Genomic DNA, 44,285 nt, shown 5'->3' with positions numbered 1-44,285 from the left:
CTCGACGTGGCCGAACTCCTCCGCGCCGATGCCGAACACCATGTCGCGGTACTTGCCTGGGACGTGCATGTTCCACCCCTGGAACATGTACTGCATCGCTACGCTGATCTCGCCGTACTGGCCGCCGAGCACCTCCTGGAGCTTGCGGGCGTACACAGCGTCCGGTTGCTCCGGAGTCGCCTTGAACTGAAGTTCCTGGCGATGAAAGAACATGTGTAACTCCCCATCATTGGGCGAAAAGCCTGCCGAACCTGGCTTCCCTGGTCAAGGTCACCCAAACCTGTGTCGCCCCACCGGGATTCGGCACGGTATCGGAATGGTCAGTCCGCGCCGGCCACCAGCGGGTCGGCGGCCCGCTGCGCTGCTCTGCCCACGGGCACGAGCACGAAACCGCTTCGTGGCCGGGCCGGGATCCGGCTCAGCGAGATCGTCGAGTCCTGGTCGGGAACCCGGTAGTCCAAGTGCGCCAACCGAGTGCTGAGTTCGGCGAGGATCGCCACGGTGAACGCCTCACCCGGGCAGCGGTGCCCCGTCTGTGGATCGCCCGCGCCTTGCGGGACGAGGTGCCACATGTCGATCTCGCGGCCGACGAACCGGTCCGGGTCGAACCGGTACGGGTCAGCCCACCAACGGCTGTCGTGGTTCTGCCCGTAGAGGTCCAACAGGACCAGCGCACCCTCGGGAATCTCGTGCCCCTGCCACGTCAGGTCACGGACGGCGCGACCACCGACGAACGGCGCGAACGGGTAGAACCGCCGCAACTCATGGGCGAACGCGACCGCGAACTCACCACCGGCCTGCAGCGGCCTGCGGAACTGCGGCCAGGTGTGCAACGCGTGTCCGGCGTAGGCGACGAACCAGCAGACCGCGACAGTCGGCCGGATGACGTTGAGCAGTTCCACTGCCGCGGTCCTGGGATCCAGCAGCTCGCCGTCGACATCCCGGTGCCGGGCGACCGTTTCCAACGCCGATCCCGGCGGCGCCTCGGCTTTGCCGTCCCGGACGTCCTGGATCACGGACCCGAGCCAGGCTTCACGGCGGTCGCGGGCCGACCTGGCGCGCCAGTGCCGTGGCCCGGCCGTGGCGAACCCGTCGACCATCGCGACCAGGTCCGCGGCCAGGTCGCCGACCTCGTGGGTTTCCACCGGAAGACCCGCCCAGCGGCGCACGCCCGCAGTGATCGCCCGGCTCGCCTCGTCGAAGAGCACCACCGAACGACCCGGCTGCCAGCCGACGACGACGTCCTCCCACGCCGCCGCGACACATTGAACAAGCGACGCGACCGAGTCCGGTGTCACCAGGGACAGGAAGATGCTCTTGCGACGCCGATGGGCCTCACGGTCGAGCGTGTGCACCGCGCCGTGCCCGAACAAGGTACTCAGGACCGGGCTTGGGATCGCCGCGTGCCGCTCGACGTGCTTCTCGTCGTAGAAGAACCGCGCCGCGTCCGGCCCGCACAGGCCCACCGCGCGTTGGCCCATCACCCGCGTCCGCACTACGTCGACGCCCGTGCTCCTGCGGAGGTTCGGCATCCAGCCGTACCCCTCGAGCAAGACATGCAGCGATTGATCCCCAGGGAGCTCCGGTAGTCGCATACGAGCTCTATGCCCGATGCGTGCGGAGCCAAACGTGCGTCAGGCGTTGGCCCGCCGGGCCCACCGCAGCACGACTGTGGTCCCGCGCTCGTCGTGGTGCAGGTCGAAGACGTCGGCCAGTCTGTCCATCATCACCAGACCCATGCCACCGCCGCGGGAATGACCGAGTGGCACCGACCAGGTGCCGTTGTCGGACACCACCACGTGCACCGCACGCGCCAGCCGGTCCCTCGCCGCGAACAAGGTCACGTTTCCCCCGCCATCAGGAAAGGCGTGTTCCATCGCGTTCGAGAGCGCCTCGTCGGCCGCCATGACGACGTCCTCGCGATCATGTTCGAGCAAGCCGACCGCGTGTGCCCACTCCAGCACACGGGAACGCAACAACACCAACCGGCCGGGCAACACCCCGGCTTGGTCGTACAGATACGGCTTGCTGAAGTCGGCGTCGGTCACCACGTCACAAGCCAGGTCAGGCAGTGCTCGCGACCAGCCGAGCACCGCCGCTGGGACCGACCCGTTCTGCTCACGCACTGACATCCTCAAGCACCTGCCACCCTGTTTGTCCATCCTGGAATGTGGTTCGCGGGGCATTGCTGCCAAGCTACCGCCGCGAGTCGTTCCCGTATGTCGGACGTTCCGCCTCGGACATAGTCAAATGCCGCATCGCGTCGGCGAGCGTGTCGCGGACCGTCAACTGCTTGTCGACGCCTGCTATGCGCAGCAAGCGCAGTACGTCCGGTGAGGCCACGATCGGCAAGCGCCGTCGCGGACCTGCTGCGGTAGCGACCAACAGCGCCCGGATCCCGGCCGCGGCGAAGAACGTGACTCGCGACAGGTCCACCACTACCGGCGGCGAACCGGGCCGCAAGGCGGTATCCAGGGCCTGCTCCAGCAGCGGAGTGGTCAGCAGATCCACTTCTCCGGCGGCGGCGACCACGACGATGTCGGCCTGGTCGGACGTGGTACGGACGGTCAGCACCTCGTGGGGGTCGGCTGGTCGACGCTCTGATGCGGCTCTCGGCGGCTTCATCGGTGGCGCCTCCTTCCCGAACGCGCGTGAGAAGCCAACGCCGCCGGGCGCCCTCACTACGGCGTTGACCTCGACGTTCCGCAGCATCGGCTGCACCGTACGGTAATGCGATACCCATCCTGTCACCAGACAAACCGGTGGACCATTCGAGATTTTCGCCGCCAGGTTCCGCGACCGCGCCCACGCAGCTGTGTCCCTGGCGGACCAATGGCTGCCTCGACGAGCCGCTGAGCGGTTCCAGGTTTCGGCGTTCGGCTGCCGAGCATTACTCGGCGAAAATCGATAACCATTGACCAGCGACATCACCGACTGGGGATGCGTGAGGCATGGCGCGCCCATTTCGGGCGGAGCCTGACGGCCGTGCGCACCGCTTCTTCCGGGACGACGCGCTGCCTACACTGAACTAGCCCACACTGAACTACCCCGCACTGGCTGCCCACGCTGCGGCGGAATCGCGCGACACGAATTGGGCGCGCGTCAGCCAGGTGGGAGACCGCGGTTGGCGGCCTGGGCATCAAGGGCGGAAGTCTGGTCGGCACTGGGTTGTCAACGCGAATCGGTACGTTAGCAGAAGTCGTCGTCGCGAATTCAGCCCCTCCCGGACTTGGCGTGACCGCGCTCGGGAGAAGTGTGATCGCCGCCCTCCGGTATGAGCGCGCCATTGGTGATCACACGATGGTGTTATGCGGCCTTTCGGGGCTGAGTGTTTGTTGTACTGTCCTCCGTGTGCAAGACACGGTGCCTTTTGAGGCCTGTTTCTTCCCGATGGACCACCAATCAAATGCTGGGCTCACGTCCGAAAGGAATCGGCATCGTGTCGTTCATCAAGAGGACCTGAACGCGCAGAGCCTCGTCGGCCTGGTCGGCGCGGCGGGCACCGCGCTGAAGAAGAAGTCTCCACCGTCCACATGCGACCATGAGGCGCAGGTGATGTCGTATGCCTCATGGTCACCGTGATCGACCGCCACCAGGAGAGGCCGATCACACTCCTTGAACGCTCACCGCGGGGACGCACCCGGCGGAATCCAGGGTGCCGCCGGGGCGCGTCACGGTGTGGTGGCAAGGAATCCTGTGTAGCCGGGCATCTCACCAGATGCCCGGCTGCACGGTCCCCGTACCGCCCAAGGGGCGATACCAGACTGTCGCGATAGGACTCCAAGAGGAAGTGATGCCACCATGGTTCGGAAAGTCGTCGTCTATCTGGTGGACGACCTTGACGGCACGATGTCCGACGACATCACCACGGTGCGGTTCGGGCTCGACGCCGCCAGCTACGAGATCGACCTCACCGACGACAACGCCGCCAGGCTGCGTAACCGCCTCGGCGAGTTCATCGGCCGCGCCCGCCGGACTGGTCGTCCCGGCAAGCGCGGTGCCGCGCCCACAGCACCAGCCAACCGCGAACAGACCAAAGCGATCCGCGACTGGGCGCGCCAGAACGGCTACACCGTATCCGAGCGCGGGCGTGTCGCCGCCACCGTGATGGCGGCGTTCGAAGCGGCGCACACCACCACGAACTGAGGGTGGATCGGAGCACCGGAGGGCAGACCCGCTGAACTCGTCGCGTCTGGTCCAGCCGGACGTGGCTTGGGCAAGGCCGTGCGCCGCGTTTCCAAACCGGTTTCTCCCATTCGCTTCACTCCGTCGCGTACGAGCAGGCCGGTGGCAAAGCAGGACTCCGCTGGCGGACGGCGCTGAAACCGCGAGTGGGATGGCCGGCTCGTCGGCGACAGCTCGCCGACGAGCCGACCACGCGTGGCGGCTTCGGGCATCCGGCGGGCGTGAACCCGGCTGACGGCGCACTTCACGTCACCCTCGTGTTCACGACTGCTCGGAGTCGGGGACCCGGCACCACACCCTGGTCATCGGCGGGGCCTGTGACTTCGCCCCGTGTGGATCGTCACCTCTGTTGTCCGCACGGCGCGGATACCCGGTCAGATCCGCGTCCATCCGGGTTTTTCATCCCTGATCGAGTGAATCTGCCCGGCGTGACCCCACCGTGGATAAAATGGACACTCGACGGCTCGTCAAGCGAGAGGACGACAGCAGTCGTACAGCCATGAACAGCGACGCGCCCATCCTGAGCTGGACGATCGAACCCGGCGACGACTCCACGATCGTGCACGTCAACGGCGACGTCGACATGCTGACCGAACACGAGTTCGGCGCCGCTGTGCGCGCGGCTCTGGATACCCCGGCCCCGATCGTCATCCTCGACCTCGGCGAGGTCACCTTCCTCGGATCCATCGGCATCCACACAGTGGTGATGGCCCACGACGAGGCTTGCCGGACCGAGCGGACGCTCCGGGTCGTCGAGGGGGCAGCCGCCGTGCGTCGAGTCATGGACGTCACCGGCCTCAACCAAGTGCTGTCGCTCCACCCGACAGTGGATCACGCCCAGTCGGCTTGACTTCCCCAGTCCGTTTGAACTTGGTGCCCGCTCAAACCGCTCCGAACGGCTGTGGTGTCGTACGCGCGGCTGGTCCGAATGGTGGGGACCATGCGTTCTCCGGTTGGAATGGTGCACGGTTGGGTAGTCGGTGGCGGGCGATCGCCGGACCGCGGCTCGGCGATGGTCAAGGCTCCCTGGTTTCAACCCAAGTGGCCAGGGAGCCGTCTCTGACCACCGGGGCGGGCTCAGGGGTTCGTGGGCTTGTGTTGGGCGCTGCCGGCTTTGGTGTTCGCGTCGGTGACCAGCCAGGCGGCGACGTCGCGGAGTTTCATGTTGGCGTGTTGGGAGGCTTCGACCAGCATGGCGAACGCCGCTTTGTCGTCGACACGGTCGCGGTGCATCAGGATGCCCTTGGCTGTGGCGATCACGTCCCGCGTGGCCAGCGCTGATTCCAGGTACTGCTGTTGCTGGGAACCCGCGAGGGCGATCGCGGCGTACGCGGCGAACAGTTCGCCGAGGGTTTCGGCGTCGGCGTCGAAGGCGTCACGCAGCGGGGAGTAGAGGTTGAGCGCGCCGAGGGTGGTTGCGGTGGTGAACAGCCGGAACGACAGCATCGAGACCACGCCCGCGTCGAGAGCGGCGCGGGTGAACCGCGGCCAGCGGGTCTCGGCGGCCAGATCGCCGGTGCGGAAGGTGTGGTGGTCGCGGATGGCGTCCACGCACGGTCCCTCGCGGGTCTCGTACTGCATCTGGTCCAATCGGGTGACCAGGTCGTCGGAGGGGGCGACCGACCGGTACACGCTGGTCTTCTCGACCAGGGTGATCCCGGCGTGCTGGACGCCGGGGATGGTGGCCGCGGCCGCGACCACGATGCCGGTCAGGGTGCGTTCCGGATCGGGCTCGGCTTCCAGCGATCGCGCGAAGCGACTCAGGGCGTCGGCTGCTCCGCCAAGGCCCACCGCGGAATCGGTCGCGCAGTCGGCTGCGTCATCGGGTCGTGGACGTCTCATCGGGTATCAGTGTCCTGAGATGATCTCGGTCTCACCAGCCCGGCGGCCGGCGATCGAACCGTGGGTCGACAGGGCAATAACGACGGTGGTGCGGGGCATGATCACGTCCTTAGGGTGAGGCGCTCGATGCGGCGGTGTGGCGGGTGATCAGGGTGACGGTCTCGGGTAGGGATCGGGTGTGCGGCGTGGGCCAGCCGGGACCGGTGAGTACGAGCCGTGTGTCCGGCGTGGTGAGCGTGGAAACGATGTCGGGATCGGACGGGCGGTGCGCCCACAGCACCAGCACGGCGGGCGGCGGGGTGGTGCGGGCCATGGCGTCGACAAGCGCACTGTTCGGAAGGGACGCTCCGAGCAGGCGTGCGGGAACGCGTTCAGCGGCAAGCGCGGCGCGCACGGCTTCCAACGGCAGTGTGTGGTGTTCGCCCTCGACGCACGCCAACAGCACGAGAGGGCCTCGAACGGGTGGCATGGGGACGCGGCGCAGGGCAGTGGTGATGGTGTCGGACAGCACGTGGACGAGGTCGACGCAGCGGTCGATGTCGTCGGCCTCGGGCCCGCCGAGGAAGTTCAGAGCTGGGCAGCACAAGGTGTGCCACGCGTGCCCGACGCCGTGTGCGGCGATGTCGGCTGCCAGCAGCGCGCCCGCGGTGTCGGTGTCCAATCGCGACACCGCGGCCAGCAGGTCCTCCACCCCGGCGCCGGGCATGGGCCGGAAGGCGGCGTGCGCCGCGGACTGAGCGGAGACTCCTTGGTCGATCAGGTGTTTCATCCGCAGCAGCGCGGTGACGTCGGCGCCGGTGTAGCGGCGGTGGCGTCCGGCAGGCGTGTCGCCGATGGGAATCCGGTAGCGGCGGTGCCAGCCGCGCAGCGTGGAGGCGGGCACATCCAGCATGCGGGCGACGGCCCCCGCCGACCAGGTCAGTTCTTGACCGGCCGGAGCCGGTGACGAGGTGCGGTCCATGTCAGTGCGCAACCAGGTCGTTCACGGTGGGTCGTGCAGCCGATTCAGGGCGCCAAGGCTGACGCCGCGCACAACACCGCCCAACCGGCGGCGACACCGACGACTTTGGCTCGTGCGCCGCGGTCCGGCAGCCCCAACCCGAACATGACCGCGTCCGCGAGGTCCGAGGCGACTCGGGCGGCCAGCGCCACGTGCAGCGCCCGGCCCGCCGGGACGACCATCATCGCCGCCCCGATCGCCGTGTCCCGGGCCCCGATCGCGCCGATCAACGTCCGGATCCGCGGGTCGACGCCGCCGTCGGGACGCGCCATGCCGCACGGTTTGGCCAGCAACGCGGGACGGGCGATGATCGCGGCGCTGTAAGCCACGGTCGCCGCGCCGAGAACACGACTCATCACAGGCATGTGGGCTCCTCGATCGCGCATGGCATGACGTGCGCCCCTTGTGTACCCGGTCGAAACGACGACAAAACGATTCACCTGACCACCGCACTGAGACGGTCGTGACAGGTTCGAAATGGTGCGAACCGGGAACCTCTGACATCGACCGACAGAGCTTCCGAGGAGGTACGGTGACCGCTGTAGCCAGGGAAGTGCCGACCGCCGCCGCAGACGTGTTCGCCGTGTTGTCCGACGGCTGGTCCTACGCGGGCTGGGTGGTGGGCAACTCCCACATCCGGGACGTGGACCGGAACTGGCCGGACGTCGGAACGAGCATCCACCACAGCATCGGTGCCTGGCCGGTGCAGATCCACGACGTCACCCAGGTGCGCGCGGTCCAGCCCGATCGCTACCTCGAACTGGACGCTCGGTTGTGGTGGCTGGGAGCGGCGGTGATCAGCTTCCGGATCACTCCGCTGGGCGAGCGGGCGTGTCGACTGGAGATGAGCGAGGTGCTGACCAGGGGTCCGGCGGCCGTGCTGCCGACGGCGGCACAGGCCGCTCTGCTCCGGCCGCGCAACCGCGAATCACTGGCTCGGCTCGCCGATCTCGCCGTCGGCCGAGCGCGATCCGCAACCGGCGGCACACTCGCATGATCGCACCAGTGGAGACGGTCGACGCCGTGGTGATCGGCGCGGGCCCGAACGGCCTGGTGGCCGCCAACCTGCTCGCGGACGCGGGTTGGGAGGTACTGGTCCTGGAGGCGGGCGAGGAACCCGGCGGCGCGGTGCGCACGGCTGAGCACGTCGCCACGGGCTTCCACAGTGACCTGTTCAGCTCCTTCTACCCGCTGGGCGCGGCCTCACCGATCCTGCGCGGCCTCGAACTCGACCGTTACGGGCTGGACTGGTCGCATGCCCCAGAAGTGCTGGCACACGTGTTGCCGGACGACCGCTGCGTGGTGCTGTCCCGGGATCTGGATCGCACCGCGGCCTCTGTGGCGTCGTTCGCTCATGCGGACGGCGACGCGTGGCGGGCCGAGGTGCGTGACTGGCGCCGAATCCGCGGCGAGTTGCTGGACGCGCTGTTCACGCCGTTCCCGCCGGTGCGCGCGGCGGCCCGACTGGCGCGCACTCTGGGCGCGGCCGAGTCGCTGAGGCTGGCCAGGATGGTCACGATGCCTGCCACCGGCTACGCGGCGGAACAGTTCGCGGGGGACGGCGCACGGCTGCTCCTCGCAGGCAACGCACTGCATTCCGATCTCGGTCCCGGTGAAGCGGGCAGCGCGGTGTTCGGGTGGCTGCTCAGCATGCTCGGTCAGGACGAGGGATTTCCCGTACCTCGCGGTGGCGCGGGCGCACTGACCGCGGCCCTGGTCCAGCGACTCACCGAGCGCGGCGGTCGTGTCTACTGTGGACAACCGGTCACCAGGGTGCTGGTCGCCGGTGGGCGGGCGATGGGAGTCGCCGTCCAGGACGGCGACCTCGTCCGGGCCAGGCGGGCGGTGCTGGCCACCGTCCCGGCACCGTCGCTGTACCGGGACCTGGTCGGTGAGCGGCATCTGCCGGCCAGGTTCGTCGCGGCGCTACGGGGTTTCCGCTGGGATGACGCGACGATCAAGGTCGACTGGGCGCTGTCGCGGCCGATTCCGTGGCGGAACCCGGACGCCTCCGGCGCCGGGACCGTGCATCTGGGCGGTGACCTGACCGGGCTCGCCGAGTCCGGCGCGGCGCTGGCCATGGACCGGCTGCCGGACAACCCGTTCCTGTTGCTGGGCCAGATGTCCACCGCGGACCCGACACGATCGCCTGCGGGAACCGAGTCCGCCTGGGCGTACACCCACGTGCCGCACGGCCGTGGCCGGAGCCGTGACGACCTGCTCCGGATCGCCGATCAAGTGCAGCGCGTCGTGGAGAAGCACGCCCCCGGCTTCGCCGACACGATCATCGGCAGACATGTGGGCGGCCCACTCGAGCTGGAGCGCCAGAACCCGAACCTGGTCGACGGAGCCGTCAACGGCGGCACCTCGGCCATCCACCAGCAACTCGTGTTCCGCCCAGTGCCGGGACTCGGCCGCGCCGACACCCCGATCGACCGGCTCTACCTCGCCGGAGCCTCAGCACACCCCGGCGGAGCCGTACACGGCGGCCCGGGAGCCAACGCCGCCAAAGCGGCCCTCGCCCGCTGCGGGCCGACCGGCGCGGGCTACGCCGCGATCATCCGCGCCCTGCACCGGACGCTGTACTCACCACGCTGACCAGCCCAGTCGCCCGGCGTGGTGACCTCACACCCGTTGAGATCGCCATGAATGTCCACTATGTACTTCCTGGCGAACCGGCTGGGCTCTGCGACGTGGTGATCTCATCAGTAGATCGTTTGCCGAGGGGAGTGCAGAACCATGACGGACACATCAGGTAGCGCACGCGACGCCAATGATCCGCGCCTCCAAGGCGGCGCATGGCGTGAGGCGCTGGAGGATCGCACCGTGCGGGCTGTCGGCGCGTTGACCGAAGCACTGGAAACGGTGGAAGTCGCGCGAGGGCACCTGTACGCGTTCCACCAACTGACCGGCTCCGCCGATTTCAAGCTGGAGAAGGCGATCGAGCTGCTTGAGCAGGCCGGTCACCAGGCGCTGGCCGACGAGTTGTCGCAGCAGTTGCTCGGCCGGAACGTGTTGCCTGGCCGATGGAGTTTCCAGGTCATCGAGGACTACGAGGAGACCTACTACGGCCCGTTCCGCCGCTTCGAACGGCAGAGCCGCGAGCTGACTGACGGTCTACCGCACGTGTACGAAGCCGACCTCAAGCGCGCACGCCGTTCGGTGGGCTTGCCGGGGCATGAAGCCACGCCCGACGAACCAGGCAACCGGTAACGCGACTGTTCACCCTGCCCGCGATGTGCACGATCTCAGCTTTGAACTGCGCGTGACCCCGCGCACTGAGTCGGACGGTAATGCACTGAATCCCGCGGATGTTGCGGACATGTTCAGTTGCCTGCGGCCCGGGCTGGGCTGCCGCCGATCCGGCTGCATGACTTGCGCCATGGTGTCGCGACTTCGGCGTTGGCGGCTGGGGTGGACATAAAGGTGTGCAGGAGACGCTCCGGCACCTGTCGGCCACGGTGACGAGTGACACGTACACGACTGTGCTGATCGAGGTCGCGCGTGATGCCGCTGAGAAGGCGGCGATGACCATCTCTCGAACCAGGCCGGGACCGCTGGGCTTGCTTCGGGCCAGCGGGCGCTCACCATGGACGGTGACCGCAGTGTTGCCGAACACCAAAAAGCGCAGGTCAACATGGATGTTGACCTGCGCTCTGGGGGTGCGCCGCCAGGGACTCGAACCCCGAACCCGCTGGTTAAGAGCCAGCTGCTCTGCCAGTTGAGCTAGCGGCGCTCGCAAGGTCTCCCCTGCGAACGAGGAAAACCTTAGCATGGGGTCCGCTGATGCTCGAAATCGGACCCCCGGTTGATCGACTCCCGCAGCTAGAGGGCACAATCGGTACGTTCGGGCCCTTGCTGGGGTGGGGAGGAGGGTTCCGGGCATCGAAAATCGGGCGGGCTGACTTATGTGGGTGGGGTCTTGATGCGACGATCGATTGTGGCGCTGGCCACAGCGATGGCCGTGCTGTCGGTCGCGAGTTGCTCCTCGGGGGAACCGTCCGCGCAGCAGCAACCAGGGGGCACGCCGGCGTCCGGCGGCCAGACGCAGGGCGGTTCGCCCGCGCCGCAACCGAAGCCGGTCGCGCTCGCGATCACACCGGCGGACAAGGCGGCGAACGTCGCGCCGGGAGACCCGATCACGGTCACGGCGGCGGACGGGAAGCTCAACACGGTCACGGTGACCAATCAGGACGGCAAGGCCGTCACCGGTGCGCTGACACCGGACGGTCTGAAGTGGGAGTCGGCCGAGCCGCTCGGCTACAGCAAGTCCTACACCGTCAACGCGGCGGGAACGGGAACCGACGGCAAACCGTCGAGCATCACGTCCTCCTTCACCACGGTGAAGCCGGGCAAGCAGATCACCGTTTCGCTGAACCCGACCGACGGCCAGACCGTGGGCGTCGGCCAGCCGATCGCGTTCTACTTCTCCGGCAACGTGCCGGACAAGGCAGCGGCGGAGAAGGCGCTGAAGATCACGGCGGAGCCCGCGACCGAAGGCGCCTTCCACTGGTTCCGCGACAACGAGGTGCACTGGCGGCCGAAGGAGTACTGGAAGCCGGGGACGAAGGTCACGATCAACGCGGCGGTCTACGGCAAGGCGCTCGGCCCCGGCCTGTTCGGCAAGGAGGACCGGAAGTCCGCGGTGACGATCGGCAACAAGGTCGTGGCGGTCGCCGACGGGGCGACGAAGCAGATGACGGTGAGCGTGAACGACCAGGTGGTCAAGACGGTCCCGATCTCGCTGGGCAAGCCCCGCCACGAGACGCCGAACGGCACCTACACGGTGATGACCGAGCAGCAGAACTACACCATGGACTCGGGCACCTACGGCGTCCCGGCCGACTCACCCGGCGGCTACCGCACCAAGGTCGCCGTGGCCAGCCGCCTGTCGAACAGCGGAATCTTCTACCACTCGGCGCCCTGGTCGGTCCGCCAGCAGGGCAGCAGCAACGTCAGCCACGGCTGCATCAACATGTCCACGGAGAACGCCCGCTGGATGCAGGAAATCGGCAACAAGGGCGACCTGTTCGTGGTCCAGAACTCCGGCGGCAAGGAGCTCCAGCCCTGGGACGGCTTGAGCGACTGGCAGATCCCGTGGGAGGAGTACCAGAAGGGCGGAAAGAAGTAGCCCTTCAGCTTTCGCCCCGGGTTTCGGCTCGGGGCTTTTTCTTTGGGGTCGTCTTTTGGCATGCACTGTTTGGGTGCTGCCTGACCGAGGCTCGGGGTTCTGCGGGGGTGAGAAGATGGTCCCTCGCCGGGAGCAGACCTCGGGGCAGGAGGTCTTCGCGTCGTGTTCTTCCCGGCGCATGTTTTTATGACCCGGGGTTTCAGGGCGCGGGCGTCTCCTGCCCGTCGACCTGCCCCAGGGAACCACGGTCTATCAAGAGGATCGGTACCGCTATCGCCGGGGCTCTTTGTGCAGGCCGACCTCTTGACAGCCCGTGGTTGGCTTCGCCCAGGCCGACGGGCAGGAGACACCCCCGAAGCACCACTCTGCGCTTGCGCGCGAGCTGTTGCGGGTTGCTCTGCGCTGGCGCGTGGCCGTCCTCTGCACTTGCGCGCGAGCTGTTGCGATGGTCTGCGGTTGCGCGAGAGCTGGCTGAGGAGCGCCTCCGGCGCTCCAAGCGGCGAAGCCGCACGCTGGTCGAAGTGTGGCGTGCCCAGCGCTGGGTCGAGAGGAGCTCGCACCGTGGGGGGCTTGGGGGGCTCGGCCCCCCAAAATAAAGCCCGAAGCGCCCCAGGGAAGGTTGCGAAGCAACCGACCACGGGACGCCCCAACGAGGGTGAGTGACGGGACTTGAACCCGCGACTTCCTGGACCACAACCAGGTGCTCTACCAACTGAGCTACACCCACCATGTCACCTTGCTGGTGCTTGGTGTGACGTTAGCTTAGCGCGGGGTTCTTGGCAGCTGAAATTCGGGTCAGGTGTCGGGGTTGAGCACTCGTTCCGCCGCTGCGCGGGCTTCCTCGCTCGTGGGGCCTGGCTGGGGGACGAAGGCTGTGCTGCGGTAGTACGCGAGCTCTTTGATCGATTCCTTGATGTCCGCGAGCGCTCGGTGGGCGAGGCCTTTGCCCGGCTGTGCGTAGTAGATCCTCGGGTACCAGCGCCTGCACAGCTCCTTGATCGACGAGACGTCCACCATCCGGTAGTGCAGGTGCCCGTCCAGGGCTTTCATGTCCCTGGCGATGAAGCCTCGGTCGGTCGCTATCGAGTTGCCCGCCAGTGGTGCGCTGCGGGCTTCCGGGACGTGGGCTTTCACGTAGTCGAGGACCATCTTCTCCGCGTCGGCCAGCGTCACCGTCGAGCGGCGCACTTCTTCGGTGAGCCCCGATTTGGCGTGCATCTCCCTGACCACGTCGGGCATGTTCGCCAGGTGGTCGTCTCCTGTGTGGATCACCACGTCCACTCCTTCGCCGAGGATGTTCAGCTCGGCGTCGGTCACCAACGCGGCGATCTCGATCAGTGCGTCGTTCTGCAGATCGAGCCCGGTCATCTCGCAGTCGATCCACACCAGATGGTCACTCACCTGCTCAACCCTATCCTCCGGGGTCGGCTCTGGGCCTTCGAGCTGCGACGTGCGTGTCCCGGATTTAAGTTCTCCCCGTGGAGAAGACGCAGGAGATCGCCGCGGGCTACGTGACCGAGGGCCAGGCGGTCGAGTTGGGCACGGTTGTCGTGGATGGCCAGGTGGATGCGTCCGCTGTCGTCAAGCTGCCGTTGGCGACGTTGAACCGGCATGGTCTCGTCGCCGGTGCCACCGGTACCGGCAAGACGAAGACCTTGCAGCTCATCGCCGAGCAGTGCGCGGGTGCGGGTGTTCCTGTCCTTCTCGCCGACATCAAGGGTGACCTGTCCGGACTCGCCCGTGCGGGTGAGGCCGACGACAAGGTCACCAAGCGCGCTCAGGAGACCGGGGACGACTGGACGCCGACGGCTTACAAGGTGCAGTCGTTGTCCCTGGGGACCGGTGGCCCCGGTGTGCCGATCCGGGCGACGATCACGAGTTTCGGGCCGATCCTGTTGTCGAAGGTGCTGGGGCTCAACGACACGCAGGAGTCGACACTCGGCCTGATCTTCCACTGGGCCGACAAGCGTGGCCTGGCGTTGTTGGACTCGAAGGACCTGCGTGCGGTCATCTCGCACCTGACCAGTGACGAGGGCAAAGCCGACCTCAAGGAGCTCGGCGGCGTCTCGCCGAGCACGGCGGGTGTGATCCTGCGCTCGTTGTCCAACCTGGAGGCCCAGGGCGGGGACGACTTCTTCGGCGAGCCGGAGCTGCAGGTGGCCGACCTGCTGCGGGAGGGGGTCGTCTCGCTGCTGGAGGTTGGCGAGCTGCAGAACAAGCCCGCGCTGTTCTCCACGTTCCTCATGTGGTTGCTCGCCGAGCTCTTCCAGGAGCTCCCCGAGGCCGGTGACCTGGAGAAACCCAAGCTGGTGTTCGTGCTCGACGAGGCGCACCTGCTGTTCGGCGGGGCTTCGAAGGCCTTCCTCGAGCAGATCGAGCAGACCGTGAAGCTGATCCGCTCCAAGGGCGTCGGGGTGTTCTTCTGCACCCAGCTGCCCACCGACATCCCGAACGCCGTGCTGTCGCAGCTCGGCGCCCGCATCCAGCACGCTCTGCGCGCCTTCACGCCGGACGACCAGCAGGCGCTGTCGCAGACGGTGAAGACCTACCCGACGACCAAGCACTACGAACTGGACAAAGCGCTCACGTCCCTCGGCACGGGGGAGGCGATCGTCACAGTTCTCAGTGAGCGCGGTGCGCCGACACCGGTCGCGTGGACGAGGCTGCGTGCGCCGCGGTCGTTGATGGGCACCATCGGTGTCGACGCGATCCGCGAGGCCGCGAGCTCGAGCGACCTGCACGCCAAGTACGTGGAGACGATCGACCGCGAGTCCGCGTACGAGATCCTCACGGCCAAGGTCGCCGCTCCGCCGCCGGAGGCCGAGCAGCAGGCGCCGCCTCCCGAGCAGCAGACGCAGGAGCCGGGAGCGTGGGAGAAGGTCCTGTCGAGCGCGCCGGTGAAGTCGTTCCTGCGGTCGGCGGCCACCGTGATCGGCCGGGAGATCACCCGTGGTCTTTTCGGTACGGCGAAACGGCGTCGTCAGTAGTGTTGTTTTGTGCCGATCGAGCTGACGCTGCTGTCCACGGTGGCGTACCGGGGCCGGGAGGTGACCGCGCCGCGGTTACGGGCTCTGCTCGCGTTGCTGGCAGCCGACCTGCGCCGAGGCGCGGGTGTCGACGCGCTCGTCGACGGGATCTGGCCGGACGGGCAGCCTGAGTACCCCGTCAAGGCGCTGCACATCCTGGTGTCCCGGCTGCGGGGCCTGCTCGGCCCGGATTTCGTGGCGAGCACACCGACGGGGTACCGGATCGCTCTCGCCGCCGACGAGGTCGACGCCGAGGCGATCCGGAGTGCCGCGGCTGAGGGGGCCCGGGCACTGGCCGAAGCGCGGTACGACCAGGCGTTGGCCGAGGTCGAAGCCGGGCTCGGCCTGTGGGACGGTGACGGGAGCGATGGCACGGATCCGTTGTCGTTGCTGCGCTTGGATCGCGTCATGGCCCATCGCTCGCTTGTCCGGACCCGTGCGCTCGCCTTGGCGAGGCTGGGGCGCCACGCCGAGGCGGCTGACCCGCTGGAGCGACTGTCCCGGGAGCACCCGCGAGACGAGGAACTGCTCGCCGAACTGCTCCGGGGGCAGGCCGCGTTGGCCGGGCCCGCCCGTGCGCTGACCACGTACGAGCAGTATCGGCGCGAACTGCGTGACGAGCTCGGCGCGGATCCCGGTGCCGCGCTGCGGGCCGTGCACCAGTGGCTGCTGCGGGGCGAGGCGGTCAGGCGCAATGTGGTGCACGAGCCGAACCCGTTGCTCGGCCGGGACGAGGACATCGCGGCGGTCATGGCGTTGGTGAAGTTGTCGCGGATCACGTCGGTCGTCGGCCCCGGCGGGATGGGCAAGACCAGGCTCGCGCACGCGGTGGCCAGGGCGGTGGAACGCGATGTGTACTTCGTTTCGCTCGCCGGTGTCACGGCGGACGAGGACGTCCGCAACGAGGTCGACGCGGTTCTCGGCGACCAGCGCCTGAACGCGCTGCTGGTGCTGGACAACTGCGAGCACGTCATCGACACGGCGGCGGCGCTCGCGCGTTCGCTGATCTCGGCGGGCAGCGACATCCGGATCCTGACCACCAGCCGTGCGCCGCTCGGCCTGTCGTCGGAATCGGTGTACCAGCTCGGCGAACTGCCGCTGCCCACGGCCACCGAGCTGTTCCGCCAGCGCGCCACGGCCGCCCGTCCCGGTGTCGAGCTGCCTGCCGACGTCGTCGAGGAGCTGTGCGTCCACCTGGACGGGCTGCCGTTGGCGATCGAACTCGCGGCGGCGAAAACACGGGTCATGTCCGTCCGGGAGATCGCCGACCGGCTCGACGACCGCTTCACGTTGCTGCGCAGCGCATCGAGGGACACACCGGACAGGCACCGGACCCTGCGCGCCGTGGTGGACTGGAGCTGGAACCTGCTCGACGACGCGGGACGGCACGCGATGCGGGCGCTGTCGGTGTTCCCCGGCGGATTCACGTACGCCGCAGCCGAACACGTCGGTGTCGACGCGCACCTCGAGCACCTGGTCGACCAGTCCCTGCTCAAGGTGCTCGACGCGCCGACCGGGGTGCGGTTCCACATGCTCGAAACGGTCCGCGAGTTCGCCGCGTGCGACGGTGTTCGCGAGCAGGATGTCGACGGTTTCCTTGCCTGGGCCCGGGATTTCGGCCTCGCCCACCACGGCGAGGTGTTCGGCACCGACCCGGTGGCGCCCGCGTTCCGGGTCGACGCCGAGCAGGACAACCTGATCAGGGCACTGCGGTACGGGATCGAGCGCGGCCATGGTCCGACGGTCGCGGCCACGGCGGCGGCGCTGACCGGCATGTGGCTGCTGAAGTCCAACTACAGCAGGACATCCGCGCACGCCGACGAGATCGCCAGGGTGCTCGTGCGGTACCGGCCGGAACCGGAGTACCTTGAGGCGGCCCGGATGGCGGTGACCATGTGCGCGACCACCACGATGATGATCCAGGGGCCGCGCGCGTTGCGCAGCCTGGTCGCTCTCAACCGGCTGCCGCCCGCGCCGCCGGACACGTTGCCCCGGGCGTTGAGTGCCGTACTGACCACACCGGACAGCCCGGAACCGCTGGTGCGCGCCGGCGCGAACTTCGTCGCCAGCTACGTCAAGGAAAGCGACCTCGACCCGCACACCGCGCTGGACCTGGCCCGGCGGGCCCAGGAACTGGTCGCCGACGCGGTGCCGTGGGCCCAGCTGGCTTCGCGGATCCGGGTCGGTGAACTCTGCCTGCAGGTCGGGGAAACCGATGAAGCGCGGCGGCATTTCCTTGCGGCTCTCGACATCTTCCCGGACGATGTGGCCGCTGTGCGGCTGTCGATGATTCTGTGCGAGCTGCACGCCGGAGACGTCGACAGCGCACGGCAGTGGCTGAGGTCGATCGACGGCCTCGACGACAGCTGTGACGACGGCCCTGACTACGGGGGAACCGAGCGCTCGTTCGTGATCGGTGTCCGTGCCGAGATCCTGCTGGCCCGCGGCGAGGTCGGGAAGGGGCTGGCGCTGTGGCGGCGTGCCCTCACCCGGATCGATCCCCGGGAGGGCACCGAATACCGGGTGGCGTCGTCCGGGGTGGATCCGTTGCTGAGCCAGATCCAGGCCGCGGTGGTGGTCGCGCACAGCCAGCACGGCCGCGTCGATCTGGTCGCGGACCTGGCCAAGCGCTTGCCGGACCGGGCGGCGTGGCTGTTGAGGCACCCGACGGTCCGTCCTTCGCCGTTCCTGCGTGAATCCTCGGTCACCGGCGCGTTGCTGCTGGCCGTCGCGATGACCGAGATCGACCGCGCACCGGCACGGGCCGCGCGGATGATCGCCGTGGCGGAGCGGTTGCGGTTCGTTCGCGAGTTCCAGCCGACCATGTCGCCCGCGAAGGCCCGCGCGGCTGCCGAGCGGGCCGACAAGGTGGCGTACGCCGAAGCGACGGCGGAGTACGCCACCCTGAGCCTCGACGCGCTACGAGTTGTCGCGCTGCGACTGCTTGACCGGTAGCTTGCGGGCGCCGCCCATCTCGATCGACGGGTGGAACACCGGCGGGTCGGCGGGGTCCGTGCGCAGGTCGCCGAGCCTGTCCAGCAGGACGTTGACCGCCACGCGCCCTTCCAGCCGGGCGAGCGGCGCACCGAGGCAGAAGTGCGCACCGCGCCCGAAACCCAGGTGCGGGTTGGGATCCCTGGTCAGGTCGAAGGTGTCCGGGTTCGGGAACTGGCGCGGGTCGCGGTTGACCGCGCCGACCGCGACGACGACCATCTGGTCGGCCGGGACCGGACGGCCGCCGATCTCGGTGTCCACAGTGGTGCCGCGGACCACCGCGGGAACCGGGCTGATCAGCCGCAGCGACTCCTCGATGGCCGCCGGGACGAGCGACCGGTCGGCGCGCACGGCCGCCGCGGCGTCCCGGTACCGGTCGAGGCACATGATCGTGCTGCCGAGCAGCAGAGTCGTGGTCACGTGCCCGGCGACGAGCAGCAGGATCCCGAAACTGATCACCTCGTCGTCGGACAGGTCGGACGCGACCATCATGGACAGCAGGTCCTCGCGCGGCTGCTTCCTGCGCTCGGCCACGTGCTCGGCGAGGTAGCCGATCATCGGCTCGAAGTCCTTGATCGCGGCCTGCGACGCCGCCATCGCGTCCTGACCCGGCTCGGTGTCGTAGAAGATGGTCTTGCTCTCGAACAGCCGGTCCGCCCAGTAGACGAACAGGTCGCGGTCGCTGATCGGCACCCCGAGCATCTCGGCGATCACGCTCACGGGCAGCGGGTACGCCACTTCCTCGACGAAGTCGAACGCGGGCTTGTCGACCAGCCCGTCGACGATGTCGTTGACCAGTTCGGCGATCCGCGGCTCCATGTCGGCGACGATCTTCGGCGTGAACACCTTGCTGACCAGCTTGCGCCGGTCGCGGTGCGCGACTCCGTCCATGGTCAGCAGGTTGTCGCTCATCAACAGCTTGGTGGTCTTGTCGTCGGGGTCGCCGTAGGTCGGGAAGAACCGCGAGACGTCGGAGTTGAAGGTCTGCGGGTCGGAGAGGACCTGGTGGGCCTCGGCGTACCCGGTCACGTTCCACCCGCCGAGCCGCTCGTCGAACTCGACGGGTTCGTCCGGTCGTTGGCCGTGCATCCAGTAGTGCGCGGGGTTGGCGTTCCATGGCGTGACGGTCGGTGAGGTCATGCGGCGAGCGTGCCCGCGCAGCGGATCAACCGGGTTTCAGCGTGGTCCGGTGCGCTGAAACCGTGCTGGTCAGAGCTTGCGCCAGACCAGCCGTGTGAGGGTCGCGGCGACCGATGCCAGCGGCGGCTGCGGCCGGGACCGGGCTTCCGGCGCGGTCTCCGGCATCATCCGGTACAGCATGTTCGCCACCCGCCGGGACGTGCGCGGCGCGACCAGCCTGGCCAGTTCCATCGCCACGCCTTCCGGTCGGGTCACCACTTCCTGTCGCTTGACCAGCGCGCTGATCACCATCCGCGCGGCGCGGTCCGGGCTCATCGCGGGCATCGTGCGGTACGCGGCCTTGGAGATCATCGGGGTGCGCACGAGCGGCATCCGGACCGAGCTGAACGTGATGCCGTCGGCGAGCGTCTCCCGGCCGGCGACCCTGCCGAACTCCTCGATGGCGGCCTTCGACGCCAGGTACGCCGCGAACCGCGGGGTGTCGCTCTGCAGCCCCATCGTGGTCACGGTGACCACGTGCCCGAACCGGCGTTCGCGCATGTGCGGCAGCAGGGCGAGGGTCAGGCGCAGCGGCGCGTAGTAGTTCAACGCCATGGTGCGCTCGAAGTCGTGCATGCGGTCCACCGACAGGTGCACCGAGCGGCGGATCGATCGGCCCGCGTTGTTGACGAGCATGTCGACGGACTCGTGCTCGGCGAGGATCTGTTTGACCAAGGCGGACACCGCGGCCGAGTCGGTCAGGTCGCAGGGGTACGCCCACGCCGAACCACCGGCCGACACGATCTCCGCGCGCACGGCCTCGAGCTCGTCCGCGCGACGGGCCACCAGGAACACCTGGGCACCGCGTGCGGCGATCGCGACGGCGGTGGAGCGGCCGATCCCGGACGACGCGCCGGTGACCAGGATCCGCCGTCCGGCCAACGGATCCGACCGGTCGACCCGGCGGCGCGCCCGGTACGGGTCCAGGTGCTCGGCCCAGTACCGCAGCAGCCTGGGCGCGTACGACGCCAGCGGTGGCAGTTCGATCCCGCTGCCCGCCAACGCGGACACCGTTTCCGACGTGGAGAACTTGGCGTTCAACGACATGTGCGGCACGACCTGCGGTGGGATGCCGAGTTCGGTGAGCACCGCGTCGCGGGCCTCCCGGCCGCCGGGAAGCCGCTCGATCACGCGGCCGGCCACCGCGGCGGTCACCCGGCCGGTCCTGACCAGACCGGGCACCCTGGGGCTGGCGACGATCTTGGGCGCGCCCGCTGGACCGGCGAAGGCGTTGTAGACCTGCGTGAGGGTCTGGTTGCGCGGTGCGCCGAGGTGGTAGGTGGCGCCGGACGGGGCGTCCTGGTGCATCAGGTGGATCATCGCGTCGATCACGTAGTCGACCGGCACGATGTTGGTGGAGCCGAGGTGCGGGGCGACCAGGGGCAGGCGCGCGGGCAGCCGGGCGGCCCGGGTGATGGCGGGCAGGAAGTAGTAGGGGCCGTCGATCTTGTCCATCTCGCCGGTCCGCGAGTCGCCGACCACCGCGGACGGCCGGTACACGCGCCACGGCACCGCCGTCTGCGCCCTGACCAGTTTCTCCGACGCGAATTTCGTCGCATGGTAGGGAGATGGGAGGTTCTGGCCGAGGTCGAAATCACGCTCGGTGAAACGCCCGCGGTGATCGCCCGCGACAGCAACCGACGAAACGTGGTGCAGCCATTTCGCGCCGGTCCGCGCGGCGAAATCGATCACGTTCGCGGTGCCCGCGACATTCGTGACCTGATTGGCTTCGTCGGACGCGGTGAAATCGTAGATCGCGCCGAGGTGCACCACGTGATCGATTCCGGGCAGCCGGTCCGGCAGGTCACCGGTGAGATCGCCGGTGACCGGCACGACTCGCCCGGCATCCCACGCCCGGGCGAGCGATTCGAACCGGCCGATCGAACCGGGGCGCACCAGTACGTGCACCGCGGTGCAGTCAGGCCGGGTGAGCAGCCGCGAGATCAACCTGCGGCCCAGGAACCCGGTACCGCCCGTCACGAAGTATCCGGTCATGACGGGAACGATACCTACTGACGAGTAGGAAACTCTACTGCTCCTGTGCCACCGACGCGTCCACCACCGCGTCCCGCAGTGCCGCGCGCAGTCTGCCCACGTCAAGCGGGGTGAGTACGGCGGTCTCACCCGGCGGGGAGACCAACACCACGCGTCCCGAGCTGACGAACACCGTCAGGTCGCGTCGCCGTCCCGCGATGTCGCGGCAGCTCACCGACCATTCCTTGCGGGTGTTCACCTTCGTCTTACCTCCCCGGTTGTCTGTCCAACGCCTTCCCTACCCGCCTGTGAGACGGCCACCGTGCGACGCCGTGACGCGTCCGCGAAGGTTTTTCGCACTATTGTTTCCCGGCTCCGTTCCATCCCGTAGTTGTCGATCTTGAACAGCCGAGCCTACTAGGTGATACGGCTGCCAGATGGGCACAGTTTGGTATATCGACAATGTTCGGTTCGACCGTTCGGGTGATGCGTGCTGTGCGATCGTGTATCGAAGTGATCGTCGATGGCATCCTGTTGCGGTGCTACGGCGGGCCCATTCGACAGGTGACAATGCGACCAGTGCATTGGCGGCCTGGTGGCCGAGATCGCCGGAAGCGGACCGGTGACCGGCCGCGCACCGAGCTCATCGTCACATCTCCGGCTGGCCGACGAGTTCTTCCTCGTAGCCCACAACCACGACGCGGACACCATCGTGCCGCGCCTGCACGACACCGGGATGGAACTCGGCCTCGCCGGGGCGCTGCTCGCCGAACTCGTCCTCGACCGCAGGCTGGAAGTCGCCGACGGGCGGGTGATCGTGTTCGACCCGTCCCCACCCAACGACCAGCTCGCGGCCAGCATGCTGCGCGACATCGTGACCGAACCCCCGCACAGCATCCGCGTCTGGCTGGAGTACCTCAGCCAGGACGCGCGCGACAAGGTCGGCAGCAGACTGCACGTCGCCGGGCACCTCGCCCAGGTGCGGCAACGCAAATGGTGGGGCGGGCCCGCGTTGCTCTACCGCGCGGTCAACGCCGAACAGGCGCTGATCCCCGAAGTCCGACTGCACGACCTGCTCGCCAGACCACACCCCGGCATGCAGCTGGCCAAGATCAGCATCGACCACAAGCTGATGCAGGACGTCACGCTCGCCGCGCTCGCGCACTCGACCGGCCTGCTCAGCGCGTTGCTCTGGTACCACGGCCCGCACCGCGCGCGCTCGCAACTGGACGAAATGCGCCGTGCGTTGCCCGCGCCCCTCCTGGAACTCACCAAGCAGACCGAAGCCGCGGTGGGCGACGCGGTCCTCGGTCGCCGCCGATAACCCGCGAAGGAGCCTGACATTGGCAGAGAAGGGCTTGGGTACGCCCAGCGCGGGGACGGCGCTGGTCCGCGTGGGACCGAGCCGGGTCTCGTCCGCGCTGGCCCGCAACCGCCTCGGCGTCTCGTCGATCGTGTTCTTCATCGTCTCCGCCGCGGCACCGCTGACGGTGATCGGCAGCGGCGCTGTGCTGACGTTCGCCAACACCAAGACCATCGGTATTCCTATCGCGTACGCGGCGATCGCGGTGGTACTGGGCGTGTTCGCGGTCGGCTACGTCGCGATGTCAAGGCACATCACGAATGCGGGAGCCTTCTACACGTACGTGGCGCAAGGCCTCGGCCGCGTGCCCGGCGTCGGCGCGTCGTTCGTCGCGGTCGTGGCGTACAACGCGATGCAGGTCGGCTTGTACGGCGGGTTCGGCGCGGTCCTCGCCGGGCACCTGAAAGCCTGGTTCGGCTGGGACGTGGCGTGGTGGGCGCTCGCCCTGATGGCGTGGCTGGTGATCGCGCTCCTCGGCGTGATGCGGATCGACTTCAACAGCAAGGTACTCGCGGTGCTGCTGACCGCGGAATGCCTGATCATGCTGGTGTTCAACGTGGTCGAGCTGACCAACCCGGCCGACGGCACGGTCGCGTTCGACGCGCTGTCCCCGTCGAACCTGATCACCACCGGCGTCGGCGCGTTGCTGGTGACGGCCGTGACCGGCTTCGTCGGTTTCGAGGGCGGCGCGGTGTACGCCGAGGAGAGCCGCGACCCGAAACGCACTGTGGCACAAGCGACTTACATCGCGGTGGCGTTCGTCGGCGTGCTGTACGCGATCTCGGCGTGGGCGCTGACCGTCGCCATCGGCCCCGGCAAGATCGTCGGCGCGGCGGCCGACCAGCAGGCCGACCTGATCTTCAACTTCAACGCGGGCTTCCTCGGCCGGTGGATCGTGGACATCGGCCGGATCCTGATCGTGACGAGCCTGTTCGCCGCCCTGGTCAGCTTCCACAACACCGTCGCGCGGTACCTGTTCGCGCTGGGCCGTGAGCGGGTGCTGCCCGCAGGCCTCGGTTCGACCAACCGCCGCACCGGATCGCCGTACGTCGGTTCGCTGGTCCAGAGCGCGTTGGCGGTCGTGGTGATCCTGGTCTTCGCCATCGCCGGGCTGGACCCGTTGATCGACCTGATGTACATCGGCACGACCTACGGCGGCCTCGGCGTGATCATCCTGATGGCGCTGACGTCGATCTCGGTCGTCGGCTACTTCGCCCAGCGCAAGGACATCGACGAGAACGCCTGGCGCAAGTACGTCTCACCCGCCATCGCCGCCGTGCTCCTGCTGGTGGTGCTGTACCTGACGCTGGACCAGTACTCCACATTGCTCAGTCTGCCCGCGGGGCACCCGGCGGTGTGGATCCTGCCGTCGTCGTTCGCCGTGTTCGGGCTGGCCGGGATCCTGTGGGGGGCGTACCTGCGGTCGGCACGGCCGAGGGTGTACGCCGCGATCGGCCTCGGCGCCAACAGCGTGATCGGCCGGGCCAGCCAGGACCTGCCCAAGCGCACGGACTCCTCCGGAGTGCTGCCGCTGCTGACCAGTCCGGGGCTGGCCTCCGCGCCGGTCAGGCACGAGGTGTTCCGGGTCGGCGGCGACCACCCGGTCGGCCCGGTGGCCACAGTGCTCAGCGAAGCCTTCGGCACGGGCGACATCGCCAAGTGGCTGGTGCCCGACCCGGAGGACCGCCGCCGGATCTACCCGGCGTACTGGGCGATGCTCGTCGAGCACGCGCTCGGCGTCGGCGAGGTGTTCGCCGGGGGAGAGCTGTCCGGCGTCTCGGTGTGGTACCCGGCCATGTTCGGTCCGCCCAACGCGGCGCCCCGGGACATCGACCAGCGCGTCGACCTGACGTGCGGGCCCTACGCGCCGCGGTTCCACGCGTTGAACCACGCGGTGGCGAACGCGCATCCCACGACGCCCCACCATTACCTCGCGTTCGCGGCGGTGCTGCCGGACCTGCAGGGGCGCGGGATCGGGACGTCCTTGATACAACACCGGTTGCGCGAGTTGGACATCGCGAACGTGCCCGCGTACCTCGAAGCGACCAACCGGCGCAACCTGGCGCTCTACGTCCACCTCGGCTTCCAGCCGATGGGCAACCCGATCGCACTGCCGGACAACGGCCCCAAGCTGTACCCGATGTGGCGACCCGCATCCGTCCACCGTGGCCTCTAACCCCCCCGAGTTTGGCAACCAATGTGGCCTTCGTAGCCAAAAACGCAACAAAGGCCACATTGGTTGCACGGCAACAGGGGGTGGTTGCAAGTTGCGACCGTATGAATGGGCCGTTGGTACGAACAAGTCGTCGACTTTTGTTGGCGTCGCGATGGGCGCGGTGCATGATCGAAGTCGTGACGAGAGGAGCATGTGCCGACGATGGTCAGGTCGTTCGAGCGAGCGCGTTGGAAAGCTCTGGCATGTCCAGGAGCGGCATCTACCGCCGATGTCGGCCGGGTGGGCCGTGGCGTCGACTTCTGCCGGGGATCATACTGCTCACCAACGCGGACCCCAGCGATCGGCAGCGTATTGAGGCGGCATTGCTCCGCGGCGGGCGACCCACGCTGATCACCGGGCTGTGGGCCGCGCGATTGCATGGCTTGATGCGCCTCCCGGAACCAGACTGGGTGCATGTCCTCGTTCCGCACACGCGAGAGATAACCAGTGCGGGCTTCGTTGTAGTGGAGCGCACGACTCGGTTTCCTGGCCCCGTTGTCCGAAGCGGTGTTCCGTTGGCACCTGTCACCCGTGCTGTATTGGATGCGGCTCGTCGGCTGAGGAACGTGGATGAGGTGCGTGCGCTGCTGGCCGAGACTGTGCAGCGCGGCTTCAGCAGTCCGTCCCAGTTGATCGCGGAACTCGAAGAAGGTAGCGATCGAGGTTCCGCAGTGCCGCGACGTGTTCTTGCCGAGATCGATGGCGGAGTGAGGTCCGCTGCTGAGGGAATGGCGTGGCGGCTGTGGAAGCGGTCCGGCTTGCCGGAGTGCCGGTGGAACGTCGACATCCTGACCGCGGACGGGCGCGTTGTCGCTCGCCCGGACGCGTGGTTCGATGATGTCGGGTTGGCGTGGGAGATCGACTCGAAGGAATTCCACTTCACATCGCAGGGCTATGCTTCCACTCTGCGACGAAACAATAGGTACGCGGCTGCTGGCGTCGTTGTTGTACAGACGCTCCCGTCGTCGTTGCGGTCCGACCCGGAAAGTGTTGTCAACGACCTGAAGGCCGCCTACCGGGTCGCCAAAGCCCGACCACGCCCGACTCTCACTCACCGCTGACCCGTGTGGGGGGTGCAACCAATGTGGCCTTCGTAGCCAAAAACGCTACGAAGGCCACATTGGTTGCACGGCGGGCGGTGGTTGTTTGGCGGAGACGAACTGGTTGGCGCGCGACTCGCCGACGCTCGCCGCCGCCGAGTTGCTAGCAGAAGAAGCTTCCGCATCGGGTCTTCTTTATTAGGAAACTTTCCATACATAGGGCGGCTGGGGCCTACTATCCCGTCCGCCGGGGCGCGGAACTCAAGGCCTCGCCTGAAATTTCCGTGATTGCCCGGTTACCGTCGGTTATTCGGTTGTGGGTCGCCGCTACCGTCTCGGGTATGGAGAAGAAGCTGACTCGAAAGTGTCCTGTCGCCGCGGCGACGGGAGCACGTCGACAGCAGCGCGCGATCTGGGGGTACGACTCGGTCGCGTCATGAGCGGCGCGTTCCTCGCGGGGGTCATCGCTGGTTATGGCGTCGCGATCCCCGTCGGGGCGATCGGTGCGTTGCTCATCGGCCTCACCGCGAGAACCTCCTTGCGCGTTGGCGCGGCCGCGGCACTGGGAGTCGCCACGGCGGACGGGGCGTACGCCCTCGCCGCCGTTCTCGGTGGAGCGGCGATCGCCCGGTTGATCGAACCGGTCGCGGGACCCATGCGGTGGGCCGCCGTGGTCGTCCTCGTCACGTTGGCGGTCAAGACCGTGTTCGACGCACGAAAACAACGCCGAGACAAGGAAGTCACCGCGCGCAGTGCCTACTTCGGACTGCTCGGGCTGACCATCCTCAACCCGGCGACCATCGTCTACTTCGGAGCGCTAGTACTCGGGATGCGTGCCGATGTCGTGCCCGATCTGGTGCACGGCCTCGTGTTCGTGTTCGGCGCCCTGCTGGCGTCAGCGAGCTGGCAACTGCTGCTCGCCTGTGGCGGGAGCCTCGTCGGTCGTGTCCTGACCGGGCAACGAGGCCGGATGATCACGGCTGTCGTGTCCAGCGTGGTGATCGTCGCCCTCGCGGTGCGCCTTGTGACGGGTTAGCCCGGCATAGGCCACCACCGCGGCCAAGGCGACTGAGGCCATCAGCACGGCCATCGCCAGCGCGCCGTGCCCGGCCAACGGGGCCAGCAGGCCGCCGATGATGAACTGGGTGATGCCGATCAGCGCGGACGCCGCACCGGCGTTGTCCGCCTGGTCGGCCAACCCGAGCGCGGCGGCGTTCGGCATCACGATCCCGACGCTGGACACGATCACGAACATCGGCACCAGGACCACGAGGAGACCCGCGTTGAGCGCTATCGCGACGACCAGCCCGGCACCACCGGCGAGGCCGACGGCCAGTCCGGCGGCGATCAGCACGCGCGGCCGCGACCAGCGCAGCAGCAGGCTGTTGAGCTGACCGGCGATCATGATCCCGACCGAGTTGACGCCGAACACCCAGCCGAACTGCTGCGGCGTCAGCCCGTAGAGTTCCTGCAGCACGAAGGGCGAGCCGGAGATGTACGCGAACAGCGCGGCGAACAGCAGCGCGGAGGTCAGGGCGTACCCGAGGAAGATCCGGTCGCGCAGCAGCGCGCCGTACGAGCGCATCGCCGCGCCGACCCGCGCGGGCCCGCGGCGTTCGTCCGCGAGCGTCTCCGGCAGGCCGAGCACGGTCGCCAGCAGCAGGACCGCGCCGAACACCGACAGCACGACGAAGATCCCGCGCCACGAGGTGAACCGCAGCACCTCGCCGCCGATCACCGGTGCTAGGATCGGCGCGAGGCCGGTGACGAGCATCAACGTCGAGAAGAACCGGGCGAGGGCGACCCCGGAGAACAGGTCGCGGACTGCGGCGCGCGCGATCACGATCCCGGCGGCCGCGCCGAGGCCCTGGACGAACCGGAACACGACCAGCGTGTACGCCGACGGGGCGAACGCGCACGCGACCGAGGCGACCGCGTAGAGCACGAGGCCGACGATCAACGGCCGCCGCCGCCCGAACGAGTCCGACAGCGGACCGGCGATCGCCTGGCCGAGCCCCAGGCTGACCACGAACGCGGTCAGCGTGAGCTGGATCTGCGACGCGGACGCGCCGAGTTGCTCGGTCATCGCCGGGAATCCCGGCAGGTACATGTCGATCGACAACGGGGCGAACCCCGACAGCGCTCCGAGTATCAGCGTGAAGCGGAGGGTGTTGCGCCTGCTCACACGCACGAACCTTCGACCGGTCCCATCGAGATGATCCGGCGGAGCAAGGACCGCAGCACGTCGCGCTCGGCCGGCGTCAGGTCGGCCAGGACACGGTCCTCCACCGCGATCAGCTGGTGGTAGAGCTTCGCCTGCAGCTCACGGCCCGCCTCGGTGGGCACCGGGATCCGGGCGCGGCGGTCGTTGGGGTCCGGTGTGCGCACGACGAGGCCCTGGCGCTCCAGCTTGTCCAGCAGCGCGGTCATGGTCGTCTTGTCGACGCCCAGCGCGTGGCCCAGCGCGAGCTGGCTGTACGGGCGGGCGTCCGGGTGCGAGTTCTGGACGAGCGCGGTCAGCACGATGTGGCCGCGGATGGATGTGCCGTGCGCCATCGCCTCGGCGTCCATGGCCTCACGCAGCCCGTGCGCCGCTCGACTGAGCAGCCAGTTCACGTCGAAGTGCTGGAGGCACTGCTGGGTGATCGCCTCGGCCGTTTTGACGCTCTCGTCCACAGCTGGAGTTTACGTGATGGCTACGACACGAGATGTTCTTGACTCGGAACATCTCGCTTCGTATCTTCTTGTCATGACCAACTTGCTCCACATCGACTCGAGCATCCAGGGCGAGCAGTCCCACTCCCGCGCGTTGACGGCCGCGTTCGTCGAATCGTGGAAGGTGGCCAACCCGGAAGGCGGGTACGTCTACCGCGACTTCGCCCAGGCGCCGGTCTCGCACGTGACGGGCCTCTACTTCGCGGCGGCCAACACGCCCGCCGAGTTGCGCAGCCCGGAGATGCGCGCGGAGTACGACAAGTTCAAGCCGCTGCGCGACGAGGTGCTGGCGGCGGACGTCGTGGTGATGGGCGTGCCGATGTACAACTACACGTTCCCGTCGACGATCAAGTCGTGGCTCGACCACCTCCTCGTCCCCGAACTGCGTGCCGACACCAGCGACGGTCCGCTGGTCGGGACCAAGTTCTTCGTGGTGTCCACCCAGGGCGGCTCGTACGCGCCCGGCACGCCCAAGGAGGGCTGGGACCACCAGCAGCCGCTGCTCAGGCAGTACTTCGAGCACCTCGGGCTCGCCGAGGACGTCACGTTCGTGCAGGCCGAGATGACGCTCGCGTACGTCGTCGAGCAGCTCAGGCAGTTCCAGCACATCGCCGACGAGTCCCAGGAGCGGGCGTACAAGACGGTGCACGAGCTCGCGACGGTGTCATGAATCGCGTGAATCGGCCGAAAGTAGGCTGACACGCCCCCTCATCTGTGTGAACCTGCTTGCATTCGAGCTCGAATGTGCAGATTCGCGCAGGAGGTGTCATGAGCGATCATGTGTCCCGTCGGTCTTTGCTCGCCGCGGGGGCGGCGCTCGGCCTGGGGTCGGGGGCCCAGGCCGAGGCTGCCCAGAACGCGGTGCAGGACGACGCCGCACAGCAGGACTGGCCCCGCTCGCAGGGCCGGAGCATGATCAACGTGCCGTTCGAGCGGCGCGAGACGGTTCGGCTCGCGATCATCGGCCTGGGCAACCGGGGCGGCGGCATGATCGGGTCGTTCCTCGCCGTACCCGGCGTCAAGGTGACCGCGCTGTGCGACATCCGCCCGGAGTTCGCGGCCCGCGCCGCGAAGGCCGTGACCGACGTGGGCCAACCGGCACCGGCGCTCTACACCAAGGGCGACCACGACTTCGAGAACATGGTCCGCCGCGACGACATCGACCTGGTCTACGTCGCGACGCCATGGGAGTGGCACGTGCCGATGGCACTGGCGGCGCTGCGCGCGGGCAAGCACGTCGGCGTCGAGACACCGTTCGCCACGTCCATCAAGGAACTCTGGCAGTTGGTGGACGCGTCGGAGCGATACCAGCGGCACTGCATGCAGTTGGAGAACTGCTGCTACGGCCAGAATGAGATGCGTGTGCTGCGCATGGTGCACGCGGGCTTGTTCGGCGAGTTGCTGCACGGCGCGGGTGCGTACAACCACGACCTGCGGGAACTGCTGTTCTCCGACACGTACTACCAGGCGGAATGGCGGCGGGCGTGGCACACCAAGCCAGGGCTCAAGGGTGACCTCTACCCGACGCACGGGCTCGCGCCGGTCGCCAACTACATGGACGTCAACCGCGGCGACCGGATCGTGCGTATCGCTTCGATGGGCACGCCATCACTCGGCCTCGCGGAGTACCGCGCGGCACACGAACAGCCGGGCGACTCGTCGTGGAAGGAACGGTACGTCGAGTCCGACATGACCGTCAGCTTGTTGCAGACGGCCAAAGGCAGGGTCATCCGACTCGAACACGACGTGTCCACACCGCACCCCTACAGCAGGCTCAACCACATCGCCGGGACGAAGGGCGTTTTCGAGGACTATCCACCCCGGATCTACCTCGAACCACGCAACACGAACCACCAATGGGCGAAGTTCGACGAGTACAAGTCGTACGACCATTGGTTGTGGACAGACGTCCCGCCGGGACCCGGTGGCCACGGCGGCATGGACTACTACATGGCGTACCGGACCATCCAGACGATGCGGCTGGGACTGGTCCCCGACATGGACGTGTACGACGGAGCGGTCTGGAGCGCTCCGGTGCCGCTGAGCTCGAAGTCCATCGACCAACACGGCGCGCCGCAACAGATTCCTGACTTCACCAGGGGAAGGTGGCGGGAGAAACGCCCGGGAGTGGACTCGGTGAAGCCGCCGCGGAACTGACAATGCGAGACTGTGGCCATCCGAAGCCCCAACCAGGGAGTCAGGATGGCCGACGAGCCGATCGCGGTCGCGTTACGTCGCGCGGCCGATCTGACCGCTGCCGGGAACTCCGACGCGGCGATCCACGTCGTGCGTGGGGTGCTGGACGAGCACCCCACGCACTCCGAAGCGTGGTGCCACCTGGGCGCCGCGTACCTCGACGCGGGTGACGCGCAGGCGTCGCTCGACGCGGCGAAGAACGCCATCCGCAACGGCGAGCGGTCGTGGGGCTACCGGCTGGCCAGCATCGCGTTGATGGAACTGGGCAGGCGCGACGAGGCCGTCGTGTCCGCGCGGGAGGCCGTGCGGCGCGACGGCCAGGACTGGCGCGGTCACGTCGCGCTGGCCGAGGTGCTGGGCAACGACCATCCACAGGAGTCGTTCGCGGCGGCGTGCCGTGCGATCCAATTGGCCAACAACCAGGCCCGGCCGTTCGAGGTCCTCGGCGACGCCGCGATGCGTGTGCACGACAAGGAAACAGCGCGGCGCGCGTACTACGAGGCCATCAAGATCGATCCAGGCAACCAGCACGCCCGCGAGAACCTGGTCCGGCTCGGCCGTCCGCGACTGGACACGACCACGACACCCGCCACCGCGGAACCGGTGCTGCAGATCCCGCATCTCGGCCGGATCGAGGCACTGGGGCTGTGGCTGGCGCTGCGCCGCGCGTCCGCCGGGCTGGCCATCGGCAGCCTGGTGCTCATGCTCGTCGGCATGGACGACATCTACAGCGTGCTCGGCTGGTTCGGTTTGGTGCTGGTGTTGTTCGTGGCGTTCGTGGTGGGCACCGCCTGGGTGAAGTTCGCGCGGGGTGTCTCACTCAAACAGACCATGCTCGACAACCGCATGCTCGCCGTGTCGTCCGGCCTGATGGCGCTCTCGACCGTGTTGCTGATCGTGTGGACGGTGCTGGTCGCGCTCGGCGCGCACACCATGAGCCCGCTCTCGATCGTGCTGGTGACGAGCGTGGCCAGTGCCGCGGTGTCCGTCCTCGCGATCTGGCGACGCAGCCACCCGAAGTAGAACCCGCCAGTAGATTGCCGGTATGACCACACCCCTCGGCGGCTACCAGAACGAGATCTACCTGCACGGACTGGCCGACCAGCTGCCCCCGTTCACCGTCGACACGACCAAGCTGGCCGACTCGGCGCGCGAGGTCCTCGAACCGGGGCCGTACTGGTACGTGAAGGGCGGTGCGGGTTCCGGCGCGACCATGCGGGCCAACCGCGAGGCGTTCGACAAGTGGCGGATCGTGCCGAGGATGCTCCGCGACGCGCACGCGCGGGACGTCTCCACGAGCGTGCTCGGCACGACGCTGCCCGCGCCGGTGTTGCTCGCGCCGATCGGTGTTCAATCGATCGTGCACGAAGAGGGGGAGCTGGCGACCGCGCGCGCCGCGAGCTCGCTCGGTGTGCCGATGATCTTGTCGACGGCTTCGTCGAACACGATCGAGGACGTCGCGGCGGCCAACGGCACGGGCCCGCGCTGGTTCCAGCTCTACTGGCCCAACGATCCGGACGTGTGCGTGAGCATCCTCAACCGGGCAGCCAAAGCCGGGTTCACCACGCTCGTCGTCACGCTCGACACGTGGACGCTGGCGTGGCGGCCCAACGACCTGGACCGGTCGTACCTGCCGTTCCTGCGCGGCACCGGCACCGCGATCACGTTCTCCGACCCGGTGTTCCGCAGCGGTCTCGCGGCACCGCCGGAAGAGGACATCCCGTCGGCCGTGCTGAAGTGGGTCCCGCTGTACACCGGCACCGACCGCAACTGGGAAGCGCTCCCGTTCCTGCGCGAGCACTGGGACGGACCGATTGTGCTGAAAGGGATCCAGCACGTCGACGACGCGCGGCGGGCGGCCGACGCCGGGATGGACGGGATCGTCGTGTCCAACCACGGGGGCCGCCAGCTCGACGGGGCCATCGCGTCGCTCGACGCGTTGCCCGGTATCGCCAACGCGGTCGGTGACCGGATGGCGATCTTGTTCGATTCCGGAATCCGGACAGGAGCGGACATCCTCAAGGCGATCGCGCTCGGCGCGCAGGCGGTGCTGCTCGGCCGCCCGTACGTCTGGGGCCTCGCGCACGGCGGCGAAGACGGTGTGCGGCAGGTGGTCCGGAGCCTGCTTGCCGACTTCGACCTCACGGTCGCGTTGTCCGGACACCACTCGATCGCGGAGTTGACACCGGACAGCCTGACCCGGGTGGCCTCGTGAAACAGCGCCGCTGGCGAACGTCGTGAGTGGTTGCCGGGGTGCCAACCCGGCAACCACTCACGAGGAAGATCCGCGGCAACCGTTGTAGTCTTCGGGGCATTGATCACCCCTCGCCCGACTGGGAGCGCCGTGGAAGTCAGTTCCGATCAGCTGCGCAGCTGGGTCGAGTCATGGTCATGGCGCATCCCGCGCGGGCCGCAGCACGGCGGGATGTCCGGCGACGTGCGCGAGTGGTGGAGCCTGACCGTCTGGCGCCGCAACGATCACGCCGAGATGCAGTTGGACGTCAACCGGCTGCGGCCGACCCGCGGCTCGGAGGTCCATACCTTTACCCGGATCGTCCGGCACGAGCACCTGCGGCCCGTGCCGGACTACCGGATGCTGGTCGCCAGGCTGAACCTGGAGCTGGGGGAGTTGTTCGCGCAGGCGGGGATCAAACCGCCGCGGCTGCCGGACGGATCGCTGTCGGGCGACTCGTACGACCTGTAGGTTCACGTTCAGTTTGATCTCAGTTCGTGTCCGGACCGTAGTTTCCGGCCGTGTCATCGACCAGACGTCTTTTCCTGCTCAACGCGGGTCTGCTGCCCGCTGCCGCCGCGGCTCTGCCCGGTGTCGCGTCCGCCGAACCCACCGCCCAGGGTTTCCCCAGGCCGGACGCGGACAGCCCGCGGTTCACCGTGGCGGTCATCCCGGACACGCAGTACCTCTACGACCGCGACCGCGGTGACTCGGCGCCCCTCGAGGCTTCACTTCGTTACATTGTGGACACAGCGCGCGAGCACAACACGGTTTTCGCCGCCCATCTCGGTGACATGACCGAGAACGGCCTGCGCAGCGAGTTCACGTCGATCAGTCGCACTTTCCGGATTCTCGACCGGTTCCCGTACAGCGTGCTGGCGGGCAACCACGACATCGACGCGTCCAAGGACGACCAACGCGGCCCGAGCCCCTACCTGAGCGAGTTCGGCCCGCAGCGGTTCCGCCACAGCCCCTCGTTCCGCGGTGCGACTCGGGACGGCTACAACTCGTACCACGTGTTCCGGGCGGCCGGAAAGGAGTGGGTCGTACTGGCCATGGACTGGCGGCCGTCGGCAGGCAGCGTCGCCTGGGCCCGTGAGGTGATGCGCAAACACCCGCGCAGCCCGGTCATCCTCACCACGCACGAGTTCGTGCACGCCGACAGCGGCGACGGCAAGGCCGTTCTGTCCGATTTCGGCCAGCAGCTGTGGAACGACCTCGTCAAGGACAACGACCAGATCTTCCTGGCGCTCAACGGGCACTACTGGCCGCCGGGACGTACCGTCCTGCGCAACACCGCGGGAAACGAGGTGCACGCGCACATCACCAACTACCAGGACCGCTACTACGGCGGCAGTGCGATGATCCGGCTGTACCACTTCGACCTCGCGCGCGGCGTGATCGACGTCGAGACGTTCTCGCCGTGGCTTCAAGGTCAGCGTTCACTGAGCGCGCTGGCGCAGCAGGAGATCACACGCTCCGGCCCGGACGACTACTTCACGCTGGAGATCGACTTCGCCAAGCGGTTCGCCGGGTTCGACCCGATCCCGGCGCCGGGACCGCGTCCGGTCCGCGAGGTCGTGATCCCCGGTACGCTGGCGTACTGGCGTTTCGACAGCCGGGACACGCGCGACCTGTCGGGCAACGGCAACCACCTCGTCGCCCAGAACACACCACAGTGGACCACCGAGCACCACCAGGGGCAGCCGGGACATGGCAGCGTCTTCCTCAAGGACGCGTACTTCAGGACCACGGCCGGGGCGCCGCTGACCAAGGCGACGTTCCACCGTGGATACACCATCGAGACCTTCTTCAAGCTGCCGAAGGACTTCAACGACTCGAACGCCTGGTGCGCGCTGCTGTCCCGGCTCGGCTCCGGCGCCGACGCGGGCAAAACGGGCGACGACACCAAGGAAGCGGTGGCGTCGCTCGCCCTCTCGGGCGGGCGCCAGCTGCAGTGGGCGGTCTTCCCGCTCAACCAGAACGGGATCTCCACCAACTGGGGGCACGAGCTGCCCGCCGACAAGTGGTGGCACGTAGCGGTGGTCAACGACGGCCGCGCCACCACCCTGTACGTGGACGGTTCGAAGCTGCTGCGCAACCCGTCCACCCCCGCGGTCGGGCTGCCCGCGGTCGGCGACGCCTGGCTGGTCGGCGCGTCCAACTACGACCGCAGGATCGGCAAGAGCTTCTACGGCTGGCTCGGCGACTTCCGGATCGTCGACCGCCCGCTCGCGCGCCGGGAATTCATGCTGCGCTGAGATGCTGCGCTGAGATGGTTGTCCTGGGATGCCGTCCTGGGCGGGATGGGACGATGGGGTATGCGCACATGGCTCCCGATCGTCCTCGGCGCCCTGCTGATCCTGGTGGGCGGCGTGTGGACCGGCCAAGGACTCGGTTACATCACCGGTAGCTTCATGACCGGCGAACGGCTGTGGACCAGCATCGGCCTGGTTTGCGTCGCCGGTGGCGTGGTGCTCGTCGTCTGGGGCGCCCGCCGCCGGCGGACGTAGTCCACCCAGGACTCACGTAGTCGAAGTACGACTTCGTCCCGGTTCGCTTGTACACCAGGTATTGCCTAACCGACCGGCTCGCCGTTGACACGCACTCCGCGCAACACGACGTCGTCGGCGTTGCGAATGGTGTTCCGCTCCGCGATCCCGGTGAACTCGCTGTCGGTGATCGTCACGTCGCGGATGTGGCTTTCCGGCAGGCCGTCGAGGTGGATGGCCTTCCGGCCGCCCGCGACGGTCATCTTGTCGACCGTCAGGTTCCTGAGGGTGGGGTAGTGGTTGGCGGACCCGCCGCCGTTGTAGTACATGCTGGCGTACAGGACTTCGCGTTCCACGGCGCGGCCCTTGATGTTTCGCAAGTGGACACCGTCGACCACGCCACCGCGGTCGGAGTTCGTCTTGATGTACAACGCGTGCTTGACCGGGTAGTGGCCGGGGAAGTCCGGCGCGTTGACCTCGCAGTCGCGGCAGAACACGTCGTGCACACCGCCGGAGGACTCCGAGCCGACGGTGATCCCGCCCCACCGCCCGGAGAACTTGCAGCGTTCGACCACCACGAAGGAGGTCGGGATGCCGATCCGCCGCCCGTCGGCATCCCGACCAGATTTGAGGACGACACAGTCATCGTTGGTGTTGAAGCGCGAGCCGACCACGTGGGCGTGGCTCGTCGAGTCGAGGTCGACGCCGTCGCCCTGCGAGTTCGTGCTGTAGATGTGGACGTTGCGGACCGTCACGTTCGAGCAGAACACCGGATGCAGTGTCCACATCGCGGGGTTGCGCAGGTGTACGTCCCGCACCAGCAGATTGCGGCAGTCGACGAACTGGATCATGTTGGGGCGCATGCGCTTTCCCTCACCCATGATCCGCTGCTCGACGGGCACGCCGTCCTCTCCCATCTTGCGCAGTTCCGGTGTCGAACCCGCGCCCCAGCCCGGCCACGGCCCGTTGGGGGCGTCGCCGTCGATGGTGCCGGATCCGGTGATCGCCATGTCCTGCTGGCGAAAGGCGTAGATGAACGCCTGGTAGTTGTAGCAGAGCGTGCCTTCCCAGCGGACCAGCACGAGGGGGAGGAAATCCTTGGGGTCGTTGCTGAACTTCAGGGTGGCGCCTTCGGCGACGTGCAGGTCGACCCCGCTGCGCATCCGGATGCCGCCGGTGCGGAACACGCCGGGCGGGACGAGTACCCGCCCGCCACCGCTTCGGCCGCACTCCTCGATGGCGTTGTTGATGGCGGCCGTGTTCATGGTCCGGCCGTCGCCCACGGCGCCGTACGAGGTGATCGGGAACACCCGTGCGGGAAACGTGGGCGGACGGATCCTGCCGAGGATGTGCGGTACCAGTCTCCACTGGTCTGGCGGCTTGGCCCCGGCAGCGTCGACCCCGGCGGCCGCTCGCGTCGGGACACCGGTTCCGGTGAGCAGTCCGCCGGCGGCGAGGCCGACGCCCCGCAGGACATCTCGTCTCGTGTGCCTGCTGCTCACGGTCGGTCTCCCTCGGCTCGCGCTGGCGAAGGTCTCCGGTGTTCGGCAACCGCCTCGATGTAACTTGGCGAAAACGGTTACATACGTAGGGTCTACTGCATCCGCCTCCCATCGTCAAGAGAAGAGATCGGACGTATCAGCGTCTCTGAACCCGCAATGCGTGGTTTGTGTGTCCAGTGGGGCAAAAGGTCGGAGGTAAGCTTGTGTCCACTGGGGACAGCGGTGACATTTTCTCGAGGTGGAGACGGCCGGTCGTCAGGGTTTGCTCGTCGATGAGGCCCGGGTCGGCTCCGCCTATGTGTCATAGCGCCGTCATTCGGATGCAAAGGACCGTCCAATTGGACGGTCCTTTCTCGCGTCCGGGGAACCGTTGCGCCGCTGGATACATCGAAGAGACATTCACAACAAGCTACGCCCAGTGAAGATTTTCTTACCGATCATTGCTCCGTTGTGACACTATTAGGCCGTTCGCGGTGGAGGGACCGACGAACAGGGGACGCACAGCGAGAACAGGGGTCAGTTTCGACCGCTCGCGTCCACATATGGCGTAACCGCCAGATCGACAGGGGAGGTAGATCAAGATGACCACCAGCACCAAGGAAAACGTTTTCCCGGGCGAGGACGAGGCCATCGGCGCCGCTGGCACCACGACCACGGCGACTACGACCACGGCGACCACGAACCCGGCGCCCGTCGAGCAGCCAAAGGAAAACGAGCACCCGGTCCACACCGAAGGGGACGGCCACGTCCACACCCCGGCGTGCTCGGGCGGGTGCATCCACAAGACGGGTGAGTAGGCCTCACCCAGCGTGATGGCCCGCCGGACTGGCACCCCAGACCGGCGGGCTTCATTACGCTACGTTCTGTGTTGTCATAGTGGTGTGCCTGTGACGAAGCCGCCGCCGACCGCCGCACAAGTGATTGTGCGGGCACGTGAGCTCCACCGCGCGGCAGTGGACGCCTACTGCGTCGGCAAGCAAGGACAAGCCATCCAGCTGGCCCAGCAGGGCACCGAACTGCTCGACACGGCCGCACCGGCCGACCCGGCGGTGAAAGAGGAGTGGCTCGGGGTCAAGATCAGGTTGGCCTGCAGCCTCGCCGCGCTCGTGGCCGAGACCGATGGACTCGCGGTCGGGCTGTCCCGGCTGGATGACGTCCGGTCACTGATCGCGACCGTGGCCGACCCGTTGGATCGGGCGGAGCTGACCGCGAACGTCGACAACAACTACGCCGTACTGCTGTTGGGCGCCGGGCGCAACGAGGAGAGCCTCAAGTCGCTGGACTCCTCGGTGAGCCAGCAGGAACGGTGCCTCACCGACACGGACGACCCGCGGCGGTTCATCGAGCCGTTCGTCAAGACACTGGCTTCCGTCGGCCTGGTCTGCACCCGGCTTGGTCTGCTGCGCCGCGCCCGTGAAGCCCTGACCAGGGGAATCACCCTGGCTGTCGAGTACGACCTGCCCGCACGCGCCGCCGATCTCGAACGCATGCTCGGCACCTTGGAGCTACGCGGTGGCGACGTCCCGGCAGCATTGCGCCGCTACGAGCAATGCGACCGCGCGTACCGTGATCTCGATGAGGCCAGTGTCGCGTTGCTGCGGATGGGGCAGGCACACGCTCTGCTGACCGCGGGCCTGGCCGACGAGGCGGGCAACCACCTCGACGAGGCGCTGCCCGCGATGCGCGAACAGGACAGCGCCTCACGGGACCTGGCCGACGCCGAGCTGTACCGGGCGACAGCGGCACTGCTGACCGACGACCTGGACCTGGCGCGGACCATGGCGCGCTCCGCGCACCAGCGGATGCAGCAGTTCGGCTGCGAGACCTGCGTGGCGAACGCCAACCTCATCAGCCTGCGTGTGGACACCTTGCTGGCCCTGCGATCCGGAACCGTCCCCGGCTCGTTGCCCGACAGGGTGGTCCGGTTCGCCGACAGCCTCCCGGTGCCGAAGCTGACCGACCAGGCCGCCACCGCGCGGATGTTGGCGGTCCGCCTGGAGATCCGCCGTCACCACACCGCCAGGGCGGCCGAGCTGATGGAACAGGTCGCGCGCCCCGGCCGGTTGACCCCGATCGACTACCGGATGCTGCGGCGGCTGTGCCGGGCCGAACTGGCCGTCGCCCAAGGGGAACCAGGCCGGGCGCTGCGCCAGGTCAGGGCGGGGCTGGCCGAACTGGACCAGGTCCGTGACCGGATGGGTGGGCTGGAACTGCTGTCCGGGACCGCGCTGCACGGCCAGGAGTTGGCCGACCTGGCGATCCGGTTGGTCCTGCGTGACGCGAAACCACGCAGGGTCTTCGGCTGGCTGGAGCGCACGCGCGCCCAGACGTACCGGTACGAACCCATGTCCGGGCTGGACAACCCGGAGCTGGTCGAGTGCATCGCCGAGGTCCGCACCCTGACCCAGTCGGTGCACCAGGCCAAGCACGACGGCCTGCCGACGCATGCCTTGCAGGCGCGCCGCGCGGAACGGCTGCGGGAAGCCAAACGACTCGGCTGGCACGCCGGGCAACGGAGCAAGGCGCGGCCGGTGGTGCAGGTGGCCGAGGTCGCGCGGGCCCTCGGCGAACGGGCGCTGGTCAGTTTCGTCGCCTCCCAGGACTCACTGCTCGCCGTCGTGCTGGTGGACGGCGACGTCCGCGTCGCGCGCCTCGGATCGGCCGCCGAGGCGGGCAAGCGGGCGCGCATGCTGAACGTCGACCTCAACGCGTTGGCGCCCGACCACCTGCCCGTGCCGATGGTGCAGGTGGTGTCTGCCTCGGCGCGCAAACAGGCCGACCAGGTCGACAGCCAGATCGTGCGGCCGTTGGGGCAGCTGATCGGCGGCCGGGATGTCGTGATCGTGCCCACCGGTGCGCTCTACGGTGTCCCTTGGGGATCGTTGCCATCCATGCACGGACGGCCGGTGGTCGTGGCGCCGTCCGCGACGGCGTGGCTGGCGGCCGAACGCATCGGGACGCGCCCGGACGGCCACACCGTCCTGGTCCGGTCGCTCGGCCTGCCCGCCGCTGTCGGTGAGATCGGCAAACTCGGCGCCCACCATGGCACAGCACGACTGATCGCCGGGCACGACGCGACGGTGACCGCTGTGCTGGAAGCGCTCGACGGCGCGGGCCTGGCGCACATCGCGGCGCACGGCGCGCACGAGCCGGAGAACGCGTTGTTCTCCAGGCTCGAACTCGCCGACGGCGCGCTGTTCGCCCACGAGATCGCCGGGTTGAACCAGCCGCCGCGGCACGTCGTGCTCGCCGCGTGTGAACTGGCGCTCAACCGGATCAGGCCGGGGGACGAAGCGTTGGGGTTCGCCAGCGCGTTGCTGGCGAACGGGTCCAAGACTGTCGTCGCCCCGCTGAGCAGGGTCGGCGACCAGGCGGCCGCGGCGGCGATGGACGACTACCACCGCCGCCTGGCCGCGGGCGCGCGACCCGCTGTGGCGCTGGCCGACGCGATCGCCGTCGAGCCGTTCCGCCGTCCGTTCGTCTGCCTCGGCAGCTCAGGCTAACGCTCCGTGTTGGCAACCAATGTGGCCTTCGTAGCCAAAAACGCAACGAAGGCCACATTGGTTGCACGCGCTAGGTGGCTAGTTTCCGGCGGACGTACGCCGAGAACTGGTCGACGAGCACGACGACGATGACCACCACGATGATGTGCGTGACCATCTGGTCGAACCGGAACAGCTTGATGGACTGGTTGATCAGGAACCCGATCCCGCCCGCGCCGACCAGACCCAGCACCAGCGACGAGCGCACGTTCACGTCGAACCGGTACAGCAGCAGCCCGACCATCTGCGGCAGGACCGCGGGCAGCACGGCGTTCACGGCGGTCTGCGCGCCCGACGCGCCTGCCACCCGCAGGGCCTCCCGCGGCCCCGGGTCGGTTTCCTCCATCGCCTCGGCCCAGAGCTTGCCCATCACACCGGTGTTGTGGAACACCAACGCGAGCACGCCCGCGAACGGACCGAGGCCCACTGCCGTGACGAAGATCAACGCGAACACGACGTCGGGAACCGAGCGCAGCACCGACAGGATCGACCGGGCGATCTGGTAGGTCCACGAGTTCGGCGTGGTCACCCTCGACGCCAGCACCCCGAGCAGCAGGGCGAACGGGATCGAGAACGTGGTCCCGAGCAGTCCGATGTAGAGGGTGATGACCGCGGCGTCGAGGCTGTCGCCGAGCACGCCGAGGTCGGGCGGGAACGCCTGGTCGAGGAAGTCGGCCATCCCGCGCCAGCCCTCGACGAGCGCGCCGGGGGAGAATCCGGTGCCCTGCCAGGCGAGCACGTGCACGCCGACGAGGACGGCGATGACGATGAAGGCGACCGGGGACGGCGCCTTGCGGGTCGGTGGGTTCATCGGGCGCCCTCGTACAGCGAGTTGACCGCTTGGGTGTCCATGGCAGCGGCAGTGGTCTCGAAGGCCACCTTGCCCTGGTTCAGCCCGACGATCCGGTGCGCGAACCGTTGGGCCAGTTCGGGTTGGTGCAGTACGGCGAGTACCGCGAGGCCTTCCTCGGCCAGCGACGCGAGCAACGAGACGACCTGCTCGGCGGCGCTCGGGTCCAACGCGGAGACCGGCTCGTCGGCGAGGATCACCTTGGCGCGCTGGCACAGCGCGCGGGCGATCGCCACCCGTTGTTGCTGCCCGCCCGACAGCCGTCCGGCGCGGTCGCCCGCGCGGTCGGCGAGGCCGACCCGGTCGAGGCAGTCCATCGCCTCGCGCCGGATGTCGCGGGAGAACACCAGCGACTGCCTCAGTTTCAGTCGGCCGAGCGCTCCCGAGCACACGTTGTCCAGCGCGCTGCGGCGGCCGACCAGGTGGATCTGCTGGAACACCATGGCCGCACCGCCGTCGATGTCGACCGTGCCGGAGTCCGGCCGTTGCAGGCCGACCGCGCACCGCAGCACGGTCGACTTGCCGGACCCGTTGGCGCCGAGCACCGCGACGAACTCGCCGGGCGCCACGGTCAGGTCGACACCAGCGAGCACCTGCTTGCCCGCGAAGGACTTCCGCAGTCCCGTGATCTGGATGCCCACCGGTCACACGTCGTTCTCGGTCAGGCCGAGCCCGGCGGCCAGGTCGAACAACGGCTGGTAGGTCTCCTTGGTCACCGCGACCAGCGGGCCGGGCGGGGTGACGTCGAGGAACTCGCCCACCTTGGCCACGTCGGCCGGGCCCAGCTCCAACAGTCCCTTGCGGATCGCGTCGGCCAGCTTGGGGTCGAGGTCGCCGCGGAGGGTGATCGGGTCGTTCGGGATCGGCGCGGACGTCCAGACCTGGCGGAACTTCGACGGGTCGAACGTGCCCGCCGCCTTGGCGCTGGCCAGTTGCTGGCTGTTGATCTCCGCGGCGGCCACCTTGCCGTTCTTCAACGCCAGCAACGCCTCCGGGTGACCACCCGCGTAGTCGACCTTGATGTCCTTGATGTCCTTGAAGGCGAACCGGGGCAACGCGTCACCGGATGTCGAGCCGGGGCTGGACAGGGCGACCGTCTTGCCGGACAGGTCGTTGAGGGACTTGACCGGCGAGTCAGCCGGGACCCAGATCCCGGCGGTGTACGTGGTGAGCTTGCCCTTGGCGTCGGCGAAGGACGCGACCGCCTGCGCGTTGGCCTTCTGGCTGGCGAACACGAAGCCGAGCGGGCCGAACTGGGCGATGTCCAGCTTGCCGTTGCGCATCGCGAGCACCTCGGCCGAGTAGTCCTCGACCACCTGCAGCTCGACCTTGCAGGTCAGCTTGTTCTGCAAGGCGTTGGCGAGGACCTCGTAGGCGGGCTTGAGCTTGGCGGGGTCCTCGTACGGTTCGATCCCGAACCGGATCCGGCCGTCCGGGCACGGTCCGCCGGACGCGGATCGCTCGCTGCCACACGCGGTGACAGTCAGGCACAGCAACGCGATCACACTGAGCAGTGCGCGCATGGGGTTCCAGCTCCCTGTTCTGCTAAAACGTGTCGATGACGTCCGGGGCGAGCCCGAACGCGGTGGTCATGCCGATCCCGGAGGTCACAGCTGCGACCCGGACCCCGTCGGCCGGGCTGGCCACCAGGTACGGCTGGGGCGCGGACGCGTAGACGCCGCGCCAGTGTTCGCGGACCGTGAGGCCCGGGACACCCAGGAACCGCGCTGTCTCGGACAGCACGTGCCTGTCGAGTTCGTTGTCCTCGAACGGGTCGAGCGTGTGGTGGTACGCGTGGGTATCACCGATGGTCAGCGACCCGTCCGGTCGTTGGGTGTACATCAGGTTCAGCCCGATCCGGACGAGGTCGGGGTGTTCCCGCTCGATCCGCGCGCGGACCTGGGGCAGGGTGGGGCAGAGGGCGAACGCGTCGTAACGCAACAGCGAGTGCCCGCTCAGGACGGCCGGTTCGATGTCCCTTGTGGACGGGTTGGCCACGCGGAGCATCCGGAGCGCGCACCGGCGCACGTCGAATTCCTCAGCCAGGTCGGGGAAGTGGCGGTCCACGTCGTGGCCGACCGCCACCACGATCCGCGGCGCCCTGAGGCTGCCCCGGCTGGTGACGACCTCACCGGGGGAGATCAGGTGCGCCGTGGTGCGCCAGTGGAACACCACGCCCTGACCGGCCAGCCACTGGGCGATCAGGCCCGCGCTGGTGCGCTGGTCCACCCGGATGTCCTGCGGCAGCAACGCGCCGCCGACGACGTCCGGCCCGGTGGGCACGCGCCGCGCCACTTCGTCGGCGGTCAGCGTGACGGCCGGTCGGACGTCGGTGAACTCCTTGAGGACAGCCATTTCGTCCTCGGCGCGGGCCACGACCACGCTGCCGCTCTCGGCCACCGCCAGCCCGGCGAGCCGGGCCACCTTCAGCCAGGTCTCGCGGGCTTTCTGGGCATAGCGGTACGCGATCCCGTCCTGCGCGGTGAAACAGCCGTGCCCGAAGTTGCGCACGGACGCGCCCGTGGCCCACTCGTCCCGCTCCACGACGACGACCGACATGCCGCGCTCGACGGCCTCGACGGCGTGGGCGAGCCCGACGATGCCCGCTCCGACGATCACCACGTCGGCCGTGCCCAAACTTGTCATGACAAGAGAGTCTGAAACCGGGCCCCTCAAAGTCAAACCAGCTCGGAACTGTTCATTTCCAGTTCATTTGGGGGAACTCGCTGGTAGCTGCCTGTATAGTCAAGTCCCGTGGACGAGTCGCTGCACGAACGCATCGCCGCTGACATACGCCGCCGGGTGC

At 68.2% G+C, this 44,285-nt stretch carries 40 protein-coding genes, 2 tRNA genes and 1 pseudogene (1 of these 43 cut by a window edge); 23 read left to right on the top strand and 20 right to left on the bottom strand.

All coding sequences use genetic code 11. From position 1 onward, the window contains the following. The 4 genes from ALI144C_RS05965 to ALI144C_RS05950 form a co-directional block, all read right to left on the bottom strand. Nucleotides 1–213 (bottom strand): manganese catalase family protein (locus ALI144C_RS05965; RefSeq protein WP_193441154.1); only part of this gene is annotated, 213 nt, incomplete at its 3' end. 107 nt (nt 214–320) lie between these two features. Then, nucleotides 321–1,532, bottom strand: coding sequence for a cytochrome P450 (locus ALI144C_RS05960; RefSeq protein ID WP_237774007.1), 1,212 nt, complete (start codon nt 1,530–1,532; stop codon nt 321–323). A 102-nt stretch (nt 1,533–1,634) separates the two neighbouring features. After that, nucleotides 1,635–2,132, bottom strand: a complete 498-nt coding sequence (locus ALI144C_RS05955) for an ATP-binding protein (RefSeq protein ID WP_168211177.1) — start codon at nt 2,130–2,132, stop codon at nt 1,635–1,637. Between the two features lie 64 nt (nt 2,133–2,196). Further along, entirely contained in the window at nt 2,197–2,712 is a 516-nt protein-coding gene (locus tag ALI144C_RS05950) for an STAS domain-containing protein (protein ID WP_143230435.1), read from the bottom strand. 639 nt (nt 2,713–3,351) lie between these two features. Between ALI144C_RS05950 and ALI144C_RS54110 the strand changes: the two genes are divergently transcribed. The 3 genes from ALI144C_RS54110 (at nt 3,352) to ALI144C_RS05940 (ending at nt 5,035) form a co-directional block, all read left to right on the top strand. Beyond that, a complete protein-coding gene (locus ALI144C_RS54110; RefSeq protein ID WP_143230434.1) occupies nt 3,352–3,582 on the top strand; it encodes a hypothetical protein in 231 nt (76 codons plus the stop codon). Between the two features lie 219 nt (nt 3,583–3,801). Next, a complete protein-coding gene (locus tag ALI144C_RS05945; RefSeq protein ID WP_076985980.1) occupies nt 3,802–4,146 on the top strand; it encodes a histone-like nucleoid-structuring protein Lsr2 in 345 nt (114 codons plus the stop codon). Nucleotides 4,147–4,633: 487 nt separating this feature from the next. Further along, on the top strand, nt 4,634–5,035 hold the full coding sequence (locus ALI144C_RS05940) for an STAS domain-containing protein (protein ID WP_083752757.1): 402 nt from the start codon (nt 4,634–4,636) through the stop codon (nt 5,033–5,035). Between the two features lie 227 nt (nt 5,036–5,262). Here ALI144C_RS05940 and ALI144C_RS05935 read toward each other — a convergent pair whose 3' ends face one another. The 3 genes from ALI144C_RS05935 to ALI144C_RS05925 form a co-directional block, all read right to left on the bottom strand. Next, on the bottom strand, nt 5,263–6,027 hold the full coding sequence (locus tag ALI144C_RS05935) for a GAF and ANTAR domain-containing protein (RefSeq protein ID WP_083752756.1): 765 nt from the start codon (nt 6,025–6,027) through the stop codon (nt 5,263–5,265). Between the two features lie 109 nt (nt 6,028–6,136). Beyond that, the gene (locus tag ALI144C_RS05930; RefSeq protein ID WP_076985978.1) at nt 6,137–6,988 is read right to left on the bottom strand and encodes a MerR family transcriptional regulator; all 852 of its coding nucleotides are present in this window, start codon (nt 6,986–6,988) and stop codon (nt 6,137–6,139) included. 44 nt (nt 6,989–7,032) lie between these two features. Beyond that, complete coding sequence (locus ALI144C_RS05925) at nt 7,033–7,392, bottom strand: hypothetical protein (protein ID WP_076985977.1); 360 nt, start codon at nt 7,390–7,392, stop codon at nt 7,033–7,035. 167 nt (nt 7,393–7,559) lie between these two features. Between ALI144C_RS05925 and ALI144C_RS05920 the strand changes: the two genes are divergently transcribed. The 3 genes from ALI144C_RS05920 to ALI144C_RS05910 all read left to right on the top strand — a co-directional run bounded on the left by ALI144C_RS05920 (nt 7,560) and on the right by ALI144C_RS05910 (nt 10,240). Then, entirely contained in the window at nt 7,560–8,024 is a 465-nt protein-coding gene (locus ALI144C_RS05920) for an SRPBCC family protein (protein ID WP_076985976.1), read from the top strand. Next, on the top strand, nt 8,021–9,625 hold the full coding sequence (locus ALI144C_RS05915) for a phytoene desaturase family protein (RefSeq protein ID WP_076985975.1): 1,605 nt from the start codon (nt 8,021–8,023) through the stop codon (nt 9,623–9,625). The genes ALI144C_RS05920 and ALI144C_RS05915 overlap by 4 nt, the downstream gene beginning before the upstream one ends. A 141-nt stretch (nt 9,626–9,766) precedes the next feature. Beyond that, nucleotides 9,767–10,240 carry a hypothetical protein gene (locus ALI144C_RS05910; RefSeq protein ID WP_237774006.1) on the top strand — a complete coding sequence of 158 codons (474 nt, stop codon included), beginning with the start codon at nt 9,767–9,769 and terminating at the stop codon, nt 10,238–10,240. Between the two features lie 450 nt (nt 10,241–10,690). Here ALI144C_RS05910 and ALI144C_RS05900 read toward each other — a convergent pair. Then, a tRNA-Lys gene (locus ALI144C_RS05900) sits at nt 10,691–10,763 on the bottom strand. Nucleotides 10,764–10,952: 189 nt separating this feature from the next. Here ALI144C_RS05900 and ALI144C_RS05895 point away from each other — a divergent pair. Further along, complete coding sequence (locus tag ALI144C_RS05895; protein WP_083752761.1) at nt 10,953–12,158, top strand: L,D-transpeptidase; 1,206 nt, start codon at nt 10,953–10,955, stop codon at nt 12,156–12,158. Between the two features lie 654 nt (nt 12,159–12,812). Here ALI144C_RS05895 and ALI144C_RS05890 read toward each other — a convergent pair. Together ALI144C_RS05890 and orn are read right to left on the bottom strand one after the other, a co-directional pair. Continuing rightward, nucleotides 12,813–12,885, bottom strand: a tRNA-His gene (locus tag ALI144C_RS05890). 68 nt (nt 12,886–12,953) lie between these two features. Beyond that, complete coding sequence (gene orn, locus ALI144C_RS05885; protein ID WP_076985974.1) at nt 12,954–13,559, bottom strand: oligoribonuclease; 606 nt, start codon at nt 13,557–13,559, stop codon at nt 12,954–12,956. Nucleotides 13,560–13,636: 77 nt separating this feature from the next. Here orn and ALI144C_RS05880 point away from each other — a divergent pair, with 77 nt between their 5' ends. Further along, complete coding sequence (locus ALI144C_RS05880; RefSeq protein WP_076985973.1) at nt 13,637–15,145, top strand: helicase HerA-like domain-containing protein; 1,509 nt, start codon at nt 13,637–13,639, stop codon at nt 15,143–15,145. 9 nt (nt 15,146–15,154) lie between these two features. Further along, a complete protein-coding gene (locus tag ALI144C_RS05875) occupies nt 15,155–18,139 on the top strand; it encodes an AfsR/SARP family transcriptional regulator (RefSeq protein ID WP_076985972.1) in 2,985 nt (994 codons plus the stop codon). Here the strand turns inward: ALI144C_RS05875 and ALI144C_RS05870 are convergent. From ALI144C_RS05870 to ALI144C_RS05860, 3 genes are all read right to left on the bottom strand, one after another. Further along, the gene (locus tag ALI144C_RS05870) at nt 18,104–19,318 is read right to left on the bottom strand and encodes a cytochrome P450 (RefSeq protein WP_076985971.1); all 1,215 of its coding nucleotides are present in this window, start codon (nt 19,316–19,318) and stop codon (nt 18,104–18,106) included. The genes ALI144C_RS05875 and ALI144C_RS05870 overlap by 36 nt on opposite strands. 69 nt (nt 19,319–19,387) lie before the next feature. After that, a complete protein-coding gene (locus ALI144C_RS05865; protein WP_076985970.1) occupies nt 19,388–21,352 on the bottom strand; it encodes an SDR family oxidoreductase in 1,965 nt (654 codons plus the stop codon). Between the two features lie 34 nt (nt 21,353–21,386). Then, nucleotides 21,387–21,590: a hypothetical protein gene (locus ALI144C_RS05860; protein ID WP_076985969.1), complete on the bottom strand. Its 204-nt coding sequence runs from the start codon at nt 21,588–21,590 to the stop codon at nt 21,387–21,389. A 336-nt stretch (nt 21,591–21,926) separates the two neighbouring features. Between ALI144C_RS05860 and ALI144C_RS05855 the strand changes: the two genes are divergently transcribed. The 4 genes from ALI144C_RS05855 (at nt 21,927) to ALI144C_RS57245 (ending at nt 26,985) form a co-directional block, all read left to right on the top strand. Beyond that, nucleotides 21,927–22,655, top strand: a complete 729-nt coding sequence (locus ALI144C_RS05855) for a GOLPH3/VPS74 family protein (RefSeq protein WP_168211176.1) — start codon at nt 21,927–21,929, stop codon at nt 22,653–22,655. 19 nt (nt 22,656–22,674) lie between these two features. After that, nucleotides 22,675–24,870, top strand: a complete 2,196-nt coding sequence (locus ALI144C_RS05850; RefSeq protein ID WP_143230433.1) for a GNAT family N-acetyltransferase — start codon at nt 22,675–22,677, stop codon at nt 24,868–24,870. 605 nt (nt 24,871–25,475) lie between these two features. After that, nucleotides 25,476–25,970, top strand: coding sequence for a hypothetical protein (locus tag ALI144C_RS58640; protein ID WP_330359568.1), 495 nt, complete (start codon nt 25,476–25,478; stop codon nt 25,968–25,970). A gap of 415 nt (nt 25,971–26,385) precedes the next feature. After that, entirely contained in the window at nt 26,386–26,985 is a 600-nt protein-coding gene (locus tag ALI144C_RS57245) for a LysE family transporter (protein ID WP_076985966.1), read from the top strand. 15 nt (nt 26,986–27,000) lie between these two features. Here the strand turns inward: ALI144C_RS57245 and ALI144C_RS05835 are convergent. Then, nucleotides 27,001–28,134 (bottom strand): annotated as a pseudogene (locus ALI144C_RS05835) (multidrug effflux MFS transporter); the annotation flags it as partial. Continuing rightward, the gene (locus ALI144C_RS05830) at nt 28,131–28,625 is read right to left on the bottom strand and encodes a MarR family winged helix-turn-helix transcriptional regulator (protein WP_237774005.1); all 495 of its coding nucleotides are present in this window, start codon (nt 28,623–28,625) and stop codon (nt 28,131–28,133) included. The pseudogene ALI144C_RS05835 and the gene ALI144C_RS05830, both read right to left, overlap by 4 nt. 73 nt (nt 28,626–28,698) lie before the next feature. Here ALI144C_RS05830 and ALI144C_RS52985 point away from each other — a divergent pair, with 73 nt between their 5' ends. The 7 genes from ALI144C_RS52985 (at nt 28,699) to ALI144C_RS05795 (ending at nt 35,606) form a co-directional block, all read left to right on the top strand. Continuing rightward, nucleotides 28,699–29,334, top strand: coding sequence for an FMN-dependent NADH-azoreductase (locus tag ALI144C_RS52985; protein WP_076985964.1), 636 nt, complete (start codon nt 28,699–28,701; stop codon nt 29,332–29,334). 98 nt (nt 29,335–29,432) lie between these two features. After that, entirely contained in the window at nt 29,433–30,821 is a 1,389-nt protein-coding gene (locus ALI144C_RS05820; RefSeq protein WP_076985963.1) for a Gfo/Idh/MocA family protein, read from the top strand. 45 nt (nt 30,822–30,866) lie between these two features. Further along, nucleotides 30,867–31,883: a tetratricopeptide repeat protein gene (locus ALI144C_RS05815; protein ID WP_076985962.1), complete on the top strand. Its 1,017-nt coding sequence runs from the start codon at nt 30,867–30,869 to the stop codon at nt 31,881–31,883. Between the two features lie 22 nt (nt 31,884–31,905). Further along, complete coding sequence (locus ALI144C_RS05810) at nt 31,906–33,075, top strand: lactate 2-monooxygenase (RefSeq protein WP_076985961.1); 1,170 nt, start codon at nt 31,906–31,908, stop codon at nt 33,073–33,075. A gap of 129 nt (nt 33,076–33,204) precedes the next feature. Then, a complete protein-coding gene (locus ALI144C_RS05805; protein WP_076985960.1) occupies nt 33,205–33,564 on the top strand; it encodes a hypothetical protein in 360 nt (119 codons plus the stop codon). A gap of 50 nt (nt 33,565–33,614) precedes the next feature. Continuing rightward, nucleotides 33,615–35,354 carry a LamG-like jellyroll fold domain-containing protein gene (locus ALI144C_RS05800; protein ID WP_076985959.1) on the top strand — a complete coding sequence of 580 codons (1,740 nt, stop codon included), beginning with the start codon at nt 33,615–33,617 and terminating at the stop codon, nt 35,352–35,354. A gap of 60 nt (nt 35,355–35,414) precedes the next feature. Continuing rightward, nucleotides 35,415–35,606 carry a hypothetical protein gene (locus tag ALI144C_RS05795; RefSeq protein ID WP_076985958.1) on the top strand — a complete coding sequence of 64 codons (192 nt, stop codon included), beginning with the start codon at nt 35,415–35,417 and terminating at the stop codon, nt 35,604–35,606. Between the two features lie 65 nt (nt 35,607–35,671). On the opposite strand, the gene ALI144C_RS05790 is transcribed toward ALI144C_RS05795, so the two are convergent. After that, nucleotides 35,672–37,087: a glycoside hydrolase family 28 protein gene (locus tag ALI144C_RS05790; protein ID WP_143230431.1), complete on the bottom strand. Its 1,416-nt coding sequence runs from the start codon at nt 37,085–37,087 to the stop codon at nt 35,672–35,674. Nucleotides 37,088–37,668: 581 nt separating this feature from the next. Between ALI144C_RS05790 and ALI144C_RS05785 the strand changes: the two genes are divergently transcribed. Both ALI144C_RS05785 and ALI144C_RS05780 read left to right on the top strand, forming a co-directional pair. Beyond that, on the top strand, nt 37,669–37,884 hold the full coding sequence (locus ALI144C_RS05785; protein WP_076985957.1) for a hypothetical protein: 216 nt from the start codon (nt 37,669–37,671) through the stop codon (nt 37,882–37,884). Between the two features lie 84 nt (nt 37,885–37,968). Beyond that, nucleotides 37,969–40,590, top strand: a complete 2,622-nt coding sequence (locus ALI144C_RS05780) for a CHAT domain-containing protein (protein WP_076985956.1) — start codon at nt 37,969–37,971, stop codon at nt 40,588–40,590. A gap of 70 nt (nt 40,591–40,660) precedes the next feature. Here ALI144C_RS05780 and phnE read toward each other — a convergent pair whose 3' ends face one another. From phnE to ALI144C_RS05760, 4 genes are read right to left on the bottom strand one after another with little or no spacing between them, the layout of a single operon-like run. Beyond that, nucleotides 40,661–41,440: a phosphonate ABC transporter, permease protein PhnE gene (phnE, locus tag ALI144C_RS05775; RefSeq protein ID WP_076985955.1), complete on the bottom strand. Its 780-nt coding sequence runs from the start codon at nt 41,438–41,440 to the stop codon at nt 40,661–40,663. Further along, on the bottom strand, nt 41,437–42,120 hold the full coding sequence (locus ALI144C_RS05770; RefSeq protein WP_076985954.1) for a phosphonate ABC transporter ATP-binding protein: 684 nt from the start codon (nt 42,118–42,120) through the stop codon (nt 41,437–41,439). Before ALI144C_RS05770 ends, phnE begins: the two co-directional genes overlap by 4 nt. Nucleotides 42,121–42,123: 3 nt before the next feature. Beyond that, nucleotides 42,124–43,002 (bottom strand): phosphate/phosphite/phosphonate ABC transporter substrate-binding protein, encoded by an 879-nt coding sequence (locus ALI144C_RS05765; protein ID WP_076985953.1) that lies wholly within the window; start codon nt 43,000–43,002, stop codon nt 42,124–42,126. 22 nt (nt 43,003–43,024) lie between these two features. Next, a complete protein-coding gene (locus ALI144C_RS05760) occupies nt 43,025–44,125 on the bottom strand; it encodes a TIGR03364 family FAD-dependent oxidoreductase (protein WP_143230430.1) in 1,101 nt (366 codons plus the stop codon). A 108-nt stretch (nt 44,126–44,233) separates the two neighbouring features. On the opposite strand from ALI144C_RS05760, the gene ALI144C_RS05755 reads away from it, so the two are divergent. Then, nucleotides 44,234–44,285, top strand: the beginning of a protein-coding gene (locus ALI144C_RS05755) for a GntR family transcriptional regulator (RefSeq protein WP_076985951.1). The gene runs 698 nt beyond the window's last position; only the first 52 of its 750 coding nucleotides appear in the window; the start codon lies at nt 44,234–44,236; its stop codon lies beyond the right edge, outside the window.

Source organism: Actinosynnema sp. ALI-1.44 (assembly GCF_001984155.1).
Taxonomy (GTDB): Bacteria; Actinomycetota; Actinomycetes; order Mycobacteriales; family Pseudonocardiaceae; genus Kibdelosporangium.
Note: the sequence above shows the minus strand (reverse complement) of the source record. Positions and strands in the feature narration are given on the sequence as shown.

Coding starts and splice junctions, on each gene's coding strand:
- ALI144C_RS05925 (WP_076985977.1), bottom strand. CDS start 7,392: ATGCCTGTGATGAGTCGTGTTCTCGGCGCGGCGACCGTGGCTTACAGC.
- ALI144C_RS05815 (WP_076985962.1), top strand. CDS start 30,867: ATGGCCGACGAGCCGATCGCGGTCGCGTTACGTCGCGCGGCCGATCTG.
- ALI144C_RS05870 (WP_076985971.1), bottom strand. CDS start 19,318: ATGACCTCACCGACCGTCACGCCATGGAACGCCAACCCCGCGCACTAC.
- ALI144C_RS05930 (WP_076985978.1), bottom strand. CDS start 6,988: ATGGACCGCACCTCGTCACCGGCTCCGGCCGGTCAAGAACTGACCTGG.
- ALI144C_RS57245 (WP_076985966.1), top strand. CDS start 26,386: ATGAGCGGCGCGTTCCTCGCGGGGGTCATCGCTGGTTATGGCGTCGCG.
- ALI144C_RS05760 (WP_143230430.1), bottom strand. CDS start 44,125: ATGACAAGTTTGGGCACGGCCGACGTGGTGATCGTCGGAGCGGGCATC.
- ALI144C_RS05895 (WP_083752761.1), top strand. CDS start 10,953: ATGCGACGATCGATTGTGGCGCTGGCCACAGCGATGGCCGTGCTGTCG.
- ALI144C_RS05910 (WP_237774006.1), top strand. CDS start 9,767: ATGACGGACACATCAGGTAGCGCACGCGACGCCAATGATCCGCGCCTC.
- phnE (WP_076985955.1), bottom strand. CDS start 41,440: ATGAACCCACCGACCCGCAAGGCGCCGTCCCCGGTCGCCTTCATCGTC.
- ALI144C_RS05935 (WP_083752756.1), bottom strand. CDS start 6,027: ATGAGACGTCCACGACCCGATGACGCAGCCGACTGCGCGACCGATTCC.
- ALI144C_RS05765 (WP_076985953.1), bottom strand. CDS start 43,002: ATGCGCGCACTGCTCAGTGTGATCGCGTTGCTGTGCCTGACTGTCACC.
- ALI144C_RS05960 (WP_237774007.1), bottom strand. CDS start 1,532: ATGCCGAACCTCCGCAGGAGCACGGGCGTCGACGTAGTGCGGACGCGG.
- ALI144C_RS05940 (WP_083752757.1), top strand. CDS start 4,634: ATGGACACTCGACGGCTCGTCAAGCGAGAGGACGACAGCAGTCGTACA.
- ALI144C_RS05865 (WP_076985970.1), bottom strand. CDS start 21,352: ATGACCGGATACTTCGTGACGGGCGGTACCGGGTTCCTGGGCCGCAGG.
- ALI144C_RS05955 (WP_168211177.1), bottom strand. CDS start 2,132: ATGTCAGTGCGTGAGCAGAACGGGTCGGTCCCAGCGGCGGTGCTCGGC.
- ALI144C_RS05810 (WP_076985961.1), top strand. CDS start 31,906: ATGACCACACCCCTCGGCGGCTACCAGAACGAGATCTACCTGCACGGA.
- ALI144C_RS05795 (WP_076985958.1), top strand. CDS start 35,415: ATGCGCACATGGCTCCCGATCGTCCTCGGCGCCCTGCTGATCCTGGTG.
- ALI144C_RS05785 (WP_076985957.1), top strand. CDS start 37,669: ATGACCACCAGCACCAAGGAAAACGTTTTCCCGGGCGAGGACGAGGCC.
- ALI144C_RS05950 (WP_143230435.1), bottom strand. CDS start 2,712: ATGCTGCGGAACGTCGAGGTCAACGCCGTAGTGAGGGCGCCCGGCGGC.
- ALI144C_RS05915 (WP_076985975.1), top strand. CDS start 8,021: ATGATCGCACCAGTGGAGACGGTCGACGCCGTGGTGATCGGCGCGGGC.
- ALI144C_RS52985 (WP_076985964.1), top strand. CDS start 28,699: ATGACCAACTTGCTCCACATCGACTCGAGCATCCAGGGCGAGCAGTCC.
- ALI144C_RS05945 (WP_076985980.1), top strand. CDS start 3,802: ATGGTTCGGAAAGTCGTCGTCTATCTGGTGGACGACCTTGACGGCACG.
- ALI144C_RS05820 (WP_076985963.1), top strand. CDS start 29,433: ATGAGCGATCATGTGTCCCGTCGGTCTTTGCTCGCCGCGGGGGCGGCG.